This is a genomic window from Kribbella sp. CWNU-51, assembly GCF_054073265.1.
Map to the genome: position 1 here is coordinate 145,260 of NZ_JBSXMZ010000002.1, position 54,738 is coordinate 199,997.

Below are 54,738 nucleotides of genomic sequence, written 5' to 3' on the forward strand. Positions count from 1 at the left end.
GCTCGCGGCGCTCGGTGGCCTCACCCTGCTCGCGTTGGCCGATGCCGGCACCTTCCTGGTTGCCGTCGTCCTGATCGCCGGCATGCGGCATCGCCGTACCCCACATGAGCACGACGAAGCGAGCGCGGCCGAGGAGGCCGGCGGGGCGATCCGCCGGTTGCGGGCCGAGTGGACCGAAGGCCTGCGGCTGTGCGTCGCGGGCCAGGCGATGCGGCTGTTGTTCGTCTTCTGCCTCGTCACCGGTGTCGGCGAAGGGATCATGAGCACGCTGTTCGCACCCTTCGTCAGCTCCGAGCTGGGTGGCGACGGTACGGCGTACGGCCTGATCGTCTCGTCGCAGGCGATCGGCGGCATCGTCGGCGGCCTGGTCGCCGCGGCCATCGGGTCACGGTTGCCTGCAGCAACAATGTGGGAAGTCGGCGCCTTCTTCTTCGGCCTGGTCGACCTGACGCTGTTCTGCTACCCGCTGATCTCGGACAGCCTGATCCCGGCCTTCGCCTGCATGATCGTCGTCGGGCTCCCTGGCGCCTTCACGGTCGCCGGCATGATGACGGTGTTCCAGAACCTCACCCAGGACGGCACCCGCGGCCGCATCTTCGGCGCGATCACCGCCACCGAGTCCGTCGCCGTCCTGGTCGGCATCACCTCGGCCGGCTTCCTCGGCGACGCCGTCGGCATCATCCCCGTCCTGGTCTTCCAGGGCCTCGGCTACGTCGTCGGCGGCCTGGTCATCCTCAGTCGCCGGCAGGTGCTGGCTCCTCGGCCGGAACCGGCTCCTCCCCTGACGGTTTGAGGCGGTGGATCCGGACCCGGGCCACCCGGCGGCCGTCCATCTCGATGACGGTGAGCGTGTGACCGTCGACGCGGGCCTCGTCACCGGTTGACGGCACCTTGCCCAGTTGGGCGGCGAGGAAGCCGCCGACGGTTTCGTAGGGGCCGTCGGGCAGTTCGACGCCGGTCTCGTCGGCGAAGTCGTCGAGGTTGAGCAGGCCGTCGACCTCGATGTCGCCGCTGCGCAACCGGGTGGTCTCGCCGGACTCCTCGTCGTACTCGTCCTTGATGTCGCCGATCAGTTCCTCGACCAGGTCCTCCAGCGTGACGATGCCCGCCGTACCGCCGTACTCGTCCAGGACGATGGCCAGGTGGGTCGACACCCGGCGCATCTCGGTCAGCGTGGGCAGCAGCTTCGCGGTGTCCGGCAGCATCAGCACCTCGCGGCACAGGTCGCCGACCCGGACCGAGCGGGACGCGACCGCCGGGTCGAACAGGTCCCGGACGTGGACAAAGCCGACGATGTCGTCGGCCGAGCCGTTCATCACCGGGTAGCGCGAGTGCGGCCGCTCGGCGGCGAACTTGACCGCCTTGTATGCCGGCATCTCCGCGTCGACGAAGTCCACCTCGGTGCGCGGCAGCATCAGCTCGCGGAGCTGCCGGCCACCGGCCTCGAACACGTCGTCGACGATCCGGCGCTCCTCCTCGCCGAGCGACTCGTGCGCGGAGACCAGGTCGCGCAGTTCCTCGTCGGACATCACCTCGCGGTTCGCGTTCGGGTCACCGCCGAGGGCGCGGACCACCAGGTCGGTCGACCTGGACAGCAGCCAGATGACCGGGCGGGCGCCGGAGGCGATCTTGTCGACCAGCGGCGCCAGGCCGAGCGCGAACGTCTCGGCCCGCTGCAGCGCGAGCCGCTTGGCCGCGAGCTCGCCGATCACGATCGAGACGTAGGAGATGCAGATCGTGATCAGCACCAGGGCGAGCGTGTTGGCCACCGACTCGGGCAGGCCCAGCTTCTGCAGGTGCGGGGACAGGCCGTCGGCGAGCGTCGCGCCGCCGAAGGCGGCGGACAGGAAGCCCATCAGGGTCACGCCGATCTGGACGGCGGACAGGAACCGGTTCGGGTTGGCGGCCACCTTGGCCACGATCTCGCCGCGCCGGCCGCGGTGCGACAGCGACTTGAGCTGGCTCTCGCGCAGCGAGACCAGCGCCATCTCGGCCGCGGCGAAGACCCCGCCGATCAGCACGAAGACCAGGATCAGGACGATGTTGAGCAGGGTTTCGTTCATGGTTCGGAGTTCCTAACGCCCTCTCGTCGACAGTCGAGAGGGCGTGCGTAGGGCGTAGTCGTCCATCCAGCAAGCCTAGCGGTGGCCCGTATCATGCTGCATGTTCGAGTTTGTTGGTTTACGATGATTCCTGGCCGTCCATGTCGTACGGCCGGGAGGGTCAACCGATGAAGACACCGCGCGGGGTACGCCGGACCGACACCAGACTGTCCGACGGACGCGAGCTGATCTACTACGACCCGGCCGACGCACCGGTCCGGGTGCCGCTCGAGGACACCCGTGGACTGCCCGCCCCGCAACCACAGGTCGACCTGCGGACCGACCCGCTGACCGGTGACGTGATCACCTACGCGACCCACCGCAACACCCGCACCTACCTGCCGCCGGCCGACCAGTGCCCGCTGTGCGCGAGCAAGCCGGGCAACCCGACCGAGATCCCGGACCACGACTACAACGTGGCCGTGTTCGAGAACCGGTTCCCCTCCTTCGCCGGCCCGGGCCGGACCGAGGTGGTCTGTTTCACCAGCGACCACAACCAGTCGTTCACGCACCTGTCCCAGGGCCAGGCCCGGCTGGTGGTCGACACCTGGTCCGACCGGACCGCCGAGCTGGGCGCCCGCGACGACGTCGAGCTCGTCTTCCCGTTCGAGAACCGCGGCCGTGAGATCGGCGTGACGCTGAGCCACCCGCACGGCCAGATCTACGCCTTCCCGTTCCTGCCGCCGCGGATGCGCACCCTGATGGCGCGGGCCCGGCAGCACCAGGAAGTTGCCGGCAGCAACCTGTTCGCCGACGTCCTGGCCGCGGAACGGAAACAGGGCAGCCGGGTGATCGCCGCGAACGGCAACTGGACCGCGTTCGTGCCCGAGGCCGCCCGCTGGCCGGTCGAGGTGCACCTCTACCCGCACCGTCAGGTCTTCGGCATCGACGAGCTGTCGGTCGGCGAGCGCGACGACTTCGCCGAGCTGTACCTCGACGTCCTCCAACGACTCGACGGCCTGTACGGCGATCCGCTGCCCTACATCGCGGCCTGGCACCAGGCCCCGGTCCGGATCGACCGCGAGCTCGGCTACCTCCACCTCGAGGTGTTGTCGATCCGCCGGGCCGCGGACAAGATCAAGTACCTGGCCGGCTCGGAGTCCGGGATGGGCGCGTTCATCAGCGACACCCGGCCCGAGGACGTGGCCGAGACCCTGCGGAAGGTGGGTTCGTGAGTTTCCAGGACGTCTTCGGTACGGCGCCGGACGGCAGTTGGCGCGCTCCCGGCCGGGTCAACCTGATCGGCGAGCACACCGACTACAACGACGGCCTGGTCCTCCCGATCGCCCTGCCGAACCGGATCGTGGTGACCGCCTCGCAGCGCGACGACAGCCGGATCGCGGTCGCGTCCACCGGGCACAAGGGCATCACCGAGTTCGCCATCGACGAACTGACTCCGGGCTCCGTCAGTGACTGGGCGGCGTACCCGGCCGGTGCGGCCTGGATCCTGCGCGAGTCCGGCTACGCGATCGGCGGCGCCAACCTGCTCGTCGACTCGGATCTGCCGTCCGGCGCCGGCCTCTCGTCGTCCGCGGCACTCCTCTGCGCGACCTCCGTCGCCCTGCTCGGCCTGCGTGGCATCGAGGTCGACCCCGCCGAGGTCGCGCGGCTCGCCCAGCGCGCCGAGAACCAGTACGTCGGCGCCCCGGTCGGCCTGATGGACCAGATGGCGTCGATGTGCTGCACCGCCGGTCATGCCCTGTACTTCGACATCCGCGCGATGTCCACCGACCAGATCCCGTTCGACCCGGCGGCCGACGACCTCGCGCTGCTGGTCGTCGATGTGAAGGCGCCCCACCGGCACGTCGACGGCGAGTACGCCGCCCGCCGGAAGAGCTGTGAGCAGGCCGCGGCCGAGCTCGGCGTACCGGCCCTGCGGTCGATCGCGTACGACGACCTCGACGACGCACTCGCCCGGTTGAGCGACGACGTCGTACGGCGCCGGGTGCGGCACGTGGTCACCGAGATCCGCCGGGTCGAGGAGGCGGTGGCGTTGATGCGGGCCGGTCGGCTGCAGGAGGTCGGGCCGTTGTTCACCGCGTCGCACGCGTCGCTGCGGGACGACTTCGAGATCACCGTGCCCGAGCTGGACGTCGCGGTCGACACCGCGCTCGAGGCCGGTGCGCTCGGCGCCCGGATGACCGGCGGCGGCTTCGGTGGCTGCATCATCGCGCTGGTCGCGGCGGACGCGGCCGAGTCCGTCCTCGCGGCGATCGAGAAAGCCTTTGCGGACCACGGTTTCACCCCGCCGAGCTCTCTCGCAGCAACTCCGTCAGCCGGAGCGTCCCGCCTCAGCTAGGAGGCGATGACGAGCTCGCAGCCGGTGTCGCGCATGGCTTTGCGGGCGGCGGTGGACAGGCCGTTGTCGGTGACGATGACGTCGAGGTCGGCCCAGGTGGCGAAGGTGCTCAACCCGACCGTTCCCCACTTGGTGTGGTCCGCGACCACGACCACCTCGCGGCTCGCGGCGATGAAGGACCGGTTGGTCTCGGCTTCCATCAGGTTCGGCGTACTCAGTCCGTGCTCGGCGTCGACGCCGTGCGCGCCGAGGAACAACAGATCGAGATGCAGTGAGGCCAGCGCGGCGGTGGCGATCGGGCCGACCAACGCGTCCGAAGGAGTGCGGATACCGCCGATCAGGACCACCGTGCGATCCGAGCGGCTGTTGCCGTGGAACACATCCGCGATCCGCGCCGAGTTCGTGACGACTGTCAAGTTCTCCACCCGCAGCAACTGACGAGCCAGCGCGTACGTCGTCGTACCGGCACCGATCCCGATCGCGCTGTCCGGCTGGACCCGGCCGGCCGCCTCGGCCGCGATCGCCTGCTTGGCCGCGGACTCCTGCGTCAGCTTCGCGTCGAAGCCGGGCTCGTGCGCGCTGCGCAGCCCGACCGACGTGGCGCCGCCGTGCACCTTGTGCAGCAGCCCGCTGGAGTCGAGCGCGTCCAGGTCGCGCCGGATCGTCATGTCCGACACCCCGAACCGATCGACCAGCTCGGCGACCGTGATCGCGCCGCGACTGTTGACCTCGGCAACGATCGTGGCCTGCCGCTGGGCGGCCAGCTGCCCACCCCGGCCCCGCGACGGCTCCGTTCCGGCTGCATTCACGTCCACAGCCTAGTGTCGAAACCCGCCGCTGTCAGGGAAATGCCGTTGCCTCGCCGGTGGCACCGCGTCACCCTGGAGCATGCGATTTCCCGAGGACGTTCCGGTCCTGACCGACGGCGTGGTGACCCTGCGTGCGCACACGACGGACGACATCGAGTGCGTCTACGACATGTGCCAGGACCCGGAGATGCAGCGCTGGACCACCATCCCAGTGCCCTACGACCGCCAGAACGCGGTCAACTTCGTGACCGAGATCGTGCCGATGGGCTGGCGGGACGGTGGCTCCTGGGCCTGGGCGATCGAGTACGACGGACGCTTCGGCGGCACCGTCGATCTGCACGACGGGCAGGGCGGGGTCGGTGAGATCGGGTTCTCGGTCGCGCCCTGGGCTCGGGGCGCCGGGGTGATGACGCGCGCGGTCAAGCTGGTCGTGCGGCACGCGTTCGACGTCTTCGGCTGGGACCGGGTGATCTGGCGGGCGTTCACCGGCAACTACGCGTCGCGCCGGGTCGCGTGGAAGTGCGGGTTCCGTGGCGTGGTCGTCGTACCGGGTGGTGGGCTGGCGCGCGACGTCCGGCGGGACGAGTGGATCGCCACGATCGGCCGCGACGACGAGCTCGAGCCGCAGGGCAACTGGTGGTCGGTGCCGGAGCTCGAGGGTGGCGGGATCCGGTTGCGTGCGTTCCAGCCGACGGACACACCGCGGATCACGGAGGCGTGCAACGACGAGCGGACGCAGTACTGGCTGCCCGGCCTGCCGTCGCCGTACCAGCTGAGCGACGCCGAAGGGTTCATGCGGAGCCGGCAGGACACCCTCGCGAGTGGCGAAGGAGTGCCGTGGGCGATCGCGGACGCGGCCTCGGATCAGCTGCTCGGCTGTGTGAGTGTCTTCGATCTGAACAACCGGATCGACAAGACGATGGGCGAGATCGGCTACTGGCTGCACCCCGATGCGCGCGGCCGCAAGGTGATGTCGACCGCGGTCGGGCTGGTGATCGAGCATGCCTTCCGGCCGGTCGCCGACGGCGGTCTGGGGCGACGCCGGCTGGTGCTGTTCGCTGCCGAGGGCAACACCGCGTCGGCGCATGTTGCCGAGGTCAACGGCTTCACCGCGGTGAGCACCGAGCGACTGGCCTCGCCACGGCGCGACGGCGAGTTCCTGAACCTGCTCGGCTTCGACCTGCTCGCCACCGACCCCCGCCCCTGACCGCACGTCACCATTCAGGGGTTGACCCCTGAAGGTGGTTTGGCGGGGCCTGGGGGTTGCGGCGGGCTTGGCGGAAGCGGTAGTGGTGACCGACTGGAAACGACGGAATACGGCCAGTTGGTGACAGACGACACAAGTTCCCCTCGCCGTGGCGCGATCCGGCTGCTTGAATCGACGGGTGAGAGATCGTGAGGAGCTCGTCCGCCGCTGGCAGGCCGGGTGGTCGGTTTCGAGGGGCTGGACCACCGTGGAGGACGACAACGACGGCATTCTGACCGTCCGTGCGGGTGAGGAGAACCGCCCGACGGAGTATGTCGTTCTGGATGCCGATGACAAACCCGAACGGGTCGAACGTGCCGCCGAGCTGGCGCTGGCCGGCGGCGGTGGTCGTGGGGCCGGCTGGATCACGCTGGCCACAGACGACAAGGAAGCCCGGATCGAGCAGCTCGAGGATCTCGGTCTCGAGGTCCAGCAGGACCAGGACTGGCTGATGACGATCCAGCTGTCGGAGCAGCCGGCCCTGAAACTGCCTGAGCGCTACGCCCTGCACACCGAGCTCGAGTCCGACCTGATCATCACCCGCGCGACGTTGCACGGTGGTGTGGTGTCGAGCGGGCGAATGGCCGTGGTCGGCGAGGACGCGGTCGCGGACCGGATCGAGACCGAGCCGGCGCACCGGCGGCGCGGTCTCGGCAGTGCCGTGATGGCCTCGCTGGTCGAGACGGCCGCGGCCCAGGGCGCCAAGCGCGGCATCCTGATCGCGTCGATCGACGGCCTGCGGCTGTATCGCAGTCTGGGCTGGAAGGTCGTCGCGGACATCGTCATCGCGCGCTCACGCTGACACGCAGGCGTTTCAAACGGCTGAGATAGTCAAAGGTTCGTGAAGTGCGGCCCGGCCCGGGAGTGCGCAAGCGCTGACCTGGGCAAGGCTGCTCACCATGACGAACCACAAGCGGTCACTCGGTAGTGGAGTGGCCGGACCTCTCATCGCTTCGCTGTCGGCCTTGGTTCTGCTGGCGGGCATCGGATGGTTCGTCCTGCGTGACACCGGCGGGCGTCAGGTCACCAGCCAGGAGAGCCCGGTGACGTCGGTCACCTCGGCGTCCGACGACGCCCCGATGTCGACCCCGGTGACCCCGATCCGTCCGACCACTCCGTCGCACACACCTCGTCGTACGACGCCGACGCCGACGCCGACGCCGACGCGGTCGAAGACGAAGAGCCCGACGCCGGCACCGACCCGATCGAGTACGGCGCCCAGCCGGGGCGGCACGCGGTCCCCGAAGCCGTCGCCGAAGCCGAGCCACACCGCCACCCCGGCACCGAAGCCGACCAACACTTCCGGTGGGTCGGGGACCGCCGAGGCGCAGGTGCTTGCCCTGACCAACCAAGAGCGCGCCAAGTCCGGTTGTGGGCCGCTGCGGATGAACAGCGCACTGACGAAGGCGGCCGAGGCACACGCGGCCGACATGGTCGACCAGCACTTCTTCGCGCACGACAGCCTGGACGGCCGCAGCCCGTTCGACCGGATGAAGGCGGCCGGGTTCAAGGGCGGCGCGATGGCCGAGAACATCGCCGTCGGCTACTCCAGTGCCGCGGCGGTCGTGAAGGGCTGGATGAACAGCCCGGGCCACCGGCAGAACATCCTCAACTGCACCTACACGCTGATCGGCATCGGCTACGACTCCGGCCAGGTGAAGCCCGAGTGGGGCAACGGAAGCTGGGTGCAGGACTTCGGCGGCTGACCGCCGTACCAGCAGCGTTCGTCAATCGTTGGCGGAAAACCTTCGGGGAACGTTAAGAGCCGTCGCGAGCCCGTAACAGTGACCTTACCCATCGGTTAAGGTCGCTGTTCGGTGACCAGGGGGGACCTGGCAACAACCACGGGGAACGACGAAGAAGCGCTCGGTACGACGAAAAACGAAGAGGATTCGCCCACCCATGACGGATTCGCCTACCCCCCGGCGACACCGCGGCAGCCGACGTGCTCCCCGACGCAGTCGTGGCCTGATCGGCCCGACCGTCAGCGCGCTGTCCGTGCTGCTCGCTATCGGCCCGGTGGTCTGGCTGATGTCTCGCGACCACTCGACCGTGGACGACGCGGCCAAGGTGCTGAACGTCTCCGAGGACACGCGCAACGACTCCGCACCGTCCGAGGTTGACGGCACCACGACTGCCGCCGTACCCGGCGCCACCGTGACCAAGACCTTGCCCAACGGCGTGGTCACCTCCGTCGTCGGTACGCCGGCCCTCGGGTCGGCGGCGTCCATGTCCACGTCGGGTACCCCGGCCACCAGCGGCTCCCCGGACAACACCGCCACGAGTGTCGGCACCACCCCGGTCCCGACCGGCGGCGTGACGACCGTGCCGGTGACGCCGACGGCGCCGCGGACCCCGAACAGCACCAGGACGAAGCCGAAGCCGTCGCACAGTACGCCGACCAAGACGCGGACCAGCGAGCCGACGCCGAGGGACACCCCGCAGCCGTCGACCAGTGGTGGCGGCACCAACGCGCAAGAGCGCCAGGTGCTCGACTACACGAACCAGATCCGTGCGCAGCAGGGCTGCCGCCCGCTCCGGCTGGACAGCGCGCTGGTCAAGGCGGCCGGGAAGCAGGCGTCGGACATGGTCCGTCGCCACTACATGGACCACACGAACCCCGACGGGCAGGACCCGGGCGACCGGATGGCGGCCGCCGGGTACCGCGGTTCCAGCTGGGGCGAGAACATCGCCGCCGGCTTCGACACCGCACAGAAGGTCGTCGCGGCCTGGATGCAGAGCGACGGCCACCGCAAGAACATCCTGAACTGCCGGTTCACCTCGATCGGCATCGGCTACGACCCCGGCCAGGTCAAGCCGGACTGGGGACGGGGCAGCTGGGTCCAGGACTTCGGGCGCAGTTGAGTGGATGCGCCCCGATGAGCCTTCGAGATTGTCATTGTGTCGAACACACCGAGTGTGGCGGAGATGTTGTCTCACGGCCACAATGTCCGGCCGGTTCATGGTCGGTCACTGCGGGTAGATCCGTCCTTGTCATGTCGCCGGACCGTCCTGGGGGGCTCCGGTGACACGAATGATGAGGCACGTCTTGGGGGCGAGACAGTGAAGGGAACAACGAAATAATGTCCGACTCCGGCAGCAGCCGGTACAAGCCACGCAGGAAGGCGACCCGCGCCGCCTCGCGCTCGTCGCGGTCCGGCAATCGGTCCACCCCTGCGGCGGAAACCCCGCCACCGGCCCCGCCCGAACCACCCAGGTACGCACCCCGCGGCAGTGACGAGTCCCCGTTCTGGGCGACCGCACAGTCCGCGGGCGCCGCCAACGAGTCCCCGTTCTGGGCCGATGCCCAGTCCCGCCCGGCCACACCGCAGTACGCGCCGCGACCGTCCATCCCCAGCTACACCCCACCGGACGCGGACTCCGGCCTGGGCGCCCGCTCCCGCCCCGCCGGCGGAAGCCCCTCGTGGGTCGCTCAATCCATCGCCGGCACCGAGCCCGAGCAGGCTCCCCGTCCCGGCCGCCGAGCCGCCGGCCGCCGAAGCCGGGGATCAGCCGACGCGGACACCCCAGCAGGCCTCGGCGAAACCGCCGGCACCTGGTCCTCGCGCCGCAGCACCACGGACCCCCAGTCCGCAACCCTCGGCGACACCGCCGGCACCTGGTCGGCCCGCCGGGCCAGTACGCCGGAGAACTCCGCGGCCGCCGACGCACGGACCCCGGGGCTTGGCAACACCGCCGGCACTTGGTCCTCGCGCGGCGCCGGTACTCCGGACCCGCAGAGCGCCGGCCTTGGTGACACGGCTGGCACTTGGTCGTCGCGACGTGCTGGTGACGACGCTGACGGTCGGAGCGCGCGACTCGGTGGTGTGAGCGACGACTGGGCTTCTCTTGGTGGCCCGACTGCTGGTGCTGCGTCGACTAGGGCTGCAGGCACGACCGATGGCCGTACGTCGGACTCGACAGGCGACGGCGGGACCTCAGGGCTCGGTTCGTCGGGTGACGCGTGGGCCGCTGGGCTTGGCACTGCTGCCGGGACCGGAGTTGCCGGTGCTGAGTCGGCCGCCGCTGCGGGCACGGCCGGACAGACGGCCGCTGGTCCGACGGGCGGCTCTCGTGGTCACGCGGGTGGTCGTGGTGGGTCCGGCGGCGGTTCTGGTTCCGGCGGGCGTGGGTCTTCCGGGCCCGGGCGCGGTGGATCGCGTGCGGCGGCGAGGTCGGCGGCGGCCGGGAAGTCGGCGCGGACCCGCCGGACCGTGGTCGCGATCGCGTCCGTGGTGCTGGTGATCACGCCGATCTCGTGGATCCTCCTGCACCAGCCGCAGAACGACCCGGCCGACGCCTCGGTCCCGATCGTCACGCGCACCGACGACACCTACATCACCCCGACCACCAAGCCCGTGGTCGCTCCCCCGACCACCCACCCCAGCACCCCACCCACGGCGACCCCGACAGCGACGCCGACCCCAACCCCGACGGACTCGGCCACCCCCACCGAAACCCCGTCCACCACCGGCCCGACGGACGACCCCACCGCAACCCCCACCGGGGGCCGCAAAACCACAGAACCAACCACAGGCCCAACCTCCCCGGACCGCACGGTCAGCACAAAGCGGCCGACCACTCCACCAACCACCACCGCCCCACCGCCGCCGCCGCCACCGGTGGACGGGCAGATGACGGGCGACGAGCAACAGTTGTTCAACCTGATCGACAACGCTCGCGTCAACAACGGTTGTGCTCGCCTCAAGCAGGACCCGAACCTCACCGGAAGCGCACGCGCCGAGGCCGGCGACCGTGCTTCGTCCGGCAGCAACCTCAACTCGGGGACGGGCGCCGGCGGCGACAACATGACCGCGCAGCAGGCGTTCGACCGAATGATGAACAACAGCAGGAGCACGATCTTGAATTGCGGGCTCACCACGCTAGGTGTGGGAGCCCAGGGATCGCCCCACGACAGCGGCGTCCTGTGCCCACTGCTGTGTTCGAAGAAGACCCGAGTCGCGTGGGTGGCTGACTTCTCGTAAGACACAGCGGCACTTTTGCAGGAGGTGGTGCGACCATGGGAGGACGGCTCATGGTCCACCTACCTGCGGAGGCTGGATGTTCGGGGAACGTGATGATCTGGATCCGGCTCTCCCCGCGCACTTCGGGATTCCGCCGGACGCGTTGGCGGACGAGCGGCCCGATCCGCGCCCGGAGGAGGCCCGCAAGATGGGCCTGAGCCGGCACACCGAGGAAGGCGCCGTCCTGTACTTCGCGTCCTCGCTCGACCGCGACAAGCCCCGGCACCGGATGATCGCCTGGATCCTCCTGATCACGTTCGCGGCCCCGGCCGTCTACATGCTGCTCCTGCTGCTATAGCGCCCCGAACTCCTGCCGATGCCGCTGCGGCGTCGTGCCCAGTAGCGCGTGGAAGTGGTGTCGCAGCGCCGCGCTGCTGCCGAACCCGCTCTCGCCGGCGACCCGCTCGACCGGATGGTCGGTCGTCTCCAGCAACAACCGGGCCCGGTCCAGCCGCTGGCGCAGCAACCATGCCTGCCCGGAGATCCCGGTCCGCGCGCGAAACTGCCGAGTGAACGTACGCCGCGACAACGCCACCGCAGTCGCCCATTCGTCCAGCGTCACGGGCTGATCGAGCCGCGCGCGAGCCCATACCATCGCCTTCTCGATCACGTCGTCGCTGGGATCGGGCGGCACCGGAACCGGGATGTACTGCGCCTGCGAACCACTGCGATGCGGCGCGACCACGATGTCCCGGGCCAACCGCTCGGCCACCTCGACCCCGTGATGCGTCCGGACGAGGTGCAGACAGCAGTCGAGCGACGCCGCCGTACCCGCGGACGTGATGAGGTCACCCAGATCCGACCACAGCACGTCCGCCCGGACCGTGAGCTCCGGATGCCGTGCCTGCAACTCGTCCGCCCACCGCCAGTGCGTCACCACCTCCCGCCCATCAGCGATCCCACTCGCCGCGACGAGGAACGCCCCGATACACAGACCGACCACAGTCGCTCCCCGCGTGTGCGCCCTGCGGATCGCGTCGATCAGTACGGCGGACGGCTCGCGACCGGGATGCCAGCTCGGCAGCACCACCACATCCGCCTCGTCCATCTCGTCGAGCCCCCGATCGACAGTGACCCCGAAGCCGGCGTTCGTCCGCAGCGATCCCGGCTCCTCGGCACAGACGAGTACGTCGTACTGACTCGGCGGACCGTGGCGATCGCCGAGGACCAGGCAGGGCACGGACAGGTGGAACGGGCTGATCCCGTCGTACGCGAGGACGGCGACTGTGCGCATGGGACCAGTATGGCCCGATCTTCAGGAACTGTGGCTCACGGGCCAATGGTGGATCGGCGCGCCGGAGCCGAGGATCGTGGATATGAAGATCACGCACATCGGCGGCCCGACCGCCGTCATCAGCCTTGGCGGGCTGACGTTCCTGACCGACCCCGCCTTCGACGAGCCGCGGGACTACCAGCTGCCCGGCCGGGTGATGACCAAGCTGACCGGCCCGGCGATCCCGGCCGCGGAGCTCGGTCCGGTCGACGTAGTCCTGCTCTCGCATGACCAGCACAAGGACAACCTCGACGACGCAGGCCGCGCCCTGCTCCCGTCGGTCCCGACGGTGCTGTCGACTCCTGGGGCGGCCACCCGGATTCCCGGCGTACGAGCGTTGGAGAATTGGGAGTCCATCGAGCTGCCGCGTCCGGATGGCGGCGTCGTCACGGTGACCGGCGTACCCGCGCTGCACGGTCCGGAGGGTGCCGAGTCGGTGCTCGGTGTCGTCACCGGATTCGTGCTGACCGGTGCGGACCTGCCGACCGTGTACGTGTCCGGCGACAACGCGTCGATCGGCCTGGTCAAGGAGATCGCCGATCGCTTCGCGCCGATCGACGTGGCGGTCCTCTTCGCCGGTGGCGCCCGGACCACGCTGCTCGACGGCGCGGCGCTCACGCTGACCTCGGAGTCCGCGGTCGAGGCCGCACACCTCCTCGGCTCCGCGATCATCGTCCCCGTCCACACCGAGGGCTGGGCGCACTTCACCGAAGGCCCGGACCAGTTCCTCAAGGCCTTCCGCGAAGCCGGCCTGGCCGCCCGCGTCGCACTACTCGACCACGGGGTCCCGACCCCGGTTGGTTGAGCCCTTGACGAGCACGCAGCGTGACGGCTACCGTGCGACGGCCGGGGGGAGCCGGCAGCCATGTTCATCGGGCCCGGCGGGAATTCGGGCCTACTGCCCAGGGGGAATCTTTTGTTCGCACGACGCTTCAGCCTGCTCGTTTCCGGGTTCGCCGCTGCCGCGGTGACGGTCGCCGCGGCGGTGGTCGCACCGTTGTCCGCGTCGGCGGCGATCACGGTCGTGCTGAGCGGGATCCAGTACGACCCGCCGGGTCCGGACTACCGCACCAACGCGCAGCTGAACCAGGAGTTCTTCACGATTCGCAACATCAGCAGCAGGCCCATCAACCTGTCCGGGTTCCGCGTGCTGGACGTCGCGAACCACGTCTTCGTCTTCCCGCGCGGCTACGTTCTCGCCGGCCGGACGACGGCGATCGTCCGCACCGGCAAGAACCGCAACCGCGCGCAGACCCTGTACTGGAACCAGGGCAACTACATCTGGAACAACACCGGCGACACCGCCCGGTTCCAGACGCCGGCCGGCAAGACGTTCGACACCTGCACCTACAGGGCCGTCACCGGCCGCGCCCGCGTCGCCTGCTAGCACCGCCCCGCGTCGTTTGAGGGTTCTTCCGGCTGGAGGTGTGGGTGGTCGTCGGCCGGGCGTGCTGGTCGTCGGCACAGTGGTGGTGATGGGCGAGTGTGCGAGCTAGCGGCGGTCGGGGGCTGGGTCGGGGCCGGCCGGGATCCATTCGTGCACGAGGATCTCGTCGCCGACGTGAAGGGTGCCTTCGGCAAGCACCGCGGCCTTCATGCCGAAGCTGACCCCGCCGCCGTAGTCGGGCTGCCGCCGGTACGACGCGAGCGTCCGGGTCGGCTCGGGACCACATTTCGCGCCGGTCGACTGGTCGACGGTCGGGACCGCGCAGCGGATCGAGCGGGCCGAATAGCCGATCTCGACCGAACCCGCGGACATCCGTAGGACCCTGTCCTCGGTATGCGGTTCCGGCCAGCCGGCCATGACGATGTTCGGGCGGAAGCGGTTCATCGGGATGGCGTCGCCACCTCGCTCGACGATCCGCTCATTCAGCCCGTCCAGGGACGACAGGGACGTGATCATCAGTGCGTGCGCGTCCCCGAACCCGGTCTGGCCGCGATGCACACCCCAGCCGGGCCGATCGTGCTCGGGCGTCACCCGGACCAGCGCGGCCGGCTTGCCGAGCCGCTCGCTGAACCACTCGTCCGCGGCCGGGTCCTGGACGACACCCAGTCCGAACCACTTCCCGAACAGGCTGACGTCGCGCCGCTTGCCGTCGTACTGGATCGGGATCTCGAGGTCCGGCGCGCCGGGGCCGGACAGCCGGATGGCGTCGCCGGCGAGCTCCGCGCGCAGTGCTGCCATCGCGGGCAGGCTGCGTTGACTGAGGAAGGTGCCGTCGGGCTCGACGAGCATGAAGTTCCGGTCGTTCCGCAGCCCGGCCGGACCCACCTCGGCCTGATCCACGGACACCCCGGAGAGCCCCTTGACGGGGTAGTAGGTCAGTGCGGCAACCCTCGCGACGGACATTGACCAATCGTAACTTGACTCCTGTCACTTGATTTGTTCGTTCATGTTGAATTATGTTTGATCGCGAGGAGGTCACCATGGACCTGGAAGCGTTCGCGGGCGCCCTGCAGCGAGTCCGGCGGCAGGCCGGCCTGACCTATCGGGAGCTTGCCGACCACGCGCACTACTCGCACGCGCACCTGGTCCGTGCGACCAGCGGCCGGCAGTTGCCGTCCTGGGACGTGACTACCGCGTTCCTGACCGGCTGCGGTGTGCCGGCCGAGCTGCTCCCGGTGTGGCGACGGCACTGGGAGGCCGCGAGCCGCGATCCCCAGGACGTGGGCGAACTACTGCGAACAGCACAGACACCCGACCACCTCGGCGCAGCCCTGACCGCTCTCGCCGGGCCGCGATCGCTCCGGACCCTGGCGCGGCTCACCGGCATCCCCCGGACCACCATCCAGGCGTGGCTCCGCGGCACGCGGCTGGCTCAGCGCGACCGCCTCGACCAGCTCGTCCGCGCGCTCGGCGCGACGGCGGAGGAGCGCGCCGCGTTCGCCGGCACCCTCGACCGGCTTAGCTCCGGAAGACTGCGGGCGGCGCCTGCGGCGTGACGAACCCTTCCGCATCGCTCAGCGGCGCCGCCTTCCCGGCCAGCTCGCCCAGCGGCATCACGTCGTACGGCGGCTGGGCCCGGCCGCCGGCCGTGGTCAGGTCGGGGACGGGCTGGGGCGACGCGACCAGGATGACGTTCCCGAATCCCTTGCCCCGCAGGATCTTCCGCTCGGCGAGCACCACGCCGTCGCCGATCACGGTCCGCACGGTCGCCGCCGTACGACGGATGAACGGCAGGCCGGCGGTTCCGTCGATCAGGTTCGCGACCAGTACGCCGGTGGGCCGCAGGACGCGGGCGCATTCGGTGAAGAACTCGGTGGTGACCAGGTTCGCCGGGACGGCCTCGTGCTCGAACGCGTCCAGGATCAGCAGGTCCATCGAGTCGTCGTACAGCTCGGTGATGCCGGCCCGGCCGGTGACGCCGCGGACCTTGATGCCGGAGCGCTTCGGCAGCGGCAGCGCCTCGCGGACGAACTCGGTCAGGTCCTCGTCGGGTTCGAGGACGATCTGCCGGGAGCGGGGGCGCGTCGTGGCGACGTACCTCGGCAGACTGAGCGCGGCGCCGCCCACGTGCACGACCGGGATCGGCTGACGCCGAGGTGCGACCGCGTCGACGACGTCGCCGATCCGGCGCATGTACTCGAACGACAGGTGGGTGGGGTCCGCAAGGTCGACCTGCGACTGCAGGGATCCGTCGACCCGCAGCACGAACGTCCCGTCGGCCGCTGCCTCGACGCTCGCGATCCCGGAGCCGACCCTGTGTTCCACCCACCCATCCTCTCAACCGCGCACTCCGCCTGCCGAGCGACCTTGAGAAGCCACCAACCAATTTGCCGGGCGAAAAATGGTCGGTGGGTTCTCAAGGTGGAGTTTGAGCGGGTGTGAGGAAGTAGTCGGTGCCCCAGCGTTGGGTGGGTGGGCGTGGCTTGCTAGCGTCCGAAGCACCCACAAGCACAGAAGGAGCGTGTCGTGAGCACTACACCGGTGAAGGTGGCCGTTACCGGGGCCGCTGGTCAGATCGGCTACAGCCTGCTGTTCCGGATCGCGAGCGGCGCACTGCTCGGGCCGGACACGCCGGTCGAACTGCGGCTGCTGGAGATCACCCCGGCCCTGAAGGCGCTCGAGGGGGTCGTGATGGAGCTCGACGACTCCGCGTTCCCGACGCTGGCCGGCGTGGAGATCGGCGACGACCCGAACGTCATCTTCGACGGTGCGAACGTCGCGCTGCTGGTGGGCGCGCGACCACGGACCAAGGGGATGGAGCGCGGCGACCTGCTCGAGGCGAACGGCGCGATCTTCACCGTCCAGGGCAAGGCGCTGAACGAGCACGCCGCGGACGACATCCGGATCACCGTCACCGGCAACCCGGCCAACACCAACGCGCTGATCGCGAAGAGCAACGCGCCGGACATCCCGGCCGAGCGGTTCGCCGCGCTGACCCGGCTGGACCACAACCGCGCGCTGGCCCAGCTGGCGAAGAAGACCGGTACGCACGTCACCGACCTGAAGAAGATGACGATCTGGGGCAACCACTCCGCGACCCAGTACCCGGACATCTTCCACGCCGAGGTGGCCGGCAAGAACGCGGCCGAGGTCGTGAACGACCAGAACTGGCTGGAGAACGACTTCATCCCGACCGTGCAGAAGCGCGGCGCCGCGATCATCGAGGCCCGCGGCGCGTCGTCGGCCGCCTCCGCCGCGGCCGCCACCATCGACCACACCCGCGACTGGCTGCGCGGCTCGGCCGATGGCGACTGGCTGTCGATGGCAGTCGTCTCCGACGGCTCGTACGGCGTCCCCGAGGGCCTGATCTCCTCCTTCCCGGTCACCACGAAGGACGGCAACTGGGAGATCGTCCAGGGCCTCGAGATCGACGACTTCTCCCGCGGCCGCATCGACGCCAGCACCGCCGAGCTCGGCGAGGAGCGCGACGCGGTCCAGGCCCTCAACCTCCTCGGCTGACCGAACAACAACCGCGTGCCCTGGGCGAAGCCTGGGGCACGCGGTGCTTCTAGGGGAGTAGGTACGCGGCGATCACCGTTTGACGTCTGGACCAGACCGAAAGGTCGCACGAACCGGCTGCCACGGCATGAAGTTGCCTGCTCACTCCGCGTGGTTGTCGTCAAAGCGCCGCGGGTGGCGCGACCGACGCGTCCGCCTGGCCGGAACGGAGCAGCGCGTCGGCGACGAAACCGTTGGCCTTGAGCTCCTCGACCACACCGTGCAGGTAGGCAACCGTCTCGGGACCGCGCGTCTTCGTGGTGCCGACGGCCTGCCGGATCTCCATGAATCGTTCGTCGATCAGCCGGACATCGGGGTTCTCGGCAACGAACCGCGCGATCGGCTGCCGGATGCCGGCGGTCGCCTCCAGCCCCTCGGCGCGGAAGATGTCGGCCCCTTCGTCACCTCGCACAACCGTTGCCCGCTGCAACGTCCGGGTCAGGTACAGGTCGTACGCCGATCCCTGCTTCACGCCGATCCGGACACCCGGGCCGTCCACCTCGTCGACGGTGGTCAGCGGCGAGTCCGCCGGGACGGCGTACACCCCTTCGATCACGACGTACGGCGCCGTGAACGCGACCTCACCGGCCCGCGCCGGGTCGATCGCGAGGAAGCAGATGTCCGCCTGCCCGGTCGTCATCGCCTCGAACGACTTCCGGGCCGCGTCGAAGCAGACCAGCTCCACCGGCACCTCGAGCCGCCGCGCCAACTCCCGCGCGATGTCGACCGTCACCCCAGCCGGCTCCTCCGGCGTCCCCTGCGCCAGCACCGGATTCCCCAGATTGATGGACGCCCGCAACACCCCGGACGGCGCCAGATCCTCACGAACACTCGTCATACCCGCGACCCTATGCGTGGTTCAACGGGAAGGTGAACCGGAACGACACCTGGTGACCGTTGTCGCGGGTGTTGCTGGACGGATGGTGATCGGCATCGGGTCAGTTCGGGACGATGAGGCCGAGGGTGGCGATGGACAGGCCTACCAGGACGAGGAGCGTGGTGTCGAACATGCGGCCGCGGACGCGGAGGAGGCCGGCCGCGTTGTCGCTGAGGAACGCGCGGAGGAAGCCGGCGAGGACGACGCCGGCGGCGAACACGAGTACGCCGTTGCGCCAGTTGTAGAACGTGAGTACGACGAGGCCGGTCAGGCCGACCAGCAGCGACAGCACCAGAGGCCATTCGCTCCGGCGTCGAGGCTCTCCCGCCATCAGCACGTCACGCCCGCTTCGGCCGGCCGGGTCATCAGGCCAGGCTCGCTTCGGCGGCCTCGACGACGTTGGTGAGCAGCATCGCGCGGGTCATCGGGCCGATGCCGCCGGGCATCGGGGCGATCCAGGCCGCCTGCTCGCGGGCGGCGGGCTCGATGTCGCCGACGATCTTGCCCTCGGCGCTGCGGCTGGTGCCGACGTCGAGCAGTACGGCGCCCGGCTTCACCATGTCCGCGGTGATCAGCCCGGCCGATCCGGCCGCGGCGATCACGATGTCGCCGGTGCGGACCACTGCGGCGAGGTCGGTGGTGCCGGTGTGGCACTGCGTCACGGTCGCGTTCTCGGACTTGCGGGTGAACAGCAGCCCCATCGGCCGGCCCGCGGTCACCCCGCGACCGACGACGACCACGTGGGCTCCGGCGATCGGTACGTCGTACCGCCGCAGGATCTCCACACAGCCCTTCGGGGTGCACGGCAACGGACCGTCCTGGCCGAGCACGAGCTTGCCGAGGCTGACCGGGTGCAGACCGTCGGCGTCCTTGGCCGGGTCGATCAGGCCGAGGATCTCGTTGGTGTCGACGTGCTTCGGCAGCGGCAGCTGGACGATGAAGCCGGTGCACTCTGGGTTCTCGTTGAGCTCGCGGACCTTCGCAGCGATCTCGTCCTGGGTTGCGGTGTCCGGCAGCTCGACCTGGATCGACGAGATGCCGACCGCCGCGCAGTCGCGGTGCTTGCCGGCCACGTACGCCCGGCTGCCGGGGTCGTCCCCGACCAGGATCGTGCCGAGCCCGGGCACCACACCCTGCTCGGCCAGCTTCGCGACCCGGACCTTCAACTCGTCCTTGATCGCCGCCGCCGTGGCCTTACCGTCCAGAATCTGCGCCGTCACGCCACCAGAGTCTGCCATGTGGCGGCAGGGTGGGGACCGCCAGGCCATCACAATCAGCGCTCGGCCGGGCGCCCACACGGGACATCCGACCGAGCCGTGCAGTTGTGATGGGCTGGAGGTTCGTCAGCTCACCAGTTCGTACGCGGTGGTATTGCCCACTGTGGTCGCCGTGAAGCTGGCCGGCCGGATGTACGCAGCTAGTTCGGCCGGACCGCGGATGACCCGACGGACGCGCCCCGGTGGACGCGCCGGCGGGTCGGGGCTCAGGCTGTGGGTGCGGGGTGGGTCGAGCCGGGAATGCCCACCGTCTTGCCGCGGTTGGGCCAGATAGTTTATTCTTGAACTACCCGAGCGAGGAGAAGACCATGCCCGCCGTGACCGTCAGCGACATCACTGTGCTGCCCCGCGTCCATCAGCCCGATCCGGCCGTCGCGCACGAGCGGGCGGTGAAGTCGGTGACGTCGGCGCCGAGCGGCTTCGAGGGCGAAGGATTCCCGGTCCGGCGCGCGTTCGCCGGAGTCGATCTGCGAGACCTCGACCCGTTCATCCACATGGACCAGATGGGCGAGGTCGAGTACGCGCCGGGTGAGCCCAAGGGCACGCCGTGGCATCCGCACCGGGGCTTCGAGACCGTCACATACATGCTCGACGGGATCATGGAGCACCAGGACTCCAACGGCGGTGGCGGTGTCATTTCCAACGGCGACACCCAGTGGATGACCGCCGGCAGTGGGCTCCTGCACATCGAGACCCCGCCGGAGCACCTGGTGCTGAGCGGTGGCCTGTTCCACGGCATCCAGCTCTGGGTGAACCTCCCGAAGGCACTGAAGTGGGCTCCGCCGCGCTACCAGGACATCCGCGGTGGTGACTCGGCTCTGCTGTCCACCCCCGACGGCGGTGCGCTGATTCGCGTGATCGCGGGCTCGGTCGACGGCCACGACGGCCCCGGCTCGACCCACACGCCGATCACCTTGGTGCACGCGACCGTCAGCCCCGGCGCCGAACTGATGCTCCCGTGGCAGCCGGACTACAACGCGCTCGTCTACGTCCTCGCCGGTCAGGGCACGGTCGGCGCCGAGCGGCGCCCGATCCGCAAGGGTCAACTGGCCGCCTTCGGCCCCGGCGACACGATCCGTACGGCGGCCGGTACGACGCAATCCCAGGCCGAACCGAATCTCGACGTACTGGTCCTCGGCGGCCGCCCGATCCGCGAGCCGGTCGCGATGGCCGGTCCGTTCGTGATGAACACCCGCGCCGAGGTCATCCAGGCCTTCGAGGACTTCCAGGCCGGCAAGCTCGGCAGCATCCCCGCCGTCCACGGCGCCCCGACGGAACTGCGCAGTACCGACTAACCCTCGGGATAGAAGAGGAACAGGGTGCAGCCCTGGGTCGTCTGCGGGACGTGGGTCGACCCGGCCGGGCAGTGGATGAAGGAGCCGGCCGGGTAGTCGCGCGTACCGTCGTTGAACACGCCGTCCACGACGAAGACTTCCTCCGGTCCGGGGTCGTGGACGTCGATGCCCTCCCAACTGGTCCCGGGGTCCATCTGCAGGACGTACGCCGCGGCGACCGGACCGCTCCACAACGGCCGCAACCGGATGCCGGGGAAGAGCTCGCGCACGGGCGCATCGTGGACAGAGGCCGATTCGAAGGTCTGCATACCTCGATCATGCAGTTGTCCACAGGCTTGTCCCCAGTGTCTGGATAGTCCTGATCGGGTACTTTTCTGCCATGAGTCCGCATCGCGTCGTCGCCCTCGTGACGGCACCCCAGGCGAGCTTCGAGCTGGGGTGCGCGGCCGCGGTGTTCCGCGACGAGCACTACCGGTTCAGCGTGTGCACCGACCGGCCCGGCGCGATCCGGACCACCGAGGGTTTCGACATGCTGGTCGCGTCCGGCCTGCGCGCTCTCGACCGCGCGGACACGATCATCGTGCCGGGCTGGCTGCCGATCGACCGGGAGCCGTCGATCGCCGTACTGCGTGCACTCGGCCGGGCGCATCGACGCGGCGCGCGACTGGTCAGCATCTGCTCGGGGGCGTTCGCGCTGGCCGCGACCGGGTTGCTCGACGGCCGCCGGATCACCACCCATTGGCGGATGGCCGACGACCTGCAGCGCCGGTTCCCCGCCGTCCAGGTCGATCCCGACGTGCTCTACATCGACCACGGCGACATCGCCACCAGCGCCGGCTCCGGCACCGGGATCGACCTGTGCCTCCAACTCGTCCGCAACGACCACGGCGCCGCGTACGCCGCGCAGGTCGCGCGGCGGATGGTGATGCCGCCGCATCGCGAGGGTGGCCAGGTCCAGTACCGGACCGAGGCTCCGCAGTCCACCCAATCCCTGGGCGTCGTGCTCGACTGGGCAACGGACCACCTCGGCGACCCGATCACCGTCGACGACCTGGCGGCGCGGCTCAACGTCTCACCACGCACTCTCGCCCGCCGCTTCGACGAGCAACTCGGTACGGCGCCGGGCCAATGGCTCCTCGCTCAGCGCATCGCCAGAACCCGTGTCCTGCTGGAGGAAACCGAGCTTGCGGTGGAGACCATCGCAGCCCGCGTCGGGTTGTCGTCGGCAACCAATCTCCGCCGCCGCTTCCGGGCCGCTCTGCGGACGACGCCGAGCGCCTACCGCCGGGCGTTCCGGGCTCAGAAGTCGCCGGAGTTGTCGAGGTCGATGTAGTAGGCGATCCGCGGGTCGTCCGGGTCGGCGCCGTACGTCTCGACGAAACGGCGGGCGGCCGCCGGTCCGCCGTACTGGGGATTGAGCTCGCCGCGGAGGCTCTTGAACATCAGCGCGAGTTGTTGCCGCGGTCAACGATCCGCGGGTACGGGAAGCCGGTCGAGCCGAGCCAGGTCAGTCGGTCGGCCTCGGCGTCGATGCCCGGGCCGGCCTTGTAGAACAGGCGTTCCGGGCCGCGTTCGAGCCGGACGACGGTCGCCGCGGAGTTACCGAGGTGGATCGGCTCGGGACCGTCGGCACCGAACCGATCCACCACAGCATCAAGATCCACTCACCGAAGGTTACGGTGCAACGCCGAGATCAGCTCCCCATTTCCGGTGTCACCGTCGAGCGACCAGATCATCGCGCCGCCGAGATCGCGCTGCGAGATGTACTGCGCCTTGCGCTTCATCTCGACCGGGTCGTCCCAGGTCCAGAACGTCGTACCGTCGAACAGCCAGGCGAACCCGGCCTTGTTGTCCCGGTAGACGGTGTAGTTGGACAGTGTCGCCTTGAGCAGGCGGTAGTCCTCCGTACCGGCTTCGTACGTCGCCGGTGCGGGGCCGGTGGAAGGCTGGAACAGGCCGTGGTTCTGGTCCGTGACGCCGGTCCAGCCGTGGGAGTAGAACGGCACCCCCATCACGAGTTTGCTCCGCGGCGCACCCCGGGCCAGATAGGAGTCGATCGTCACCTGCGAGCTGAACTCCGGCGAGGTCGGATCACCCTTGGGTCCGTCGATCGCGGACTGCTGGTTCGTCAACTGCTCCCACGGACCGTGGTAGTCGTAGCCCTGCGTCGTACCGAAGGTCAGGTCCTTGAACAGTTGGCGGACCTCGAAACCCTTGTCGATCATCGTGGGATTCGCGGGCAGGAACGCGGTCAGGTTGTAGCGACCGGGCCGCGACAAGCGGTCCAGCTGCTTGCGGTACTCGTGCACCAGGGCGGTGAAGTTCTGCTTGTCCTCGGGCCGGATGACGTTGCCCGGATTGCCCTCGCTGGCGGGCCACTCCCAGTCGAGGTCGACGCCGTCGAAGATCCCCTTCGCCGCGCCCGCGGGCAAGCCGGGCAGGTTGCCCTTCAGCCACATGTCGAGGCAGGACTTCACGTGCGCTGCCCGCGAGGCCGGCGTGAGGGCGGCGTCGGAGAAGTGCGCCGAGCCGGTCCAGCCGCCGAGCGAGATGCTGATCCGCAGCTTCGGGAACTTCTGCTTCAGCTGCTTGAGCTGGTTGAGGTTGCCGTTGAGCACCTGACCGGGCTCGTCGGCCGTGCCGTTCACGCTCTGCTCGGCGCTGAACGGGCGCTGGTAGTCGGCCCACGGATCGCTGCTCACGCAGTTCCCCTGGGCGTCGAGGAATCCGAACGCGTAGTTGATCTGGGTCAGCCGGGCGGCGGACCCGTTCTGGACCAGATCGCTGACCAGGAAGTTCCGGTCGTACCCACTCCAGTTGGTGTAGTACCCAACCACTCGCTTGCTGCTGTGCGCTTCGGCCGGTACGGCGATGGCCCCCGCCATCACGACCGCGGCCGTCACCAGCAGCCCCACACTCCGACGCTTCATCGAACCCCCATCGGACCACCTCAGCGGGACAGATGCGGTCACCCTAGGCCCGTTCCGACGAGTTACACAATGTCTCTGCGAAAACTAGTCCGGCCTGGTGATCAGACCCGCCAGCGAGGCCGATGCGCGCCGGCCCGGGCCGTCGAGTTAGTGGAAGAAGTGGCGGGTGCCGGTGAAGTACATGGTGATGCCGGCCTTCTGGGCGGCTTCGATGGCTGCTTCGTCGCGGATGGAACCGCCGGGCTGGACCACTGCTTTGACGCCGCCTTCGATGAGGACCTCGAGGCCGTCGGGGAACGGGAAGAAGGCGTCGGAGGCGGCGACGGAGCCGGCGGCGCGGTCACCGGCGCGGGAGACGGCCAGGCGGCACGAGTCGACGCGGTTGACCTGGCCCATGCCGACGCCGACCGAGGCGCCGTCGGAGGCCAGCAGGATCGCGTTGGACTTGACCGCACGGCAGGCCTTCCACGCGAAGGCCAGGTCCGCCAGTACCTCGGGTGACGCGGCTTCGCCGGCCGCGAGCGTCCACGCGGACGGGTCGTCGCCGGGAGCCTGGAACCGATCGGTGTGCTGCAGCAGCAGGCCGCCACTCACCGCGCGCATCTCCACCTGCTCGGCCGAGGACAGAGCCGGCGCGACCAGCAACCGGATGTTCTTCTTGCCCTGCAGGATCTCGACCGCACCGTCCTCGTACGCCGGCGCCACCAGCACCTCGGTGAAGATCTCCGCGACCTGCTTGGCCAGGTCGACCGAGACCGGGCGGTTCGTCGCGATCACACCGCCGTACGCCGAGACCGGGTCGCACTCGTGGGCCCGCCGGTGCGCCTCGGCGATGTCCTTGCCGACCGCGATGCCACACGGGTTCGCGTGCTTGATGATCGCGACCGCCGGCTCGCTGAAGTCGTACGCCGTACGGCGAGCAGCGTCGGCGTCGACGTAGTTGTTGTACGACATCTCCTTGCCGTGCAACTGCTCCGCGGCCGCCAGGCCACCCCGGCCGTTCACGTACAACGCGGCCGGCTGATGCGGGTTCTCGCCGTACCGCAGTACGGCCGCCTTCTCCCAGGTCGCGCCGACCCACTCGGGGAAGCCAGTGCCCTCGGAGGTGTCGGTCAGCGAGCTGCCCATCCAGGACGCGACGGCAACGTCGTACGACGCTGTGTGCACAAAGGCATCCACCGCCAGCCGCTGCCGCTGCTCCAGCGAGAAGCCACCCGCGGCCAACGCCTCCAGAACCTCGCCATAGCGCGACGGAGACACCACCACCGCAACGTTGGCGTGGTTCTTCGCGGCGCCGCGGACCATCGAGGGACCGCCGATGTCGATCTGCTCGATGCACTCGTCCACCGACGCGCCGGATGCGACGGTCTCGGTGAACGGGTACAGGTTGCTCACCAGCAGATCGAACGGCTCGACCCGCATCTCGGCCAGCTGCTCGACGTGCTCGGTCTTGCGGACATCGGCCAGCAGACCGGCGTGCACCTTCGGGTGCAGCGTCTTCACCCGCCCGTCCAGGCACTCCGGGAACCCGGTCAGCTCCTCGACCTTGGTCACCGGTACGCCGGCCGCCGCGATCCGGCCCGCCGTGGAACCGGTCGACACGATCTGGACGCCGGCCTCGGACAGTGCCTTCGCGAGCTCCTCCAGACCGGTCTTGTCGTAGACGCTGATCAGCGCCCGGCGGATCGGCCTGCGGTCGGTGCTCACTTCAGTCGAACCTTTCGTCCGGTGATGGTCCAGCCCTCGCGGACCAGGCGGCCGACCCACTCCACCAGCTGGCGGCGTTCGACCTCCTTGATCCGCTCGGTCAGGGTTTCTTCGGTGTCGTCGTCCTCGACTCCTACGACGACCTGCGCGATGATCGGCCCGGTGTCGACGCCGCCGTCCACGAAGAACAGCGTCGCCCCGGCCACCTTGACGCCGTACTCGAGCGCGTCCCGGGGCCCGTGGATCCCGGGAAACGCGGGCAGCAGCGCGTTGTGGGTGTTGATGTACCGGTCGCCGAAGGCGGCCAGGAAGTCGTCACCGACCAGCTTCAAGAACCCGGCCGACACCACCAGGTCGGGCTTGTGCTCAGCGACCGACGCGGTCAGTGCGCGGTCCCAGTCGGACCGCTCGGTGTACTCCTTGACCTTGTGCACGAAGGTCGGCACCCCGGCGTTAGCGGCCCGGTCCAGCCCGGCGATCCCGTCCCGGTCGGCGCCGACGCCGACGACCTGAGCGCCGTACGCCGGATCGGCGCAGGCGTCGAGCAGGGCCTGCAGGTTCGACCCCGAGCCCGACACGAGCACGACGAGGCGCGCAGGATCGGGAGTGGGCGCAACGGGGTCTGTCACGCGGGAAACCTTATCGCTCGGCGTCGGCCTCGCTGTCGGCCGGTCGGCGGGACGCGACCACCGCGGCCGTGATCGAGGCCCCGATCGCCATCCCCGCGGCCAGTACGCCGGCCGCCGCCAGCGCCCCCGGGATCCCGACAGCAGACATCCGGCCAGGCCCCGCCGAGCCACCGGACATCGCCATCAGCACGTACAGCAACACGGCGGCGAGCAGGGCTGCCATACCGCCACGCAGGGCGAACGCATCCCAGCCCAGCGCCTCAGCGTCCTGATCCGCGAGTCCACGCCGCACCACGACCAGTCCGGCGACCGCACCGGCCACCAGCGGCACCACAGCGGTCAGGACGAGCAGGTACGACGGTGTCGCCCCATCCGCGGGTACGGCGGCCAGCAGCGGAAGCGCAGGCAGGTTCCCGACATCCACTCCGGTCGGGGCGATCGTCGTACCCACTCCCAGCTGGAATCCGGGTCCGGCGAGGAAGGCGACGACGTACAGGATCATGTTCGGCACCAGCATCAGGCAGATGGCGAACAGCACCACCGACCCGATCACGCCGGCGTCCAGGAGCTCCAGCATCCCGGTGATCCGGGAGAAGTGGATCGCCAGCAGTACGGCGTACAGGATCGAGGCGATCGCGATCACGGTCAGTACGGCGGCGATCGCGGCCGGCACCGCGTCCCGCAGACCACTGGGAGTCGCGTCGGCAAGGTCGGCGCCCGCACCGGACTCGACCAGTACGCCGATCGTCCCGGCCACCAGCGCGATCGACGCGGCACCGAGGAACGCGGACAGCGGACTGACCTTGAGCGGACCGTCCGCCGTCAGCAACGCCACTACGAGCGCACCGAGGCCATAGACGACGGCGAACGTCCCGGACAGCAGGATCAGGTCCCGGGTCCGGTCCGCGGCGCTCGTACGGGCGGCGGACTTGCCACCGCGATACAGACACCAGCCGAAGAACAGGGTCAGGCCGAGCGGCGCGACGGTGAGAGAACCGGTGCCGAGTGTCACACCGGCCTTGTGGGCGACCAACCAGGCCGATGCGCCCGCGCGGATCGCTCCGGAGGCGCCGCCGAAGGTCGCGGCCAGCCAGCCGATCACAGCGACCGCGGCACAGGTGAGCAGGCCGGTCAGCAGGCAGGCGCCGGCGGAGATCACGGCCGACACGACCACCGGCTTGGTCGGGGCGGCGACCGGATCCGAAGCGGGGGCGGGCCCGGGCGCCTGGTGTGGTCCGCCGTCACGGGCGCCCGGACGGCTCAGCATGTCGGTCATCTGACTCCCATCGTCACCCCGGCGGTGGACACCACTCGTCCTGACACGCCGGATATGGAAGACTTCAGCCCGCTTGCTCACGCTGGGTTCACGCCACATCGGCCGCCTGTAGCTGACTGTGGGCGGTGTGGGCCCACCGGGTACTGTCGGGTGGAATCAGTCAGGAGGTCGAGCTTTGGCCGGTTCCCACCGCGCACAGCGCGGCGGCGGTCGCGCCGCTGCACGGGAAGCGCGCCGGCAGAAGGCGCGCAAGCGGAACCAGACGATCGCCGCGGGAGCAGCGGTCGTGGTGCTGGTCGGCGGCGGCGGAGTCGCGGCGCTGAATGCGTTCGGCGGCGACAACTCGCCCGGCCAGAAGGTCGGCAGCGGCCCGTCCGACGACAAGTCGTCCGACGCGAACGTGCTCGCCGACGAGAAGGTGCTGCTCGACGCCGCCACCGCGAAGCCGCTGGCCGCGACCGGCGCCTGGGCGGTCGCCAAGACCTCCGACGGCAGCACCGCGCCGGAGAAGGCGTTCGTCTGCCAGTCCCAGCGGTTCGCCGACCCGGCCGGGCTGCGCACGTGGGTGCGCACCTTCCAGAACGCGACCACCAAGGACACCGCGGTGCAGTACGTCGAGGTGTCGAACGACAAGGCCGCGGCGAGCAAGGCGTACACCTCGGTCGTCGGCTGGCTGAGCCAGTGCTCGATCCCGAAGACCCGGCTCACGACCAGCTACGTCACGACCGGGGTCGGTGAGCGCGGCGTGATCGCGGTGTTCGGCCAGCCGTCCGGCACCAAGACGCGGTACAAGACGATCGCCGTCACACTTGCCGGTCAGGCCACGATGGTGCTCGAGCACGACACCCTCGCCGCCACGCCGCCCCCACCAGGGCCGATCCTCGCCACGGCGAACGTCGCGGCGAAGAAGATCTGCGCCGAGTCCGGCGGCTGCGGCGCCGGGGCGCCGGTGGCGAGGCCGGGCCTGCTGCCGAGCGCCGAGGCGCCCGGGTTCATGGCGCCGGTCGACCTGCCGGTGCTGGACGAGATCGACAAGCCCTGGGTGAGCGCACCGGCCAAGACCGGCGGCGGCACCGGCTGCGAGCGGATGAACTTCACGAAGGCGAAGGCGACGAAGTACGGCTCACTCACGTATGTGACGCCGGAGGCGGACGTGCGGACCGAGTTCGGCCTCGACGACACGATCGCGAAGTTCGCCACGCCGACGGCGGCGGCCGCCTTCGTCGCGCAGGTCCGCAAGAACGTGGACGGCTGCGAGAAGGACGTCTCGACCGCGAAGGTGAAGTCGACCGGCACGATCGCGACCACCACGATCAAGGGCGAGAGCTGGCAGGCGTCGTACGACACCGGCGGTGGGAACAAGTTCACCTACCGGATCGGCATCGCCGGGTCCGGGGACCGCGCGGTCTACCTGGTGTTCCCGGTGCTCAAGGACCTGGACATCTCGGACACGGCGTTCAACGAGACGCTGACCCGCGCGGCCGAACGCTCCGCGGCGTACAAATAGACAACGGGACCCGCGCGGCGGGTCCCGTTGCCTGAATGCCTGGGTTACCTGGTCAGGCCCTGCATGATCTCGCGCATCAGGTTGGCGGTCTCGCTCGGCGTCTTGCCGACCTTCACGCCGACGGCCTCGAGGGCCTCCTGCTTCGCGGCCGCGGTGCCGGACGAACCGGACACGATCGCGCCCGCGTGACCCATCGTCTTGCCCTCCGGCGCGGTGAACCCGGCCACATAGCCGACGACCGGCTTGGTCACGTTCTCCTTGATGAACGCGGCCGCCCGCTCCTCGGCGTCACCACCGATCTCACCGATCATCACGATCGCGTCGGTGTCCGGGTCGTCCTGGAACGCCCGCAGCGCGTCGATGTGCGTCGTCCCGATGATCGGGTCACCACCGATGCCGATCGCGGTCGAGAAGCCGAAGTCCTGCAGCTCGTACATCATCTGGTATGTCAGCGTGCCCGACTTCGACACCAGGCCGATCCGGCCCTGGCCGGCGATGCTGGCCGGGATGATGCCCGCGTTCGACTCGCCCGGCGTGATGATGCCGGGGCAGTTCGGCCCGATGATCCGGGTGGTGCCGGACGCCTGCGCGGCGGCGAAGAACGCGGCGGTGTCGTGCACCGGCACGCCCTCGGTGATCACCACGACCAGCGGTACGGCGGCCTCGATCGCCTCCAGCACCGCGTCCTTGGTGAACTTCGGCGGCACGAAGACGACCGACACGTTCGCACCGGTCTCCTTGACGGCGTCCGCGACGGTGCCGAACACCGGCACCGGCTTGCCGTCGAAGTCCTGGCTCTGACCCGCCTTGCGCGGGTTCACGCCGCCGACGATGTTGGTGCCGGAGGCAAGCATCCGGGTGGTGTGCTTGGTGCCCTCGGAGCCGGTCATGCCCTGGACGATGACCTTGCTGTCCTTGGTCAGGAAGATAGACATTGTTCGGCGATCCCTTACTTCGCAGCCAGCTCGGCGGCGCGCTTGGCGGCGCCGTCCATGGTGTCGACCCGCTCCAGACCGGCCAGGCCGGCCTCGTCGAGGATCCGGCGGCCCTCCTCGGCGTTGTTGCCGTCCAGCCGGACGACCAGCGGCTTGCTGACGTGCTCGTCGCGACTGGCGAGCAGCTCGAACGCCTGCACGATGCCGTTCGCGACCGCGTCGCAGGCGGTGATGCCGCCGAAGACGTTGACGAACACGCTCTCCACCTGCGGGTCGGAGATGATGATCTCCAGCCCGTTCGCCATCACCTCGGCGGAGGCTCCGCCGCCGATGTCCAGGAAGTTCGCCGGCTTCACGCCGCCGAACTCCTCACCGGCGTAAGCGACGACGTCGAGCGTCGACATGACCAGGCCGGCGCCGTTGCCGATGATCCCGACCGAGCCGTCGAGCTTGACGTAGTTCAGGCCCTTGGCCTTGGCCGCGGCCTCCAGCGGGTCGGCCGCCGAGATGTCCTCGAACTCGGCGTGGTCCGGGTGCCGGAAGTCCGCGTTCTCGTCCAGGGTGACCTTGCCGTCCAGCGCCTCGACGTTGCCGTCCTCGAGCTTGACCAGCGGGTTCACCTCGACCAGCGACGCGTCCTCGCCGAGGAAGACGTCATACAGCTTGACGATCTCCGGTACGACGGCGTCGATCACGTCGGCCGGGTACTTCGCGGCCTCGGCGATCTCGCGGGCCTTCGCCTCGTCCACCCCGGTGGCCGGGTCGATCGAGATCTGCGCGACCGCGTCCGGGTTGGTGTGCGCAACCTCCTCGATCTCCATGCCGCCGGCGGCCGACGCGATGCAGAGGTAGTTGCGGTTCGCCCGGTCGACCAGGAAGGAGAAGTAGTACTCCTCCGCGATCGCCGCGGCCGGGACGATGTTCAGGATCTTGACGACGTGACCCTTGATGTCCAGGCCGAGGATCTCGCGGGCCTTCTCCTCCGCCTCGTCCGGGCTGCTCGCCAGCTTGACGCCGCCGGCCTTGCCGCGGCCGCCGGTCTTCACCTGGGCCTTCACGACCACCCGGCCACCGATCTTCTCGGCCGCCGCGCGGGCTTCGGTCGGAGTCGTCACGACCTCACCCACGGTCGTCCGCACTCCGTGCTTGGCGAAGACCGTCTTCGCCTGGTATTCCATCAAGTCCACGACTGTGGTCCCTCTCTCGCACCTGTTCGAGTAGGCCGCGGCAGGCGGGCTGTTCCCGGAAGAGGGCACGGTCGCCGGCGCGTTCCGTCGGCCTGAGACTAGCCACCTCGGCGGCCGCGGCAACAGCCGGGGTACACGCTGAGACGACCGTCACAGGAACTACCCGGCCCATGCAACGCTAGGACGCATGACCGATCCAGCAACCAGACCAGCTGACGACTGGTGGCGTAGCGCCGTCGTCTACCAGGTGTACCCGCGATCCTTCGCCGACGCCACGGGTGACGGCACCGGAGACGTGAATGGGATCCGGGCCCGGCTGCCGTACCTGGCCGACCTCGGCGTCGACGCGATCTGGATCAGCCCCTGGTACCCGTCTCCGCTGCTCGACGGCGGGTACGACGTGTCCGACTACCGGGACATCAACCCCGAGTTCGGCACCCTGGCGGACGCGGACGCCCTGATCACCGAGGCGCACGCGCTCGGGCTGCGGATCCTGATCGACCTGGTGCCGAACCACTGCTCCTGGGAGCACCCGTGGTTCAAGGCCGCGCTGGCGGCCGGCAAGGGTTCCGCGGAGCGCGACCTGTTCTGGTTCCGCGACGGCAAGGAGGGCGGGCTGCCGCCGACCAACTGGCCGGCCGCGTTCGGTGGCGGCGCCTGGCAGCAGATCGAGGACGGGCAGTGGTACCTGCACCTGTTCGACATCTCGCAGCCGGACTGGAACTGGGACAACCCGAAGGTGATCGAGGAGTTCGACTCGATCCTGCGGTTCTGGTTCGACCGTGGCGTCGACGGCTTCCGGATCGACGTGGCCGACTCGATGGCGAAGGACCGGGCGCTGCCCGACGTACCGCTGCACAACGGCCAGCCGACGCGGGAGAAGTACGTCGGCAACCCGTTCTACGACCAGCCGGGTGTGCACACCATCCACCAGCGGTGGCGGGCCATCGCCGACGAGTACGCCGATACTCCGCAGGGACCCCGGGTGTTCGTGGCCGAGGCGTGGTTGTCGCCGGCCGAGCGGCTGGCGCGGTACGTGCGGTCGCACGAACTGCACTCCGCGTTCAACTTCGACGTACTGCGCTGTGCGTGGGACGCGAAGGAGTTGCGCGAGGTCATCGACCACACCACCGAGAACCTGTGGGCCGTCGGGGCACCGGCGACCTGGGTGCTGAGCAACCACGACACGATCCGGCACCGCACCCGGTACGGCCGGGATCAGCGGGACGCGTTGGAGGGTGCGGGCGTCGTACCGACCGATCTCGAGCTAGGCCGCCGCCGCGCCCGGGCCGCCGCGCTCCTCGAGCTCGCTCTTCCGGGCGGGGCCTACATCTACCAAGGCGACGAGCTCAGCCTGCCCGAGGTCGAGGACCTGCCCGAAGACGTCCTCGACGACCCCAGCTGGGAGCGGTCCGGCCACACGGTCCGTGGCCGCGACGGCTGCCGCGTCCCGATCCCGTGGTCAGGTTCGGAGCCGCCGTACGGCTTCGGTCCCGGCACCGGCCAGCCCTGGCTCCCCCAGCCGGCCGACTGGTCCGGCCTGACCGCCGAGGCGCAGGCGCCCGAGCCGGACAGCCACCTCAACCTCTACAAGACTGCCCTGCGCATCCGCCGCGAGCACCCGGCCTTGGGCGAAGGCCGCCTCGCGTGGGACGAGGAGGCCACTCCCGGCGTCCTCTCCTTCACCCGCAACCCGGACTTCCGCTGCGTGGTCAATCTCGGCGACACCCCGGTCGAGCTGCCGGCCCACCAACGGATCCTGCTCAGCAGCGAGCCGGTCCCCGACGGGCAGCTGCAAACCGACGCCGCCGTCTGGCTGGAGCTCTGAAAACGCTCTGAGAAACAAGGAAACGGCCGGAGGGACCCGGCCGTTTTCTTGTAGCTGCTAGCGGAACCGAGCGCGATCCTCACGATCCCATCGGTCCCGGTCCTCGCGGTCCCGCCGGTCCCGCTCCTCGCGGTCCCGCCGATCCCGGTCTTCGCGGTCCCGCCGGTCCCGGTCCTCCCGGTCCCGGCGGTCCCGCTCCGCCGCCTGCCGGCGGAACCAGCTCACTTCACGCCACCTGCCGTGAGGCCGGCCACGATCCGACGCTGGAACAGCAGTACGGCGATCACCAGCGGAATCGTCACCACCACACCGGCGGCCATCTGGCTGCCGAACGGTTGGTCGCGGCCCGAGGCACCGGTGAACTGCGAGATCACCACGTTGGCGGTCTGGTACTGCTTCTTGTTCACCATGCTCAGCGCGATCAGGAACTCGTTCCAGGCCGCGATGAAGGTGATGATCGCGGTGGTGAACACACCCGGTGCGGCCAGCGGGAGGATCACCTTTCGGAACGCCTGGGCCGGCGTACAGCCGTCCACCATCGCGGCCTGCTCGAGCTCTCGCGGCATCTGCCGGAAGAACGCGGTCAGGAGCCACACCGCCAGTGGCAATGCGAACGACAGGCTGGGCACGATCATCGCCTGGTAGGTGTTGATCCAGTTGATGTTGACGAACAGCTTCTTCAGCGGGATCACCAGCGAGATCCCCGGGAACATCGAGGTGACGATGATGATCGCCAGCACGAAGTTCTTGCCCCGGAACTCCAGCCGGGCCAGCGTGTAGGCCGCCACCATCCCGATGACCAGCGTCAGGACCGTCACCGTACCGGCCACGATCAGGCTGTTCAGCAGACCACGCTGAAACCCGGTGCCGGGCTTGAACACGTCCGTGTAGTTGGTAAACGAAATGGGCGACGGGATGACCGAGTTGTCGAACTGGTCGGTCGGCCGGCGCAGCGACGACACCACCATCCAGAAGAACGGCAGCAGGCAGTAGAGCACGATCACCGCGACACCGAGCAGCGGCAGCCAGCGCCGGTACCACGGCGCCTCGGCCGCCTTGACGTCGATCACCCTTGGGGCCTTGGCCTTCTCAGCAACAACAGTCATCATTCACCTCCTAAGCCGCCACCGGCGGTCAGTCCGGCCACCGGAGCGCCTGGGTCCGCCTGCTTGGCCCGGCCTCGCCCGTTCCCCGCGTTCTTCTTCGGCTTCCGCTGGATGTTGTCACCGAACACGTCGGCACCGAGCAGCTTCACGAACACGTACGCGACCACGGCGACGTAGATGAACAGCAATGTCGCGTACGCCGCCGCCGGCCCGTACCGGGTCTGGTTGGCTTCGAGGTACGCCAGGATCGACAGCGTCTCGACCGACTCCTTGTTCGGGCCGACCAGCACGAACGGCAGGTCGAAGATCCGCAGCGTGTCGAGGATGCGGAACAGCACTGCCACCAGCAGTGCCGGCTTCACCAGCGGCATGGTGATCCGGCTGAACGTCTGCCAGACGCTGGCGCCGTCCACCTTCGCCGCCTCGTACACGTCGGTCGGAATCGTCTGCAGGCCCGCGAGCACCAGCAGCCCGATGAACGGCGCGGTCTTCCAGGTGTCGGCGATGATGACCGACAGCACCGACTGCCACCCCTCGGTGGACCACAGGATCTGGGTGCCGAGCACGTTGTTGGCGATACCGTCGGCCTGGAAGATCCACTTCCACAGCAGCGCCGAGACGACGGTCGGGATCGCCCACGGGACGAGGATGCTGGCGCGCACGATGCCGCGGCCCCTGAACGCCTTGTGCATCACCAGGGCCATCGCGACACCCAGCACGGTCTCCAGGACCACACACGCGACGGTGAAGAACGTGGTGTTGTAGAAAGCGTTCCAGAATCGGGTGCCGGTCTCGCCGGAGAAGATCGCCGTGTAGTTGTCGAGACCCACGAAATCGGAGCCCTGGACGATGAAGCCGGACGAGTCGATCCGCTGACCACTCTGGTACAGCGACTCGCGCAACGCCGCGATGATCGGCAAACCGACGACGAGGATCAGCACGATCATGGTCGGCGACAGCAGCAACGCGGCCAGCCGGCCGGTGCCCTCGTTGAACGAGCTCCGCTTGGGCTTCTTGGTGGTCTCCGGTGTCGGTCGCTCCGCGACCGGGACGGATGTACTCACCTCTGCCTCCTTCTCTCTGCCCACCTGCGGCGGGCAGCGACAGGCCGGGGCCGGCACGTAGCTGTGAAGCTGCGCGCCGGCCCCGCCGCTTCGGTCATTGCGTGATGAGCGAGCTCAACTTGGTCTGCAGCTGGGTCAACGCGTCCTTCGGCGTCGTCGTGCCGGTCAGAGCGCCGTACGCCGCCTCCTGGATCGCGGTGGTGACGTCGCCGTACTTGACCACCTTCGGCCGCGACTTCGCGCCCTCGATCGAGGCCTTCAGCGGAGCCAGGTACGGGAACTCCTTGTTCAGCGTGGGGTCGTCGTACAGCGAGGCCCAGGTCGGCGCCTGCGACGTCTTCTCGATGTTCGCCTTCTGCCGGTCCTCGCTGGCCATGAACTTGATGAAGTCCGCCGAGGTCGCCTTGTTCTTGGCGAACTCCGAGATCGCGTAGTTGTGACCACCCAGGGTGGACACGCCCGGACCGGTCTGGCCCGGCAGCGGCGCGACCGCGAACTTGCCGGCGACCTTCGACGAGCCGTCGGTCTTGCCTGCCAGCGCGTACACGTAGGGCCAGTTGCGGTGGAAGAGCAGGTTGCCCTCCTGGAACGCCCGGCGGCCTTCCTCTTCCTTGTAGGTGATGGCGGCCTTCGGGATGAAGCCCGTCTTGAAGCCCTCGGTCAGCGCGGTCAGACCGGCCAGCGCCTCCGGGGTGTCCACGTTCGGCTTACCGTCGTCACCGACGACGACGCCACCGGCACCGTTGACGGCCTCGGAGAAGTTCACGGTCAGGCCTTCGTACTTCTCGAACTGGCCCGAGTAGCAGCCGATGTTCTTGGCCTCCGGCAGTGCCTTCACCTTGGCACAGGCGGTGACCATCTCTTCCCAGGTCTTCGGCGGCTGCAGACCGGCCTTGTCCAGCAGGTCCTTGCGGTAGTACAGCAGACCGCCGTCGGACGTGACCGGAATGCCGTACAGCTTGTCGCGGTACTTCGCGGTGTCGACCGTTGACGGCAGCAACTTCCCCAGGTCCGGGAACTGGTCCGGCTGCAACTCGGTGACCCAGCGGTTGGCCGCGAACTCAGGGGTCCAGACCACATCCAGGTTCAGCACGCTGAACGCGTCGGACTTGTTCTGCGCGTTCGAGATCATCTGGGCGCGCTGCTGGTCCGCGGACTCAGGCAGCTCCGACACAGTGACCTTCTCGTCCGGGTGCTGCGAGTTCCACGCAGCGACCTGGTTCGTCAGGTTTCCGGACGTGTCCTTGCCGGTGGCAAACGTGATCGGGCCGCGACCCTCAAGCGCTCCCCCGGACGAGGTACCTCCGCTGCTCTCATCGTTCCCGCCACCACACGCGGATGCGAGCAGCACCAGGCCGCCGGCGACGGCCAGTGCGACCGCCTTGCGTGTGTGTGATCGTTCAAACCTCATCGTTACCTGCCCTCTCCCGATTGGGACATCGCTTGGTCCTGCGTCAGTGGGTCACAGTCCCCCACCGCGCTGCGATCCCGCATGTCCGGACAGTAACCGACAACGGGGGTGATGTGTCCTGAGCCACACCCCTGCCGCTGGACAGCCTCTGAAACGGACAGCCGCATGGCTGTATGCGACCGCGATTCGACAGTCCGCACAACCAGGTGTTTCTTAACGATTCGGTATTACCGGGCAGTAACCCACCTGAACGGACAGTATTCGTTCAGATCGACTCCAGGCAGTCGCCATCACGCTCCGGAGCGGATCCGCGCCTCCGGTAGGTCTCAGGCAGGTCTCAGGCCGGCGAGGCCGATGCGTCGCCGACATTGCCGCGGACCCACGCGACGATCTCGGTGGTCGTGGCGCCGGGGGTGAAGATCTTGTGCACGCCGAGCTCGGCCAGCGGCTCGAGGTCGGCATCCGGGATGATGCCGCCGCCGAACACCACGATGTCCTCGGCCTCGCGCTCGACCAGCAGCTCGCGGACCCGCTTGAACAGGGTCATGTGCGCGCCGGACAGCACCGACAGCCCGATCGCGTCGGCGTCCTCGGCGATCGCGGTCTCGACGATCTGCTCCGGGGTCTGGTGCAGGCCGGTGTAGATGACCTCCATGCCGGCGTCCCGCAGCGCCCGGGCGACCACCTTCGCGCCGCGGTCGTGGCCGTCCAGGCCAGGCTTGGCGACGACGACGCGCAGAGGACTCGTAGCAGGCATGTTGGCAGGCTAACCGGTCCGTACCTCACGGATAAGACACGGAGGTGTGTGTTCCCCGCCACGCGCGAAATGAACCGGTTACCTTGGAAGAGATCGGACCGCTCGGGGGGTCTGGTTTTTGGTGTGAGGAGTCGCCCATGACTACCTGGCAGGACGACGTCCGCGGCGCGCTCGACGGACTCGCGTACGGCGCCCGCTCCGCCCTCTCACCGCGCGTGCTGCACGGCGCGGCCGTGGAGATCGGCTGGCTCACCACCCACCTGGCGATGTATCCGCTCGGCCTGGTCGGCGGCTCCGGCGCCCCGGCCCAGCGACTCACCCTGGCCGGCCTGACTCCGGCCCAACGCAGCCTGCTCGTCAGCGACGTCCGCGCGGCCGGTACGCCGATCCTGCTCGCGCACGGGATCATCGACAACCACACGATCTTCGCGCTGATGCGCCGCCAACTCCACCGGCGCGGGTTCAGCAGCATCCACACGTTCTCGTACTCACCCCTGACGCTGGACGTACGCCGTACCGCCGAGCGGATGGGTCAGGAGATCGAGGCGATCTGTGCGGCCTCCGGGTCGGACAAGATCCACGTCATCGGGCACAGCCTGGGCGGACTGATCGCGCGGTACTACGCCCAGCGGCTCGGCGGTGACGAGCGGGTGCACACCTGCGTCACGCTCGGGACGCCGCACCAGGGCACGATGGCGGCCCGGCTGCTGCCGTGGCCGCTGGTCAAGCAGGTGCGGCCGGACAGCGACCTGATGGCCGAACTGGCCGAGCCGGCGCCGGACTGCCGGACCAGGTTCGTCGCGTTCTACAGCGACGTCGACCAGTTGATCGTGCCGCAGCGGCGGGCCCGGATCCGGCACCCGGATCTGGACGCGAGCAACGTGCGGGTCCGCGGCGTAGGCCACCTGTCCCTGCCGTTCCACGGCGACGTCGTGCACCAGATCACCGCGGTGCTGGCCCACCTGGACGAGGTCGGGGCACCTGACCGAACTGCCTGACCCAACTTTCCTGACCGAACTTCCTGACCAGGCAGCTAACCGGACGCCAAGAGCCGATGCACGTGCAGGCGCTCATGCAAAAGTTTCGTGAAGGTGGCGGGGAAAAGTGGGTGGCGGGGTTTGTAGCCTCGTGACTGATCCGTTATCGTGCGTGAGTCCCCAGCGGGAATAAACCCCCGCCGAGGACGGACGAAGCCCCTCCCCTGTGACCGAAAGGCCACGTTGTGTCCCAGCACCGTGCCGCGGAAGACCGCGACACGCCCGGCAACGCTGCGCGCAAACCCGGCGCAGGACGTCACAGTGCCAAGCATCGCGTCGCCAGGCGTAACACCCCGAGTAGTACCCAGATCGTCGGTCTGACCGCAGCGCTTGCTGCGGCGGCGGGAGCTGTCGGTTTCAGCCACAGCTCGCTCGCCTCGCCGACCCAGGCGAACTCCGCGGTGAACCTCGCCGCGCTCAGCCTGGACAACGGGAGCCTGTCCGGCATCACCACCGCGCGCATCGAAGCCCGTCAGCTCGCCACCCGGGACTCCTCCCGGGTCCAGCTGGCCGGCAACGACACCAACAAGAAGCAGGCCGCGGCCGCCCAGCTGGCGAAGGCCCGGGCCGCCAAGCTCACCGCCACCCAGGCCCTCACCACCAAGCGCGCGACCGCGCTGGCCGCCGCGAAGGCCAAGGCCGACGCCGCCGAGAAGAAGGCCCGCGAGTCGGCCACCCGCTGCCAGATCATGGTCACCGGCTACCAGATCACCGCCACCTTCGGTCAGGGCGGCACCCGCTGGGCGCACAACCACACCGGCCTGGACTTCGCCGCGCCGATGGGCACGCCGATCCACAGCGTGATGAAGGGCGTGGTGATCTTCGCCGACTGGGCCGGGCCGTACGGCCGCCAGGTCCAGGTCCGGCACGAGGACGGCACCGTCACCTGGTACAACCACATGTCGAAGTTCAGCGTGTCGGTCGGCGAGACCGTGTACGCCGGTGACCAGGTCGGCGCGATCGGGATGACCGGCAACACCACCGGCCCGCACCTGCACTTCGAGGTCCACCCGGACGGCGGCGAGGCGGTCGACCCGACGCCGTGGCTCCGTAACCACTGCGGGCTGGACCCCTACACGGCGGGCTGACCCGGTAAACCTCAGCACCACCACGTCGTACCTGACTAAGCTGCGGCGCATGCGTCCGGCACCTGGCGAGGTCCTGCATTTCTCCGAAGACCCGACCATCGAGGTCTTCCGGCCGTACGTCGCGCGGACGGCCGGGCAAGTCACTCCCTACGTGTGGGCCGTCGGCCACGACCGGGCCCCCGACTACTGGTTCCCGAGGCAGTGCCCCCGCGCGATGGCGTGGGTGGGCACCCTCGAGTGGAGCGGCATCCGGCTCCGCAACGCCCGGCCATGACGTCGTACGCCGGACTCGCCGAAGTCGCGTGGACCTGGGTGCTCGACCAGGTGCAGTGGGACGACGACGGCCCGTGGATCCCGGAGGCGGCCGGAGGCGAGAAGCCGGACGAATACCGCGACGGCATGCACAGCGGAATCGGCGGGCTTGCCCACACCCTCGCGGAGATCAGACTCACCCGCCCGTGGTCACCCGACGAACAACACCTGGCCGACGCCATCGCCGACCGCATCCGCACCACCATCCCGCGCGATCCGAGCATCACCTACTTCGACGGCCTGGTCAGCGCGATCGGCGTACTGACCGCGCTCAACGAGCCCGGCTCGGCCGCAGCCGTGGAGCGGGCCGCCGAGATCGCCACTCCCGACGGCTGGCCGGAGAGCTTCCTCCAGAAGGACGCGTACCTCCCGGATGCCGTCGCCAACGACGCGACGCTCGGCACCGCGGCCGCATTGCTCGGCGCTCTCTGGGCGCACCGCCACGGCGAGGACGCACAGCCACTGGCCGATCGGGCCGCCGACCTCCTGCTGGGTGAGCAGGAAGAGCTGCCGACCGGCCTCAACTGGCAGTTCGTGTCCCGTCGGTTCCTTCATGAGGAACCCCTGCAGATGCCGAACTTCTCGCACGGGCAGGCGGGGATTGCAGCTGCTCTGGCGGTGGCTGGTGTCGAGTTCGAGCGGCCGGAGTTGGTGGACGCGGGGCGGCGAGGGGCCGAGCATCTCGTCACTCTGGGGATCCTTGACGACAAGGGGTTCCGGGTGCCGCGGGTGATTCCGTGGTCGGAGCGGCACGGGGACGAGTTCACCTACAACTGGTGCCATGGCGGCGCTGGTACGGCGTTGCTGTTCAGCGCACTCGAGTACGCCGGAGTCGGCCAAGTGGCTGGTGATTCGCCGCTGACCTGGCGTCGGCGCTGCCTGGACAGCGTCCGGTATTCCGGGATCCCCGAACGCCTCTACCCGGGCTTCTGGGACAACGACGGACGCTGCTGCGGTACGGCGGGAGTCGGCGATGCGTTCCTGGACGCGTGGCACCGCGACGGCGATCCGCAGGACCTGGAGTTCGCCGTCCAGCTCGCGGATGCCGTGGTCGAGCGGGCGATCCACGACGGCCCGTCGGCGTACTGGCGTTTCATCGAGCACCGCAATGACGAGCCGCTGTTGCCGCCGGGCGTCGGGTGGATGCAGGGCGCGGCCGGGATCGCGGCGTTCCTGTTCCGGATCGAGCGGGTGCTCGACGGCAGCCACAAGGCGGTCGAGCGGATGGACAACTGGTGGGCGCTCAGACGGTGAGGACCACCTTCGCCCGGGCGTGCTCGGCTTCCAGATAGCGGAGCGCGTCGGCCGCGGCCGACAGTGGGTAGGTCCGGTCGATGGCCGGCACGAGCTTCCCGGACTCGGCCAGTTCGGACAGCGCCACGAGGTTGGCCTTGTTGATCGTCGGCTTCAAGAGAACCACGCGCTGGCTGACGAACGGGGCCGAGACCATTCCTTTGACCATCAGGCCGACCGGGCCGAACAGGCTGCCGCCGGTGAACACGCCACCGCCGGACAGCACCAGGGTGCCGTTCCGGACCAGAATCCGCCGGAGGGCGGTCAGGGACCGATTGCCGACGAGATCGAGCACCACGTCGTACCGGCGGCCGGCGCGGCTGAAGTCGGCGGTGGTGTAGTCGATGACGGCGTCCGCACCGATCGACCGGATGAGCTCCACGTTCCTGGTGCTGCACACGCCGGTCACCTCGGCGCCCATCGCCTTGGCGATCTGGACCGCGAAGGTGCCGACGCCACCCGAGGCGCCGTTGATCAGGAGCTGCTGCCCTGCCTGGAGCTTGGCGACGTCACGCAGGCCGACCAGCGCGGTGGTCGCGGCCAGCGGAATCGCCGCCGCCTGCTCGTAGCTGAGATTGGCCGGCTTCGCCGCGACCGCATCCTCCGGTACGGCGACGTACTCGGCGAAGGCGCCGATGGCATCGCCGTAGACCTCGTCGCCGACGCGGACGCCGGTCACCGACGGGCCGACCGCCTCGACCCGACCGGCGAAGTCGGTCCCCCGGATGCGGACGTTCGGCCGGCGCCGGCCTAGCTCGGCTGACGGGCGGACGATGTACGGGTCGCCCCGCAGGACGTGCCAGTCGCGGGCGTTGAGCGCCGCGGCGTGAACCCGGACCAGTACCTCCCGGTCCCCCGGTACCGGCTGGTCGACGTCGGTGAACTCCAGGACGTCGGGTGATCCGTACCGGTCCTGAACGATGGCTTTCATGTCCGCCCCTTACGTTGTAAGTCTTACGTCGTAAGGCTGACTTACGGCGTAAGAATCGTCAAGGGCTCAGGGGTGGGAAGTCAGCGGAGCCGGTCGAGACCGTCGAGGATGAGATCGAGGGCGAACTCGAACTCGGCCTGGTCGTCGCACCAGCCCAGGGTGGAGTCCGGATCCTCGTGGGCGATCTCGCTGAGCATGCCGACCAGGTTCGGGAGCTGATCGGCCAGGTCCACGAGCATCCGGTCGGACTCCGCGCCGGCGCCGGCGGACGGATCGAACAGTTCCTGCGAGAAGCCCAGGGCCCTGCTGCCCAAGGCATGCAGCGCGTGGTGGACGAGGTCGTAGGAGAAGCCGCCGGCGTGCATCAGCCCGACCAGCCGGTCGTGGTAGCGGACGACCTCCGGACTCATCGTCGTTCGCGTCCCGAAGAGCCGTGGGGCCCACGGGTGCCGCAGCATGATCTCGCGCGCGGACAGGATCCGCCGGCGCATGGCCGTCTTCCATTCCGCCGCCGGAAGGTCGATCCGGTCCACGACGTCGTTGATCTCCGTCATCACCAGCTCGACGATGCCGTCCAGCAAGGCTGCCTTGTTGGACACGTGGTAGTACAGCGACATCGCCTCGGCGCCGAGCGCGTCACCGATCCGGCGCATCGTGACGGCGTCGATCCCGTCGGCGTCGGCGATCGCGACCGCGGCCCGGAGCACCCGGTCCCGGCTCAGCGGAGTCCGCGGCTCAGACGCCTGGGTTGCCACCTGTATCCCCTTCCCACGCTGGATTCGTACAGCGTAAGGCAGGGTCAGCGCTGCCAGACCTCGGCTGTGGTCAGGAACGCAGACGAGCCGGGCTTGTCCGGGGAGCCGTCGACCTGGACGAAGCCGGGGACCGAGGCGCCGCCGATCGAGACCGTCGCGGAGCGGACCGGAGCGATCACCAGGCTCAGGCTGTGGTTGCCGTCGGCGAGCGGGAAGTTCTCGGTCGCGAACAGCCGGCGGTCGAGGACACCGCCCATCTCGATCTGGATGTCGGCCGCCTTGGCGCTGAGGCCGTCGGCGAGGTTCATCGAGACCTGGACCAGGTCGCGCTCGACCGCAGGCTCGTGCCAGGGCAGGCCCTGCACCTCGAGGAACGAGCGGACGAAGTACCGCTCCAGCCAGGACGCCAGGTCGACGTCCTCGGACACCACCCGGACGATCCCGTCGAACCAGAGGACCACCGCCGTACCGGCGCCGCGGATGGACCAGTCGACCATCCAGATCGACGCGTACGCGGTGACCTTGCCGGTCTCGTCGAACAGCCGCAGCCCAGGGTTGGCCCCCGCCAGGATGATCCGGCGGTTGCTACCCGAGGACTTGGACATGAGGGAGGACGCTTCCGGGAGGGGCCGAAGAGCCTTGATTGTCTCAATCTCCGGCCGGGACGCAATGTAAACGTCCAAAACCTTGACGGAGATATGCCCCAGCCGTCAGATCTTCTCTACGGGTGCGTAGCGCAACAACAACCTCTTCACACCCTCGGAGCCGAAGTCGATGTCTGCCTGGGCCTGCTGGCCGTCGCCGCGGACCACCACGACCGTGCCCATGCCGAAGGTGTCGTGGACCACGCGGTCGCCCGGGTTAAGGCTGATCACCGGCTTGTCGGACGCCGTCCGGCGCGGTGGCTCGTAGCGACTCGAGATGCCGCTGCCCCGGGTCGTCCCGGTGCCGGACCACCGGGTGATCGCGGACTCGTCCCGGCGCCAGTCGAGCAACTCGGCCGGGATCTCCTCGAGGAACCGGGACGGCGGGTTGTGCTGCGGAGCGCCGTACGCCGAGCGCACGGCGGCTCGCGAGATGGCCAGTCGCTGCCGGGCCCGGGTGATGCCGACGTAGGCGAGCCGGCGCTCCTCCTCGAGCTCCTTCAGGTCGGTCAGCGACCGCGAGTGCGGGAAGACGCCGTCCTCCATCCCGGTCAGGAACACCACCGGGAACTCCAGGCCCTTCGCGGTGTGCAGCGTCATCAGCGTGACCACGCCGCCGTCGTCGGCCGCGTCCGGGATCTGGTCCGCGTCGGCGACCAGCGCGACCCGCTCCAGGAACGCCTGCAGGTCGGCGGCCTCGCCGGCCGCGGTCCGCTCCTCGACGAACTCGCGGGCGACCGAGATGAATTCGTCCAGGTTCTCCAGGCGGGTCTCGTCCTGGGGATCCGGTGACTTCTGCAGCTCCTCGTAGTACCCGGAGCGGTGCAGTGCGACGTCCAGGATGTCGTCCGGCGGGGCGCCCGAGTCGACCATCGCGGTCAGCTCGTCGACGATGTCGATGAAGGACTGGACGGCGTTCACCGAGCGACTCGCCATCGCCGGGGCGTCCTCGGCCCGGCGCAGCGCCTGGGCGAACGAGATCCGGTCCCGGGCGGCGAGCGCCTCGACGGCGGCCTCGGCCCGATCGCCGATGCCGCGCTTGGGCACGTTCAGGATCCGGCGCAGCGAGACGGTGTCTTCGGGGTTGGTCAGGATGCGCAGGTACGCGAGCGCGTCGCGGACCTCCTTGCGCTCGTAGAACCGGACGCCGCCGACCACCTTGTACGGATGGCCCGTGCGGATGAAGACCTCTTCGAAGACCCGGGACTGTGCGTTGGTCCGGTAGAAGACCGCGACGTCGGACGGCTTCACCCCGTCGGCGTCGGTCAGCCGGTCGATCTCGTCGGCGACGAACTGGGCCTCGTCGTGCTCGTTGTCGGCGACGTACACCGCGATCTGCTCGCCCTGGCCCTGGTCGGACCAGAGGTTCTTCGCCATCCGGCCCTCGTTGCGGCTGATCACCGCGTTCGCCGCGGTCAGGATGGTCTGGGTGGAGCGGTAGTTCTGCTCCAGGAGGACCGTCTCGGCGCCGGCGAAGTCCTCCTCGAAGGCGAGGATGTTGCGGATCGTCGCACCGCGGAACGCGTAGATCGACTGGTCGGAGTCACCGACCACCATCAGCTCGGCCGGCGGCGCGGTCGGGCCGTTGTAGTTCGGGTCGTCCTCGCCGCAGAGCTCGCGGATCAGCGAGTACTGCGCATGGTTGGTGTCCTGGTACTCGTCGACGAGCACGTGGCGGAAGCGGCGCCGGTAGTACTCACGGACTTCGGGGAAGGCCTGGAGCAGGTTGACCGTGGTCATCAGCAGGTCGTCGAAGTCCAGCGCGTTCGCCTGGGCCAGCCGCTCCTGGTAGATCCGGTAGCACTCGGCGTACGTCTCCTCGAGGTGGTTCGAGGTCTTCGCCGCGGCCGTCTCGTGGTCGATCAGCTCGTTCTTCTGGGTGCTGATCCAGTTCAGCACGGCCCGCGGGTTGTACCGCTTCACGTCCAGGTCGAGCTCGCGGCAGACCAGCGTCATCAGCCGGCGTGAGTCGGTGTCGTCGTAGATCGAGAACGTCGAGCTGATCCCGAACCGCTTGATGTCGCGACGCAGGATCCGGACGCAGGACGAGTGGAAGGTGGAGACCCACATCAGCTTCGCCCGCGGACCGACCAGCTCCACCACGCGCTCGCGCATCTCGGCGGCGGCCTTGTTGGTGAAGGTGATCGCGAGGATCGATCCGGGGTGCGCGTCGCGGGCCGCCAGCAGGTAGGCGATCCGCCGGGTCAGCACCCGGGTCTTGCCGGATCCCGCACCGGCCACCACCAGCAGCGGCTTGCCGGCGTGCACGACGGCGGCCCGTTGCTGCGGATTGAGCCCGTCCAGCAGCGATTCCGGGTCGGTCCGATGCTTGGTGGGCTCCTCCAGCGGCACCGGGAGCTCGTCAGGCGAGAACAGCGTAGTCATCACCCAACACCTTAGGCGTTCGCTCCGACAGTTACCGAACGCCGGTTCGAACCGCGCGTCACACCCCCTATCGTGGGTGGTCATGGCGCACCCGGTTTTCGCTCGGTTGTACGCGCGAGTGCGGCCGACGCTGGACGAGCAGGGCGTGGCCGAGCACCGGCGGCGGCTGCTGCGCGACCTGGCCGGCCGGGTGCTCGAGGTCGGCGCCGGCGACGGCGGCAACTTCGCCCACTACCCGCCGGAGGTGACCGAGGTGGTGGCGGTCGAGCCCGAGGCGTACCTACGCGCCAGGGCCGTGCGGCACGCGACCACGGCGCCGGTCCGGGTGGAAGTCGTCAACAGTACGGCGGAACGACTGCCGCTGGACGACGGCGCGGTCGATGCCGTGGTCGCGTCGCTGGTGTTGTGCTCGGTCCGGGACCAGGCGGTCGCGCTCGCCGAGGCCTTCCGGGTGCTGCGACCGGGTGGCGAGCTGCGGTTCTACGAGCACGTCGTCGCCACATCCGGCCGGCTGCGCGGCGTACAGAAGGTCCTCGACGCGACCATCTACCCACCGCTGTCCGGCGGCTGCCACCTGCACCGCGACACCGCCGCCGCCATCACCACGGCCGGCTTCACCATCACCACACTCGACCGCTTCAACTTCCCACCCACCGGCCCCAACCCAGCCGCCCCTCACATCCTCGGCCGCGCACTCCGCCCGGACAGCTAAGGCGCCCAGGTGCCAGTCACAGGAGCTTGTCCGCTGTGGGCAGAGTTGCCGTCAGCAGAAAAGCTGGGGTGAGGCGGGTCCGCCCGGTCAGGGTTGAGGGCATGGCAGAAGACAACAAAGCACCGCTGTTCAACCAGGCGGCCCGGCAACGGTTGTTCGGGCAGCGGATCGTCGTACTGGACGGAACCCTCGACGACGACAACGGGACCTTGCTGGCGACCCAGATCCTGACCCTGGCCGCCGAGGACCCGGACGCCGACATCGCGTTGTGGATCCACTCGCTCGGCGGTTCGGTGCCGTCGATGCTCGCGATCCGCGACGTGATGCGGCTGGTGCCGTGCGACGTATCGACGCTGGCGATCGGATTGGCCTGCAGCGCCGGGCAGTTCCTCCTGTCGGCCGGTACGCCGGGCAAACGCTACGCACTGCGGCACGCCAGGGTCCTGATGCACCAGGGATCGGCCGGGATCGGCGGGTCCGCGGTGGAGATCGAGATCCAGGCCAACGACCTGCGGCACATCCGGGACACCGTCCTGGCGCTGATCGCCGAGGACACCGGGCAGCCGTTCGACGTCGTGCACGAGGACTCCCTGCACGACCACTGGTACACCGCCGAACAGGCCCGTCAGTACGGCTTCATCGACCACATCGTCGAGTCGTTCGACCAAGTGATGCCCCAACCGAAGGCGGCCGCGTGATGAGCTCTTACACGATTCCCAACGTGATCGCCCAGCACCCGCGGGGCGAGCGGATCATGGATGTCTACTCGCACCTGCTCAGCGAGCGCATCATCTACCTCGGTACCGCGATCGACGCGGGCGTCGCGAACGCGTTGATCGCCCAGCTGCTGCATCTCGAGGTGGACAAGCCGGAGCAGGAGATCAACCTCTACATCAACTGCGAGGGCGGCGACATGACCGCGATGCTCGCGATCTACGACACCATGCAGTACATCCAGTCGCCGGTCGCGACGTTCTGCGTCGGTCAGGCGATCGCGGCCGGTGCGGTCCTGCTGGCCGGGGGCGCCGCCGGGCGTCGCGCCGTACTGCCGCATGCCCGGGTCGTGCTGCACCAGCCGGCCGCGCGTGGGCAGGGGACGATCCCGGACCTGATCCTGCAGGCCGACGAGGTGGTCCGGGTCCGCGGGCAGGTGGAGTCGATCCTCGCGCGCCACACCGGGCAGACGATCGAGCGACTGCGGCACGACACCGACCGGGACCACGTGCTGACGGCTGAAGAGGCACGGGAGTACGGCATCATCGACCATGTGATCGTGGAGCGGGCGCCGATCGCGGCGCTCGCGTGATCAGCAGCCGGCCGACGTGATCAGCCGGCGGCGGCGAGGATCTTGTCGGCGACGGCGGCGTGGTGGACGTGGTCGGCCTGCGGGCGGCCGACGCGGTTGGTGAGGTAGGCGTAGGCGATCCGCCGGTCGGGGTCGGCCCAGCCGATGCAGCAGTAGCTGCCGTTGTGACCGAACGTCCGCGGGCCGCTCGTCGTCCCGAGCGGTGTGGTCCCTCCGGGGACCGACCGCGGGCCGCCGAGCTGGAACCCCTGCGACCACCGGACCGGTGCCCGCGCGGTCCGGTCGATCTCACCATCGCTGCTGGGCTCGACAGCGAGCGCGATCGACTCCGGCCGCAGGATCCGGCCGGCCGGCCCGACTCCGCCGTACAGCAGGGCCTGGTACAGCGCGGCCAGGTCCCGTGCGGTGGTGGAGACCCCTGCCGAGGGTATGACGGCCGCACGCGTGCTGTAACGGTTCACGACCGACTGGACGAACGGGCCGACGGGTCCGCCGGCCCGCACCGGGACATGCCGGGGCCACTCGTCGGCGGGGAGTCCGAGGAAGGTGTCGGTGACGGCGAGTGGTTCGAGCACTGAGCGCCAGAGCAGCTCGTCGATCGGTTGGCGGCTGCAGCGCTGGGCGACCTCGCCGAGGATGAACCCGAAGGCCAGCGGGCTGTACGCGACCGTGTCGATCGGCCACTGTGGGCGGGCCTCCTCGATCCGCTGCAGTGACCGATGCCAGTCGGTCATCGCGCGGGCCTCACCCAGATACGAGCCTGCATGGGACAGACCGGAGCGGTGTCGCAGCACCTGGCGGACGGTGATCTCCCGCTTGCCGTTGTCCGCGAACTCGGGCCAGTACGCCGCCACCGCGTCGTCCAGGTGGAGCAGACCGGACTCGACGAGCTGGTGGATCACGATCGCGACGTACGGCTTGCTCGCGGAGAAGAGCCAGAACAACGCGTCCGGCGGACAGCCGAAGCTCCGGTCGATCACGACCTGCCCGTCGCGGAGGACACACAGTTGGGCGATCGCGCCACGGGCCTCGACGAGCTCGATCGCCTCACCCAGACGGGCGGCGTCCAGCCCGACGTCTTGTGGTTCGCACGCGCCGCCGAGTTCCATCGATCCCTCCCACGAACCAGCTTGCCGTGCCGGGCAAGGGGCTAGTGTCGGTCACGTGAGTGTGCCTGAGGGGAATCCGCGACCGGACCACGAGATCGAGCGGGTGCTGGCGGTGGTCGCGCACCCGGACGACATCGACTTCGGCGGGGCCGGCACGGTCGCGTTGTGGACCAAGGCCGGGATCGAGGTGCACTACTGCATCGTCACCGACGGGCAGCAGGGCGGCTTCGAGCCGGAGCGGGACCGGGCCGAGATCCCCGCGGTCCGCCGGGCCGAGCAGACCACAGCCGCCAGGCACGTCGGCGTCACCGACCTGCACTTCCTCGGGTACGCCGATGGATCGGTCGAGCCGACGGACGACCTGGTCCGCGATATCAGCCGGCTGATCCGCCAGGTCCGGCCGCAGCGGCTGCTGACCCAGTCACCGGAGCGTTGGTGGGCCCGGCTCCCGGTGTCCCACCCCGACCACCTCGCGACCGCGGAGGCGACCGTACGCGCGTTCTACCCGGCAGCCGGGAACCCGTACGCCTTCCCCGAGCTCACCGAGGAGGCCTGGGACGTCGACGAGCTCTGGATGTTCGGGCACCCCGAGCGCAACCACTACGTCGACATCACCGACACCTTCGACCAGAAGGTCGCCGCCCTGATGTCCCACACCAGCCAGCACCGCGACCCCGCCACCCTCCCCGGCCACATGCGCACCTGGTCCGCCCAGACCGCCGCCAGCGCCGGCCTCCCCCCGAACCACTACGCCGAGGCCTTCACCGTCATCCGCCTGCCCTAATCCCATTTGCACACGTACGCCGGACCAGCGAGGGTGCGTGCATGACGATTTCTCATGCGGTGGTTGGTGACGGGCCGGCGGTGTTGCTGGTGCATGCCGGGGTGGCGGATGCGCGGATGTGGGCTCGGCAGGTGGCGGAGCTGCGGCAGGACCACCGGGTGATCACGGTCGATCTGCGAGGGTACGGCGAGACCCCGTTGGAGGCCGGCGCCAAGTACTCGGATGCAGGTGATGTGCTCGCGCTGCTCGACGAGTTGGGCGTCGACTCGGTGCAGGCCGTGGGAGCGTCGTTCGGCGGGTACGTCGTGCAGCAGATGGCCAGCCGGGCGCCGGAGCGGTTCAGCCGGCTGGTGCTGATCTGCGCGCCGACCGACAACGTCGAGCCGACCGAGGACCTGCGCGCGGTCTGGGCCGAGGAGAACAAGCTGATCGAGGCCGCCGATATCGACGGCGCGACCGACCTGATGGTGCGGAGCTGGATCGGGCCGGACGCGGATGACGACGCGCGTGAGCTGCTCCGGACCATGCAGAAGCGGGCCTACGAACTCCAGCTGGCCGCAGGCGACGACGTGGAGAACGAGGAGTACGCCGTCGAGCCGGAGAAGATCAGCGCGCCCGTGCGATTGATCACGGGCGCGCATGACTTCCAGTTCTTCGCGAACTGTGCGACGTACCTCGCCGAACGCCTGCCGGACGTCGAGCGGATCGACCTCCCGTGGGCCGGCCACCTGCCGACCCTCGAGCGTCCGGACGAGGCGTTGCGGTTGATCCTCTAGTCGGCCAGCGCGCCCATCGGGTCCCAGGCCGGGAGCACGATCGGCTCGTCGTCGAGTCGCGCCTGCAACTCGGCCGGCAGGGCGGACCGCCGGACGGCGATCTCGAAGACGTGCTCGCCGAACCACGAGTCGTTCATGGTCCAGAAGCCGCTGTCCGCCTTCTCGTCACCCCAGCTGTTCTCCACCCGCCAGCGCCGCGGCTCGCCGTCGACCACGTCGACGCCGGTCAACAGCATCGCGTGCGTCATCAGGGTCTCGTGGTGCACCAACCGCTCGGCCTTGTTCAGGCTGAACTCGGTGTCGTAGACCGAGCCGTAGTCGTAGAGCTTGGCGTCCCAGTAGCCGAGGTCGGCGTTCATCTGCTTTCCGACGTCGCAGCCGAACCAGACCGGCTCGCCGCCGACGATCGCGTCCTGGGTGAGCCGCTTCATCAGGTCGATGTCGACGTTCAGGTACACCACCGGCGGGGCGTCGATGACGTTGCCGAGGTAGTCGACGGTGAAGGTCCGGCCGACCGGGCTGGTCTTGCGCGGGTCGTGCACCAGGCAGACGTACTCCTCGACCGGGAGCTGCACGTACGCCGCGGCGAACTCGGCCGGCGTGGTCCAGCCGTCGCGGTGGAAGCCCTTGTCGCTGTCCTTCCACTGCCACAGGAACTTCTGCGGCGGCGTGCCGAGGTGGATGCTGAGCACCCGATGCACGGTGGTCAGGATCTCCTGCTTGCGATCGCGCCGCGCCTCCGCGCCGTCCAGTGCCCGGAGGTCGCGAGCTCCCTGCCGGAGCACCTTGCGCAGGATGTCGTTCATCTGCCCGGTCGAGGACGAGCTCTCGGTCTCCGGCATCGCCGTCTTCGGCACCAGGCCGTGCTTGCGGACGACCGCGATGAACATGTTCCACTGGCCGCCGTCACCGATCGGGTCGGACAGCAGGTGCGCCACCGTCCGGTCGTCGGCGTCGCGGTCCGCGGTGTCGATGATCGCCTCGAGGAAGAAGTTGGCCCGCTCGAACTTGTCCCAGAACAGCACGTAGTTCTGGGAGAACTCGAAGTCCTTGACCCCGAGCTTCGCGGCCGCGCCGGCGCGCAGCAGGTTGAGCCCGGCGAACAGCCAGCAACGGCCGCTCTTCTTCTGGTTCGTCACCTTCCAGTCATCCAGCAGGTGGGATACCGAGTGGTCGATCGAGGTGACCACCTGTCGGTCCAGGGCGATGGCGTTGACCGGCGTCTGCGTGACGGCGTTCTGCATCACCCGGTACTGCGGGTTCGACGCGAACTCCTTCTCGAAGAGCGCGAGCTGTTCGGCTGTGAGATTCCGCTCCATAGCAGTCGACGGTATAACAGCGACCAAGCCGGTACCGCCTCGGCCGGGGTGGCGAATCCACGCCCTGTCCGGAACCCGCCACCGGCGAGCCCTTGCGTTATGCTAAATGAAAACGACATTCAACAAAGGAGAGGTGCCCCATGCCTCGTCGCCCGGCCCCGACCGGCAAGCGCAAGCCGAAGCAGAATCCGCTCGATCGCGACGGCATCACCTACATCGACTACAAGGACACCGCGCTGCTGCGGAAGTTCATCTCCGACCGCGGCAAGATCCGGTCCCGCCGGGTGACGGGGCTGTCGGTGCAGCAGCAGAAGCAGATCGCCCGCGCGATCAAGAACGCCCGCGAGATGGCGCTCCTGCCCTACACTTCGGCGAACCGCTGACCCGCCCCACTCCCGCCCCCGACGTCGGTCAGACCAGGCGGCGGTCGGTGGCCCACCGGGTCAGTTCGTGGCGGTTGGAGAGCTGCAGTTTGCGCAGCACCGAGGAGACGTGGGTCTCGACTGTCTTCACCGAGATGAAGAGCTCGCGGGCGACCTCCTTGTAGGCGTAGCCGCGGGCGATCAGGCGCAGGACCTCGCGCTCGCGCTGGGAGAGGCGGTCGAGGTCCTCGTCGACGGAGGCGATGTCGATCGCGCCGGAGAAGGCGTCGAGGACGAAGCCGGCCAGCCGCGGTGAGAACACCGCGTCACCGTCGGCCACGCGATTGATCGCGTCGACGAGCTCGGTGCCGCTGATGTTCTTCGTCACATAGCCACGCGCGCCGGCCCGGATCACGCCGATCACGTCCTCGGCCGCGTCCGACACCGACAGCGCCAGGAACTTGATGTCCGGGTGCCGCTGGTGCACCTGCTTCATCACCTCGATGCCACCGCCGCCGGGCAGGTGCACATCCAGCAGTACGACGTCGGGCTCGGTGCCCACGATCGCCTTCACCGCGGTGTCGACGTCTGATCCCTCCCCGACGATGTCGACCGACGCGCCGATCTCGCTGCGTACCCCGGCCCGGAACATGTCGTGATCGTCGACGACGACAACGCGCCTGCTGCTCATCTGTCCATCTCCAGTCGCACTTCGGTCCCTGTCTCCGGATCGGACCGCACCGTTGCGCGGCCGCCGTGCCGTTCCATCCTGCCCATCACACTGTGCCGCAGTCCGAGCCGATCGTCGGGCACCTCGTCGACCTCGAAGCCCTTGCCCCGGTCCCGGACGAACATCTCGGCCCGGTCGCCGTCCACCTCGACGAACACGTCGATCTTCGCCGCACCCGAGTGCTTGGCCGCGTTCACCATCGACTCCCGCGCGGCCCGGACCATCGCCGACAGTCCTTCGGTCAGGTCGCAGTCGCCGACCGTGACCACCTCGACCGGTACGCCGTGCGAGTCCTCGACCTCGGCAGCGGCCCGCTTGGCGGCGCCGGCGAGTGTCTGGTCGGTGTCGTCGTCCTCGTCGTACAGCCAGGACCGCAGTTCACGCTCCTGCGACCGCGCCAGCCGGGCCACGGCGCGCGGGTCGTCGGCCTGCTTCTGGATCAGGGCCAGCGTCTGCAGCACCGAGTCGTGCAGATGGGCGGCCATGTCGGCGCGCTCCTGCGACCGGACCCGCTCGGCACGCTCCGTGTTCAGGTCGCGGGTCAGCCGGTGCACCCACGGCCCCGCGATGACACCGATCCCGATCACGGCCAGCAGCAGTGCGACCAGTACGTCGCCGACCATCGAGAGCCGGCCGTTCTGCACCAGGAACACGGTGATCGCGGTGCCGATCAGGATCAGGCCGACGGCGATCCGGATCAGCGACTTCCAGCCGCCCTTGCCGAGCACGACACCGAGGATCGGGACGCGCACGTCCCGGGCCCACTGGGCCTTCTGGCTCTCGTCGGCCTGCCGCCAGATCAGTGCCAGACCGGCGCCGGCGAACACCAGCGGCCAGAACAACTTCCCGGCGATCCCGAGCCCGGCGACCTGCAGGAGGAGGCACAGGCCGACGCCGATGGCCACCAGGGCGGTCACCTGGCCGCGGCTCTTCTCCCGCTTCCGTGCCTTGGCCTCGGTCACCGGCGGCGGCTCGTCGGAGCGCATCCCGCTCCGGGTGTGCGCGGCCAGCCCCGGCGCGGCCGGCACGGTCGCCGGCGCGAGCGGCATCAGGAACCACAACGCCGCATAGATCAGTACGCCGAACCCACCGAACACCGTGGTCGCGATCAGCACCAGCCGGACGACGGTGTCGGACACACCCAGGTGATCCGCGACCCCGCCGGCCACACCTGCGATGACCCGTCCCTCGGTACGGCGGTACGCCCGGCGGACCGGTGGCGCCTCGGACGGCTGCCGCGGCTGCCCAGGTTGCCCGGCGGATCCCTGTCCGGATTGGCCGCCGAAAGCCTGACCACCGGCACCTTGTCCCGCGGTCTGAGCGCCGGCTGCGGCCTGGCGGGCGGCGTACGCGGCGTACGGGCCTTGGTACTGACCGGGTCCTTGCGGACCCCACCCCTTGTACTGCCACGGGCTCCCGTCAGAGGTGCCCTGCCCAGGCGGCGTCGCGGGTGGGCCTCCGTTCGCGGAGGTCCCGCCCGGAGGCGCGGCTGCTGGCTGGCTCATCACAACGATCGTCACACGCCGCGAGGGCCGACACCAGCAGGCTTGTCCCCGGCTGTCTCCTCAGCACCCGTCCGGCGTTGTCAGGGTCCCCTCGGGGAGAACCCCGAGCCGAGGGCCTCGTGGCACCCGCCAGGCCCGAGGACTCCGGGGTGCTCAGGGGGCATCCCCGATGTGATCAGGCCGCCGAACGCGCCAGTATCGATGAC

The 54,738-nt window shown here is 69.2% G+C and carries 59 protein-coding genes (1 of these 59 cut by a window edge); 27 read left to right on the top strand and 32 right to left on the bottom strand.

The features are described 5' to 3' along the window. A protein-coding gene (locus ACXC9Q_RS00735) for an MFS transporter (protein ID WP_457054506.1) crosses the window boundary here: on the top strand, positions 1–793 show its 3' portion. Its footprint begins 482 nt before the window's first position; 793 of the gene's 1,275 nt are visible here — the last part of the coding sequence; its start codon lies off the left edge, out of view; the stop codon is at positions 791–793. On the opposite strand, the gene ACXC9Q_RS00740 is transcribed toward ACXC9Q_RS00735, so the two are convergent. Beyond that, positions 735–2,063: a hemolysin family protein gene (locus ACXC9Q_RS00740; RefSeq protein WP_457054507.1), complete on the bottom strand. Its 1,329-nt coding sequence runs from the start codon at positions 2,061–2,063 to the stop codon at positions 735–737. The two genes, ACXC9Q_RS00735 and ACXC9Q_RS00740, sit on opposite strands and share 59 nt — an antisense overlap. Before the next feature lie 167 nt (positions 2,064–2,230). Between ACXC9Q_RS00740 and galT the strand changes: the two genes are divergently transcribed. Then, positions 2,231–3,277 (top strand): galactose-1-phosphate uridylyltransferase, encoded by a 1,047-nt coding sequence (galT, locus tag ACXC9Q_RS00745; protein ID WP_457054508.1) that lies wholly within the window; start codon positions 2,231–2,233, stop codon positions 3,275–3,277. Beyond that, a complete protein-coding gene (gene galK / locus ACXC9Q_RS00750; RefSeq protein ID WP_457054509.1) occupies positions 3,274–4,401 on the top strand; it encodes a galactokinase in 1,128 nt (375 codons plus the stop codon). Before galT ends, galK begins: the two co-directional genes overlap by 4 nt. On the opposite strand, the gene ACXC9Q_RS00755 is transcribed toward galK, so the two are convergent. After that, positions 4,398–5,210: a DeoR/GlpR family DNA-binding transcription regulator gene (locus ACXC9Q_RS00755; RefSeq protein ID WP_457054510.1), complete on the bottom strand. Its 813-nt coding sequence runs from the start codon at positions 5,208–5,210 to the stop codon at positions 4,398–4,400. The two genes, galK and ACXC9Q_RS00755, sit on opposite strands and share 4 nt — an antisense overlap. Before the next feature lie 79 nt (positions 5,211–5,289). Between ACXC9Q_RS00755 and ACXC9Q_RS00760 the strand changes: the two genes are divergently transcribed. After that, the gene (locus ACXC9Q_RS00760) at positions 5,290–6,417 is read left to right on the top strand and encodes a GNAT family N-acetyltransferase (protein WP_457054511.1); all 1,128 of its coding nucleotides are present in this window, start codon (positions 5,290–5,292) and stop codon (positions 6,415–6,417) included. 178 nt (positions 6,418–6,595) lie between these two features. Continuing rightward, on the top strand, positions 6,596–7,258 hold the full coding sequence (locus ACXC9Q_RS00765; protein WP_457054512.1) for a GNAT family N-acetyltransferase: 663 nt from the start codon (positions 6,596–6,598) through the stop codon (positions 7,256–7,258). A 216-nt stretch (positions 7,259–7,474) separates the two neighbouring features. Here the strand turns inward: ACXC9Q_RS00765 and ACXC9Q_RS00770 are convergent, their stop codons facing one another. Continuing rightward, the gene (locus ACXC9Q_RS00770) at positions 7,475–7,732 is read right to left on the bottom strand and encodes a hypothetical protein (RefSeq protein WP_457054513.1); all 258 of its coding nucleotides are present in this window, start codon (positions 7,730–7,732) and stop codon (positions 7,475–7,477) included. A gap of 55 nt (positions 7,733–7,787) precedes the next feature. On the opposite strand from ACXC9Q_RS00770, the gene ACXC9Q_RS00775 reads away from it, so the two are divergent. Beyond that, a complete protein-coding gene (locus ACXC9Q_RS00775; RefSeq protein WP_457054514.1) occupies positions 7,788–8,162 on the top strand; it encodes a CAP domain-containing protein in 375 nt (124 codons plus the stop codon). Between the two features lie 196 nt (positions 8,163–8,358). Next, positions 8,359–9,321, top strand: a complete 963-nt coding sequence (locus ACXC9Q_RS00780; protein WP_457054515.1) for a CAP domain-containing protein — start codon at positions 8,359–8,361, stop codon at positions 9,319–9,321. A gap of 568 nt (positions 9,322–9,889) precedes the next feature. Here ACXC9Q_RS00780 and ACXC9Q_RS00785 read toward each other — a convergent pair. Further along, on the bottom strand, positions 9,890–10,150 hold the full coding sequence (locus ACXC9Q_RS00785; protein ID WP_457054516.1) for a hypothetical protein: 261 nt from the start codon (positions 10,148–10,150) through the stop codon (positions 9,890–9,892). A gap of 520 nt (positions 10,151–10,670) precedes the next feature. Between ACXC9Q_RS00785 and ACXC9Q_RS00790 the strand changes: the two genes are divergently transcribed. Both ACXC9Q_RS00790 and ACXC9Q_RS00795 read left to right on the top strand, forming a co-directional pair. After that, on the top strand, positions 10,671–11,441 hold the full coding sequence (locus ACXC9Q_RS00790; protein ID WP_457054517.1) for a CAP domain-containing protein: 771 nt from the start codon (positions 10,671–10,673) through the stop codon (positions 11,439–11,441). Between the two features lie 76 nt (positions 11,442–11,517). Next, positions 11,518–11,778 (top strand): hypothetical protein, encoded by a 261-nt coding sequence (locus ACXC9Q_RS00795; RefSeq protein ID WP_328523896.1) that lies wholly within the window; start codon positions 11,518–11,520, stop codon positions 11,776–11,778. Here the strand turns inward: ACXC9Q_RS00795 and ACXC9Q_RS00800 are convergent. Further along, the gene (locus ACXC9Q_RS00800; RefSeq protein WP_457054518.1) at positions 11,773–12,714 is read right to left on the bottom strand and encodes a GlxA family transcriptional regulator; all 942 of its coding nucleotides are present in this window, start codon (positions 12,712–12,714) and stop codon (positions 11,773–11,775) included. The two genes, ACXC9Q_RS00795 and ACXC9Q_RS00800, sit on opposite strands and share 6 nt — an antisense overlap. Before the next feature lie 82 nt (positions 12,715–12,796). Here ACXC9Q_RS00800 and ACXC9Q_RS00805 point away from each other — a divergent pair, with 82 nt between their 5' ends. Continuing rightward, positions 12,797–13,558 carry an MBL fold metallo-hydrolase gene (locus ACXC9Q_RS00805; RefSeq protein WP_457054519.1) on the top strand — a complete coding sequence of 254 codons (762 nt, stop codon included), beginning with the start codon at positions 12,797–12,799 and terminating at the stop codon, positions 13,556–13,558. Positions 13,559–13,669: 111 nt separating this feature from the next. Continuing rightward, on the top strand, positions 13,670–14,140 hold the full coding sequence (locus ACXC9Q_RS00810) for a lamin tail domain-containing protein (protein WP_457054520.1): 471 nt from the start codon (positions 13,670–13,672) through the stop codon (positions 14,138–14,140). 105 nt (positions 14,141–14,245) lie between these two features. Here ACXC9Q_RS00810 and ACXC9Q_RS00815 read toward each other — a convergent pair whose 3' ends face one another. Next, on the bottom strand, positions 14,246–15,103 hold the full coding sequence (locus tag ACXC9Q_RS00815; RefSeq protein WP_457054521.1) for an MOSC domain-containing protein: 858 nt from the start codon (positions 15,101–15,103) through the stop codon (positions 14,246–14,248). Between the two features lie 77 nt (positions 15,104–15,180). Here ACXC9Q_RS00815 and ACXC9Q_RS00820 point away from each other — a divergent pair, with 77 nt between their 5' ends. Next, positions 15,181–15,696, top strand: a complete 516-nt coding sequence (locus ACXC9Q_RS00820; RefSeq protein ID WP_457054522.1) for a helix-turn-helix domain-containing protein — start codon at positions 15,181–15,183, stop codon at positions 15,694–15,696. Here the strand turns inward: ACXC9Q_RS00820 and ACXC9Q_RS00825 are convergent. Further along, entirely contained in the window at positions 15,659–16,465 is an 807-nt protein-coding gene (locus tag ACXC9Q_RS00825) for a spermidine synthase (protein WP_457054523.1), read from the bottom strand. The two genes, ACXC9Q_RS00820 and ACXC9Q_RS00825, sit on opposite strands and share 38 nt — an antisense overlap. A gap of 201 nt (positions 16,466–16,666) precedes the next feature. Here ACXC9Q_RS00825 and ACXC9Q_RS00830 point away from each other — a divergent pair, with 201 nt between their 5' ends. Beyond that, positions 16,667–17,659, top strand: coding sequence for a malate dehydrogenase (locus tag ACXC9Q_RS00830; protein ID WP_405071234.1), 993 nt, complete (start codon positions 16,667–16,669; stop codon positions 17,657–17,659). 160 nt (positions 17,660–17,819) lie between these two features. Here the strand turns inward: ACXC9Q_RS00830 and ACXC9Q_RS00835 are convergent, their stop codons facing one another. The 3 genes from ACXC9Q_RS00835 to ACXC9Q_RS00845 all read right to left on the bottom strand — a co-directional run bounded on the left by ACXC9Q_RS00835 (position 17,820) and on the right by ACXC9Q_RS00845 (position 19,795). After that, positions 17,820–18,536: a transporter substrate-binding domain-containing protein gene (locus ACXC9Q_RS00835; protein WP_457054524.1), complete on the bottom strand. Its 717-nt coding sequence runs from the start codon at positions 18,534–18,536 to the stop codon at positions 17,820–17,822. Between the two features lie 100 nt (positions 18,537–18,636). Continuing rightward, positions 18,637–18,906: a DUF3017 domain-containing protein gene (locus ACXC9Q_RS00840; RefSeq protein WP_457054525.1), complete on the bottom strand. Its 270-nt coding sequence runs from the start codon at positions 18,904–18,906 to the stop codon at positions 18,637–18,639. A gap of 34 nt (positions 18,907–18,940) precedes the next feature. Next, positions 18,941–19,795, bottom strand: coding sequence for a bifunctional methylenetetrahydrofolate dehydrogenase/methenyltetrahydrofolate cyclohydrolase (locus ACXC9Q_RS00845; RefSeq protein ID WP_329484413.1), 855 nt, complete (start codon positions 19,793–19,795; stop codon positions 18,941–18,943). Positions 19,796–20,160: 365 nt separating this feature from the next. Here ACXC9Q_RS00845 and ACXC9Q_RS00850 point away from each other — a divergent pair, with 365 nt between their 5' ends. Next, complete coding sequence (locus tag ACXC9Q_RS00850; protein ID WP_457054526.1) at positions 20,161–21,147, top strand: pirin family protein; 987 nt, start codon at positions 20,161–20,163, stop codon at positions 21,145–21,147. Here ACXC9Q_RS00850 and ACXC9Q_RS00855 read toward each other — a convergent pair. Next, entirely contained in the window at positions 21,144–21,455 is a 312-nt protein-coding gene (locus ACXC9Q_RS00855) for a cupin domain-containing protein (protein ID WP_405071227.1), read from the bottom strand. The genes ACXC9Q_RS00850 and ACXC9Q_RS00855 overlap by 4 nt on opposite strands. A gap of 71 nt (positions 21,456–21,526) precedes the next feature. Between ACXC9Q_RS00855 and ACXC9Q_RS00860 the strand changes: the two genes are divergently transcribed. Continuing rightward, complete coding sequence (locus tag ACXC9Q_RS00860; protein WP_457054527.1) at positions 21,527–22,480, top strand: helix-turn-helix domain-containing protein; 954 nt, start codon at positions 21,527–21,529, stop codon at positions 22,478–22,480. Here the strand turns inward: ACXC9Q_RS00860 and ACXC9Q_RS00865 are convergent. The 6 genes from ACXC9Q_RS00865 to ACXC9Q_RS00890 form a co-directional block, all read right to left on the bottom strand. Further along, a complete protein-coding gene (locus ACXC9Q_RS00865) occupies positions 22,447–22,590 on the bottom strand; it encodes a hypothetical protein (RefSeq protein ID WP_457054528.1) in 144 nt (47 codons plus the stop codon). The two genes, ACXC9Q_RS00860 and ACXC9Q_RS00865, sit on opposite strands and share 34 nt — an antisense overlap. Beyond that, entirely contained in the window at positions 22,590–22,811 is a 222-nt protein-coding gene (locus ACXC9Q_RS00870) for a hypothetical protein (RefSeq protein ID WP_457054529.1), read from the bottom strand. The genes ACXC9Q_RS00865 and ACXC9Q_RS00870 overlap by 1 nt, the downstream gene beginning before the upstream one ends. After that, a complete protein-coding gene (locus ACXC9Q_RS00875; RefSeq protein ID WP_457054530.1) occupies positions 22,812–24,077 on the bottom strand; it encodes a glycoside hydrolase family 18 protein in 1,266 nt (421 codons plus the stop codon). A 147-nt stretch (positions 24,078–24,224) separates the two neighbouring features. Continuing rightward, positions 24,225–25,784 carry a bifunctional phosphoribosylaminoimidazolecarboxamide formyltransferase/IMP cyclohydrolase gene (purH, locus tag ACXC9Q_RS00880; RefSeq protein ID WP_457054531.1) on the bottom strand — a complete coding sequence of 520 codons (1,560 nt, stop codon included), beginning with the start codon at positions 25,782–25,784 and terminating at the stop codon, positions 24,225–24,227. Beyond that, positions 25,781–26,413, bottom strand: a complete 633-nt coding sequence (gene purN, locus ACXC9Q_RS00885) for a phosphoribosylglycinamide formyltransferase (RefSeq protein WP_457054532.1) — start codon at positions 26,411–26,413, stop codon at positions 25,781–25,783. The genes purH and purN overlap by 4 nt, the downstream gene beginning before the upstream one ends. A gap of 10 nt (positions 26,414–26,423) precedes the next feature. Beyond that, positions 26,424–27,689, bottom strand: a complete 1,266-nt coding sequence (locus ACXC9Q_RS00890; RefSeq protein ID WP_457054533.1) for a cell division protein PerM — start codon at positions 27,687–27,689, stop codon at positions 26,424–26,426. A 175-nt stretch (positions 27,690–27,864) separates the two neighbouring features. Between ACXC9Q_RS00890 and ACXC9Q_RS00895 the strand changes: the two genes are divergently transcribed. Further along, positions 27,865–29,196, top strand: coding sequence for a hypothetical protein (locus ACXC9Q_RS00895; RefSeq protein WP_457054534.1), 1,332 nt, complete (start codon positions 27,865–27,867; stop codon positions 29,194–29,196). A 44-nt stretch (positions 29,197–29,240) separates the two neighbouring features. On the opposite strand, the gene sucD is transcribed toward ACXC9Q_RS00895, so the two are convergent. After that, entirely contained in the window at positions 29,241–30,131 is an 891-nt protein-coding gene (gene sucD / locus ACXC9Q_RS00900) for a succinate--CoA ligase subunit alpha (protein ID WP_457054535.1), read from the bottom strand. Between the two features lie 14 nt (positions 30,132–30,145). Then, positions 30,146–31,318 carry an ADP-forming succinate--CoA ligase subunit beta gene (sucC, locus tag ACXC9Q_RS00905; protein WP_457054536.1) on the bottom strand — a complete coding sequence of 391 codons (1,173 nt, stop codon included), beginning with the start codon at positions 31,316–31,318 and terminating at the stop codon, positions 30,146–30,148. 187 nt (positions 31,319–31,505) lie between these two features. Between sucC and ACXC9Q_RS00910 the strand changes: the two genes are divergently transcribed. Continuing rightward, entirely contained in the window at positions 31,506–33,146 is a 1,641-nt protein-coding gene (locus tag ACXC9Q_RS00910) for a glycoside hydrolase family 13 protein (protein ID WP_457054537.1), read from the top strand. 57 nt (positions 33,147–33,203) lie between these two features. Here ACXC9Q_RS00910 and ACXC9Q_RS00915 read toward each other — a convergent pair whose 3' ends face one another. The 5 genes from ACXC9Q_RS00915 to ACXC9Q_RS00935 form a co-directional block, all read right to left on the bottom strand. Continuing rightward, positions 33,204–33,371: a hypothetical protein gene (locus ACXC9Q_RS00915; RefSeq protein ID WP_328523923.1), complete on the bottom strand. Its 168-nt coding sequence runs from the start codon at positions 33,369–33,371 to the stop codon at positions 33,204–33,206. Continuing rightward, the gene (locus tag ACXC9Q_RS00920) at positions 33,368–34,114 is read right to left on the bottom strand and encodes a carbohydrate ABC transporter permease (RefSeq protein ID WP_457054569.1); all 747 of its coding nucleotides are present in this window, start codon (positions 34,112–34,114) and stop codon (positions 33,368–33,370) included. The genes ACXC9Q_RS00915 and ACXC9Q_RS00920 overlap by 4 nt, the downstream gene beginning before the upstream one ends. A 137-nt stretch (positions 34,115–34,251) precedes the next feature. Continuing rightward, the gene (locus ACXC9Q_RS00925; protein ID WP_457054538.1) at positions 34,252–35,316 is read right to left on the bottom strand and encodes a carbohydrate ABC transporter permease; all 1,065 of its coding nucleotides are present in this window, start codon (positions 35,314–35,316) and stop codon (positions 34,252–34,254) included. A gap of 94 nt (positions 35,317–35,410) precedes the next feature. Further along, positions 35,411–36,727 carry an ABC transporter substrate-binding protein gene (locus ACXC9Q_RS00930; protein WP_457054539.1) on the bottom strand — a complete coding sequence of 439 codons (1,317 nt, stop codon included), beginning with the start codon at positions 36,725–36,727 and terminating at the stop codon, positions 35,411–35,413. A 337-nt stretch (positions 36,728–37,064) separates the two neighbouring features. After that, positions 37,065–37,484: a cobalamin B12-binding domain-containing protein gene (locus tag ACXC9Q_RS00935; RefSeq protein ID WP_457054540.1), complete on the bottom strand. Its 420-nt coding sequence runs from the start codon at positions 37,482–37,484 to the stop codon at positions 37,065–37,067. A gap of 137 nt (positions 37,485–37,621) precedes the next feature. Between ACXC9Q_RS00935 and ACXC9Q_RS00940 the strand changes: the two genes are divergently transcribed. The 4 genes from ACXC9Q_RS00940 to ACXC9Q_RS00955 all read left to right on the top strand — a co-directional run bounded on the left by ACXC9Q_RS00940 (position 37,622) and on the right by ACXC9Q_RS00955 (position 41,175). Then, positions 37,622–38,482 carry an esterase/lipase family protein gene (locus ACXC9Q_RS00940; RefSeq protein WP_457054541.1) on the top strand — a complete coding sequence of 287 codons (861 nt, stop codon included), beginning with the start codon at positions 37,622–37,624 and terminating at the stop codon, positions 38,480–38,482. A gap of 224 nt (positions 38,483–38,706) precedes the next feature. Then, positions 38,707–39,609 (top strand): M23 family metallopeptidase, encoded by a 903-nt coding sequence (locus ACXC9Q_RS00945; RefSeq protein WP_457054542.1) that lies wholly within the window; start codon positions 38,707–38,709, stop codon positions 39,607–39,609. A 49-nt stretch (positions 39,610–39,658) separates the two neighbouring features. Then, positions 39,659–39,883, top strand: a complete 225-nt coding sequence (locus ACXC9Q_RS00950; protein ID WP_457054543.1) for a DUF6886 family protein — start codon at positions 39,659–39,661, stop codon at positions 39,881–39,883. Further along, positions 39,880–41,175, top strand: a complete 1,296-nt coding sequence (locus tag ACXC9Q_RS00955; protein WP_457054544.1) for a lanthionine synthetase LanC family protein — start codon at positions 39,880–39,882, stop codon at positions 41,173–41,175. Before ACXC9Q_RS00950 ends, ACXC9Q_RS00955 begins: the two co-directional genes overlap by 4 nt. On the opposite strand, the gene ACXC9Q_RS00960 is transcribed toward ACXC9Q_RS00955, so the two are convergent. The 4 genes from ACXC9Q_RS00960 to pcrA form a co-directional block, all read right to left on the bottom strand. Further along, on the bottom strand, positions 41,165–42,145 hold the full coding sequence (locus ACXC9Q_RS00960) for an NAD(P)-dependent alcohol dehydrogenase (RefSeq protein WP_457054545.1): 981 nt from the start codon (positions 42,143–42,145) through the stop codon (positions 41,165–41,167). The genes ACXC9Q_RS00955 and ACXC9Q_RS00960 overlap by 11 nt on opposite strands. Before the next feature lie 80 nt (positions 42,146–42,225). Further along, positions 42,226–42,900 carry a TetR/AcrR family transcriptional regulator gene (locus ACXC9Q_RS00965; RefSeq protein WP_457054546.1) on the bottom strand — a complete coding sequence of 225 codons (675 nt, stop codon included), beginning with the start codon at positions 42,898–42,900 and terminating at the stop codon, positions 42,226–42,228. Positions 42,901–42,944: 44 nt separating this feature from the next. Continuing rightward, positions 42,945–43,505, bottom strand: a complete 561-nt coding sequence (locus ACXC9Q_RS00970; protein ID WP_405071210.1) for a hypothetical protein — start codon at positions 43,503–43,505, stop codon at positions 42,945–42,947. Between the two features lie 105 nt (positions 43,506–43,610). Further along, a complete protein-coding gene (gene pcrA, locus ACXC9Q_RS00975; RefSeq protein WP_457054547.1) occupies positions 43,611–45,929 on the bottom strand; it encodes a DNA helicase PcrA in 2,319 nt (772 codons plus the stop codon). 82 nt (positions 45,930–46,011) lie between these two features. Between pcrA and ACXC9Q_RS00980 the strand changes: the two genes are divergently transcribed. From ACXC9Q_RS00980 to ACXC9Q_RS00990, 3 genes are all read left to right on the top strand, one after another. After that, positions 46,012–46,641, top strand: coding sequence for a class I SAM-dependent methyltransferase (locus ACXC9Q_RS00980; RefSeq protein ID WP_457054548.1), 630 nt, complete (start codon positions 46,012–46,014; stop codon positions 46,639–46,641). Between the two features lie 101 nt (positions 46,642–46,742). Next, positions 46,743–47,339, top strand: a complete 597-nt coding sequence (locus ACXC9Q_RS00985) for a ClpP family protease (protein ID WP_457054549.1) — start codon at positions 46,743–46,745, stop codon at positions 47,337–47,339. Then, positions 47,339–47,947, top strand: coding sequence for a ClpP family protease (locus ACXC9Q_RS00990; RefSeq protein WP_457054550.1), 609 nt, complete (start codon positions 47,339–47,341; stop codon positions 47,945–47,947). Before ACXC9Q_RS00985 ends, ACXC9Q_RS00990 begins: the two co-directional genes overlap by 1 nt. 20 nt (positions 47,948–47,967) lie before the next feature. Here the strand turns inward: ACXC9Q_RS00990 and ACXC9Q_RS00995 are convergent, their stop codons facing one another. Continuing rightward, the gene (locus ACXC9Q_RS00995; RefSeq protein WP_457054551.1) at positions 47,968–49,056 is read right to left on the bottom strand and encodes a serine hydrolase domain-containing protein; all 1,089 of its coding nucleotides are present in this window, start codon (positions 49,054–49,056) and stop codon (positions 47,968–47,970) included. A gap of 55 nt (positions 49,057–49,111) precedes the next feature. On the opposite strand from ACXC9Q_RS00995, the gene ACXC9Q_RS01000 reads away from it, so the two are divergent. Beyond that, positions 49,112–49,840, top strand: a complete 729-nt coding sequence (locus tag ACXC9Q_RS01000) for a PIG-L deacetylase family protein (protein ID WP_457054552.1) — start codon at positions 49,112–49,114, stop codon at positions 49,838–49,840. Between the two features lie 41 nt (positions 49,841–49,881). Next, positions 49,882–50,616, top strand: a complete 735-nt coding sequence (locus tag ACXC9Q_RS01005) for an alpha/beta fold hydrolase (protein WP_457054553.1) — start codon at positions 49,882–49,884, stop codon at positions 50,614–50,616. Here the strand turns inward: ACXC9Q_RS01005 and ACXC9Q_RS01010 are convergent. After that, positions 50,613–51,935 carry an aminopeptidase C gene (locus tag ACXC9Q_RS01010; protein ID WP_457054554.1) on the bottom strand — a complete coding sequence of 441 codons (1,323 nt, stop codon included), beginning with the start codon at positions 51,933–51,935 and terminating at the stop codon, positions 50,613–50,615. The two genes, ACXC9Q_RS01005 and ACXC9Q_RS01010, sit on opposite strands and share 4 nt — an antisense overlap. Positions 51,936–52,075: 140 nt before the next feature. On the opposite strand from ACXC9Q_RS01010, the gene rpsR reads away from it, so the two are divergent. Beyond that, positions 52,076–52,318 (top strand): 30S ribosomal protein S18, encoded by a 243-nt coding sequence (gene rpsR / locus ACXC9Q_RS01015; protein WP_328523942.1) that lies wholly within the window; start codon positions 52,076–52,078, stop codon positions 52,316–52,318. A gap of 28 nt (positions 52,319–52,346) precedes the next feature. On the opposite strand, the gene ACXC9Q_RS01020 is transcribed toward rpsR, so the two are convergent. Beyond that, positions 52,347–52,988: a response regulator transcription factor gene (locus ACXC9Q_RS01020; protein ID WP_328523943.1), complete on the bottom strand. Its 642-nt coding sequence runs from the start codon at positions 52,986–52,988 to the stop codon at positions 52,347–52,349. Continuing rightward, a complete protein-coding gene (locus ACXC9Q_RS01025) occupies positions 52,985–54,532 on the bottom strand; it encodes an ATP-binding protein (RefSeq protein WP_457054555.1) in 1,548 nt (515 codons plus the stop codon). The genes ACXC9Q_RS01020 and ACXC9Q_RS01025 overlap by 4 nt, the downstream gene beginning before the upstream one ends. Between the last annotated feature and the right edge of the window lie 206 nt (positions 54,533–54,738).

Coding starts and splice junctions, on each gene's coding strand:
- ACXC9Q_RS00815 (WP_457054521.1), bottom strand. CDS start 15,103: ATGTCCGTCGCGAGGGTTGCCGCACTGACCTACTACCCCGTCAAGGGG.
- ACXC9Q_RS00930 (WP_457054539.1), bottom strand. CDS start 36,727: ATGAGGTTTGAACGATCACACACACGCAAGGCGGTCGCACTGGCCGTC.
- ACXC9Q_RS00995 (WP_457054551.1), bottom strand. CDS start 49,056: ATGGAACTCGGCGGCGCGTGCGAACCACAAGACGTCGGGCTGGACGCC.
- ACXC9Q_RS00960 (WP_457054545.1), bottom strand. CDS start 42,145: ATGAAAGCCATCGTTCAGGACCGGTACGGATCACCCGACGTCCTGGAG.
- ACXC9Q_RS00970 (WP_405071210.1), bottom strand. CDS start 43,505: ATGTCCAAGTCCTCGGGTAGCAACCGCCGGATCATCCTGGCGGGGGCC.
- ACXC9Q_RS00865 (WP_457054528.1), bottom strand. CDS start 22,590: ATGTTCAAGAGCCTCCGCGGCGAGCTCAATCCCCAGTACGGCGGACCG.
- ACXC9Q_RS00955 (WP_457054544.1), top strand. CDS start 39,880: ATGACGTCGTACGCCGGACTCGCCGAAGTCGCGTGGACCTGGGTGCTC.
- ACXC9Q_RS00780 (WP_457054515.1), top strand. CDS start 8,359: ATGACGGATTCGCCTACCCCCCGGCGACACCGCGGCAGCCGACGTGCT.
- ACXC9Q_RS00940 (WP_457054541.1), top strand. CDS start 37,622: ATGACTACCTGGCAGGACGACGTCCGCGGCGCGCTCGACGGACTCGCG.
- ACXC9Q_RS00795 (WP_328523896.1), top strand. CDS start 11,518: ATGTTCGGGGAACGTGATGATCTGGATCCGGCTCTCCCCGCGCACTTC.
- pcrA (WP_457054547.1), bottom strand. CDS start 45,929: ATGACTACGCTGTTCTCGCCTGACGAGCTCCCGGTGCCGCTGGAGGAG.
- ACXC9Q_RS00985 (WP_457054549.1), top strand. CDS start 46,743: ATGGCAGAAGACAACAAAGCACCGCTGTTCAACCAGGCGGCCCGGCAA.
- ACXC9Q_RS00920 (WP_457054569.1), bottom strand. CDS start 34,114: ATGGTGGTGTCGTCGCTGCGCCGGCCGACCGACCAGTTCGACAACTCG.
- ACXC9Q_RS01010 (WP_457054554.1), bottom strand. CDS start 51,935: ATGGAGCGGAATCTCACAGCCGAACAGCTCGCGCTCTTCGAGAAGGAG.
- ACXC9Q_RS00935 (WP_457054540.1), bottom strand. CDS start 37,484: ATGCCTGCTACGAGTCCTCTGCGCGTCGTCGTCGCCAAGCCTGGCCTG.
- ACXC9Q_RS00855 (WP_405071227.1), bottom strand. CDS start 21,455: ATGCAGACCTTCGAATCGGCCTCTGTCCACGATGCGCCCGTGCGCGAG.
- ACXC9Q_RS00805 (WP_457054519.1), top strand. CDS start 12,797: ATGAAGATCACGCACATCGGCGGCCCGACCGCCGTCATCAGCCTTGGC.
- ACXC9Q_RS00910 (WP_457054537.1), top strand. CDS start 31,506: ATGACCGATCCAGCAACCAGACCAGCTGACGACTGGTGGCGTAGCGCC.
- ACXC9Q_RS00835 (WP_457054524.1), bottom strand. CDS start 18,536: ATGACGAGTGTTCGTGAGGATCTGGCGCCGTCCGGGGTGTTGCGGGCG.
- ACXC9Q_RS01025 (WP_457054555.1), bottom strand. CDS start 54,532: ATGAGCCAGCCAGCAGCCGCGCCTCCGGGCGGGACCTCCGCGAACGGA.
- ACXC9Q_RS01005 (WP_457054553.1), top strand. CDS start 49,882: ATGACGATTTCTCATGCGGTGGTTGGTGACGGGCCGGCGGTGTTGCTG.
- ACXC9Q_RS00740 (WP_457054507.1), bottom strand. CDS start 2,063: ATGAACGAAACCCTGCTCAACATCGTCCTGATCCTGGTCTTCGTGCTG.
- ACXC9Q_RS00860 (WP_457054527.1), top strand. CDS start 21,527: ATGAGTCCGCATCGCGTCGTCGCCCTCGTGACGGCACCCCAGGCGAGC.
- galT (WP_457054508.1), top strand. CDS start 2,231: ATGAAGACACCGCGCGGGGTACGCCGGACCGACACCAGACTGTCCGAC.
- ACXC9Q_RS00990 (WP_457054550.1), top strand. CDS start 47,339: ATGAGCTCTTACACGATTCCCAACGTGATCGCCCAGCACCCGCGGGGC.
- ACXC9Q_RS00760 (WP_457054511.1), top strand. CDS start 5,290: ATGCGATTTCCCGAGGACGTTCCGGTCCTGACCGACGGCGTGGTGACC.
- ACXC9Q_RS00820 (WP_457054522.1), top strand. CDS start 15,181: ATGGACCTGGAAGCGTTCGCGGGCGCCCTGCAGCGAGTCCGGCGGCAG.
- rpsR (WP_328523942.1), top strand. CDS start 52,076: ATGCCTCGTCGCCCGGCCCCGACCGGCAAGCGCAAGCCGAAGCAGAAT.
- ACXC9Q_RS00875 (WP_457054530.1), bottom strand. CDS start 24,077: ATGAAGCGTCGGAGTGTGGGGCTGCTGGTGACGGCCGCGGTCGTGATG.
- sucD (WP_457054535.1), bottom strand. CDS start 30,131: ATGTCTATCTTCCTGACCAAGGACAGCAAGGTCATCGTCCAGGGCATG.
- ACXC9Q_RS00840 (WP_457054525.1), bottom strand. CDS start 18,906: ATGGCGGGAGAGCCTCGACGCCGGAGCGAATGGCCTCTGGTGCTGTCG.
- ACXC9Q_RS00890 (WP_457054533.1), bottom strand. CDS start 27,689: ATGACCGACATGCTGAGCCGTCCGGGCGCCCGTGACGGCGGACCACAC.
- ACXC9Q_RS00850 (WP_457054526.1), top strand. CDS start 20,161: ATGCCCGCCGTGACCGTCAGCGACATCACTGTGCTGCCCCGCGTCCAT.
- ACXC9Q_RS01020 (WP_328523943.1), bottom strand. CDS start 52,988: ATGAGCAGCAGGCGCGTTGTCGTCGTCGACGATCACGACATGTTCCGG.
- ACXC9Q_RS00980 (WP_457054548.1), top strand. CDS start 46,012: ATGGCGCACCCGGTTTTCGCTCGGTTGTACGCGCGAGTGCGGCCGACG.
- ACXC9Q_RS00800 (WP_457054518.1), bottom strand. CDS start 12,714: ATGCGCACAGTCGCCGTCCTCGCGTACGACGGGATCAGCCCGTTCCAC.
- ACXC9Q_RS00950 (WP_457054543.1), top strand. CDS start 39,659: ATGCGTCCGGCACCTGGCGAGGTCCTGCATTTCTCCGAAGACCCGACC.